The sequence below is a fragment of the Amycolatopsis pittospori genome, assembly GCF_013870525.1.
Taxonomy (GTDB): Bacteria; Actinomycetota; Actinomycetes; order Mycobacteriales; family Pseudonocardiaceae; genus Amycolatopsis; species Amycolatopsis pittospori.
In genome coordinates this window covers 1-55,129 of record NZ_JACBXD010000042.1, presented here as the reverse complement: position 1 = coordinate 55,129, position 55,129 = coordinate 1, and the positions used below count along the sequence as shown (strand labels likewise).

Sequence of the window (55,129 nt, the reverse complement as noted above, 5' to 3'; positions counted from 1 at the left end):
GAGGGACGAGGCCGTCACGGCGAAGAGCCCGCAGATCGAGGCCGTGCACCTGGTGCTGGGCCTGCTGGCCGAACCCGGCGCGCTCGCCGCCGGGGCGATCGTGGCGCAGAACGTGACCCTCGATGCCGTCCGCGAGGCCGCCACGGCCCGGCTGCCGGAACCCACCGCGGAACCGGTGGAGGCGGCGGCGATGACGTTCGGCGCGCAGGCCAAGAAGACACTCGAACTGACCATGCGGGAGTCGTTGCGGCTCGGGCACAACTACATCGGGACCGAGCACATCCTGCTGGCCCTGTTCGAACTCGAGGAGCTCACCGTCCTGAACGACCTCGGGCTGACCAAGGAGAAGAGCGAGGCGGTGATCCTGCGGTCGTTGGAGGAGATCGTCGCCGCACGCCGGCCATGACCCGCGTCGCGGTCACCGTGCTGGTCTTCGTCGCTCTCGTCCTGCTGTTCGCGAGTTCGTGAAGGCCCCCTTGGGCCCGGGGGCCTTCACGAATCGTCAGGCGGAGGCTTCGGGACGGCCGTCGGCCGCCCAAGCGGTGTGGAACGAACCTTCGCGGTCGACGCGGCGGTACGTGTGGGCGCCGAAGTAGTCCCGCTGCCCTTGCACCAACGCGGCGGGGAGCCGCTCGGCGCGCAGACCGTCGTAGTAGGCCAGCGCTGTCGAGAAGCCCGGAGTCGGGATCCCGAGCCGCACCGCCGTGGAGATCACCGAACGCCACGAGTCCTGGGCGTCCTCGACGGCCTTGCGGAACCCGCCGGATGTCAGGAGCGTCGGGAGGCCGGGCTCCTCGGCGTACGCGGCGGTGATGTCGTTGAGGAACTTCGCGCGGATGATGCAGCCACCGCGCCAGATGGACGCGACCTTGCCGAGGTCGATGTCCCAGCCGTACTCGGCGCCGCCGGCCTGGATCTGGTTGAAGCCCTGGGCGTACGCCACCACCTTCGACGCGTACAGCGCCTGCTCGACGTCGTCCGCGAAGGTGTCCAAAGCGGACCCGGTCAGCGGAGCCCGCGAAGGACCGCCAAGGCCGCGAGAGGCCTCACGCAGGTTCGACGAACCCGACAGCGACCGCGCGAAGACCGCTTCGGCGATCCCGCTGATCGGCACGCCGAGGTCCAGTCCGATTTGGACGGTCCAGCGACCGGTGCCCTTCTGCTCCGCCTGATCCGCCACGATGTCGACGAACGGCTTGCCGGAGGCGGCGTCCGTATGCGCCAGCACCTGCGAGGTGATCTCGATCAGGTACGAGTCCAGCCTGCCGGAGTTCCAGGTCCGGAAGACCTCGGCGATCTCGGCGGGGGAGTAACCGCCCGCGCCGCGCAGCAGATCGAACGACTCGGCGATCAGCTGCATGTCGGCGTACTCGATGCCGTTGTGCACCATCTTCACGAAATGCCCGGCGCCGTCCGCGCCGACATGCGTGCAGCACGGCTCGCCGTCGACCTTCGCCGAGATGTCCTCGAACAGCGGCCCGAGCGACTCGTACGACTCCTTGGACCCGCCGGGCATGATGCTCGGTCCGTGCAGCGCGCCCTCCTCGCCACCGGAGACACCGGTGCCGACGAAGTGGATGCCCTTCTCGCGCAACGCGGCCTCGCGACGCCGGGTGTCCGCGAAGTGCGCATTGCCCGCGTCGACGATCACATCGCCCTTCTCCAGGAGCGGGACGAACTCGTCGATCACGGCGTCCGTCGGCGCCCCGGCCTTGACCATGATCACGACCTGGCGCGGCCGCTCCAGCGCGTCGACGAAGTCCTGCGCAGAATACGCCGGGATGAAGTCGCCTTCGTCACCGAACTGCTCGACCAGTTCCTTCGTCCGCTGCTCGGAGCGGTTGTGCAGGGCCACCGTATGCCCGTGCCTCGCCAGGTTCCTGGCCAGGTTGCGGCCCATGACCGCCAGTCCGGTGACCCCGATGCTCGCCTTCTTGCTCATCCGCACCCTTCCGCTTCGATTCCCGTACCGAGCCTATCCCCGTTGAGGGATACGGCGCCGGGGCGAGAAGGGATCAAACCCGAGTTGTCCACAACCGGGCCCGCCTGTGGACAACTCGGCTCGACGGCCCCGCGCCGACCGGGACGCCGGTACGCTGGGTTCGGGGCCGTCCCCCAGGGACGGGTGGGGGGGCTGGGGTTCGGGCGTGCGAGTGTTTCGAGGGGCGCGGGGAGTTGCGAAAGCCACTTTCGCAACCTTCAACGTTGTGAAAGTGGCTTTCGCAACATCCCGGGGCGCCCCAGGAAGACCCGCGTCAGGAGAAGCAGCGGATCGGTGCGCCGTTGTAGGTGACCATGTCCGCCATCGCGGCCTGAAGGTCGATCGGCGCGCCCCATTCGAGGCCGTCGAGTTCGGCGTAGGCCCGATGCAGGTTCGCGGGTAGCCGTTCCTGTTCGGACAGTGCGTCGTAGGGCCCCAGATCGGCCTCGCGGGCGGCTTGGAGGGGTGTCAGGCCGGCGGCCTTCCCGTGTGAAGCGAGCTTCTGCAGAAACCCCAGGTACCCGTCGACGACGTCGATCGCCTCGGGGCCGCAGACCGGGCCGTGGCCCGGCACGATCGTCTCCGGTTCCAGCTCGCGGACCACGTCGAGCGCCTTCCGCCAGCCGGCGGGCGAACCCATCAGCGCGAACGGGCTGCCGCCGTTGAAGATCAGGTCGCCGACGAACAGCACCCGCCGCTCGGGCAGCCACACCAGTACGTCGTTGGTGGTGTGCGCGGCGTGTCCGGGGTGGATCAGCTCCAGCCGGACATCGCCCGCGTGCACGGTCAGCCGGTCGTCGAACAGCACTTCGGGCGGCCGCAGTTCCAGATGACCCCAGTCGCTTCCGGTGAACGAGTTTTCGAAGGTGTTGATACCGGTCGCGATCATCACGTCACGCGTCTTCCGGTGCCCGACGATCGTCGCGCCGGTCGCGAGGTAGTTGCCGTTGGTGTGATCGCCGTGGTGATGCGTGTTGATCACGGTCGTCACCGGCGCGTCCCCGGTGGAAGCCGCCGTTTCCAGCAGTGCCCGCGTGCGCCGCTCGGTGGAACAGGTGTCGATCACCACGGTGTGGTCGCCCGCGGCGACGAATCCGCAGTTGTTGATCCACCACGAGCCGTCGGGTTGGACGTATCCGAAGACGTCGTCGGTGACCTGCTGGGCGAAGGGGGATTGGTCCACTCGGTCACTATGCCCGAGGAAGGCGCCCGAAATGTGACGAGATCGTTCCGCCACCAGAGTGACGCACCAGGTGACTGGTGTTTTCGGCCGTTTCCTGGAACGCTGCGCAATGTCATCATCGAACCCCGCAAGGTGAAGTACCCTGGGTGGGTTCGAGTGTTCGCGCGCAGGACGGCGGGAAGCCGTCGTCCTGGTTATGGTCCGGGAGAGCAAGGCTGATGGCGAGCACCGTCACCTCGCGCCGGAAGCAGCTCGGGAACGAGCTCCGGCATGCCCGCAACGCCGCGCGGATGACACAGCAGCAGGTCGCCGAGGTTCTCGGCTGCACCCAGGGCAAGGTCAACAAGATCGAGTCCGGTGCCGTCGGGGTCAAGCTCGGGGATGTGCGATCCATGCTGAACGCGTTCGGGATCAACGGCGACGAGGCCGACACGCTGATGAACCTCGCCCGCGCGGCGGCGGGCCAGCGCGGCCACTGGTCCGGCTACCGATCCGTGGTGCCGCACTGGTTCCGTACTTTCACCGACCTCGAACCCGCGGCCGCGGAGATCCTCACCTGGCACGGTGAGCGCATCCCCGGCCCACTGCAGTCCGAGCACTACATGCTCAAGCAGTTCACCGAAGCGGGCGCAACCGACGTCACCTCACTGGTCCGCAACCGGCTGGACCGCAAGGCCGTCTTCGAACAGCAGCAGCCGCCGTACTACCGGTTCATCATCAGCGAAGGCGCCTTGCGCCGCGCCCCCGGCGGTTCCGCCCCGGCGGTCATGCTGGACCAGGTCGAACATCTGTTGGCCTTGGACAAGCATCCGCGCGTGTATGTGCACGTCTTGCCGTTCGGTGCGCGGCTCGCCGCGGTGCCCAACGATTTCACCATCATGCGATTCCCGGATCGCACCAGGGATTTCGTCTACATCGAGCATTCCGCGGGCGGCTTGTACCTCGACGACGTCAAGGACTTCAACATTTTCGTCGATTCTTGGGACCGCTTGCGCGGCGCGGCTTTGGAACGCCAGGAGACCAGGCAGTTCCTCAAGGAACTCGCCGAGTTGTACCGCAATCAGATGCAATCCTGAGAGCGCGCGACCTCCCTTGGGTAGGCTTACCTGCATCACCGGCGTTCGAGTGGACAGGGGCTGGACGTGGACCCGGAGTTCCTCCCCGAAGGCGTCGATCTGGAGCGGCCCAACGCCGCCAGGATCTACGACTGGGCCCTCGGGGGAACCGCGAACTGGGCGGTGGACAGGGAATTCGGCGAGCAGCTCGTCAAGGCCTTCCCGCTCATCCGCTCCCTGGCGAGGGCGAACCGCGCCTTCCTGGGCCGTGCGGTGCGCTACTGCGCCGAGAACGGCGTGAATCAATTCCTCGACCTCGGTTCCGGCGTGCCCACCGTCGGGAACGTTCATGAAATCGCCGGCGAGGCCGACGCGGACAGCCGGTGCGTTTACGTCGACAACGAACCGGTCGCCGTCGCGCATTCCCGGATCCTGCTGGAGAAAAGCGGTGATCCCGCCCGGCACGCGGTGATCGGCGGCGATCTACGGGACGCCGACGACGTCTGGGAGCGCGCATTCGACACAGGTGTGCTCGACCCGGCGAAACCGGTGGCCCTGCTCACCGTCGCGGTCCTGCATTTCGTGCCGGGACCCGAACTCGCCACCGTCGTCGCGCGTTACCGGCGGCTGCTGCCCCCCGGTTCGTTCTACGTTCTTTCCCACGTCACGATGTCCGGCGTGGAAGGTGACGAGCTGGAGCAGGTCCAGCGCGTCGTGAAGCAGTACGAGCAGTCGAGCACGCCGGCGTCCTTCCGCCCCGAGGAGGAGATCCGCGGTTTCTTCGGCGATTTCGCCCTCGTGGAGCCAGGTCTGGTCCCGGTCGGTGCCTGGAGGCTGGACGATTCCCCCTCGCCTACGCTTAACTGCGCCATCGGCGGGGTCGCCCGCAAACCCGCTTTATGACGAGGTGTGACCGCATGACGACGCAGCAGGATCCCGAAGCCCCCGAAGGTGTCGATCTCGAACGACCCAACGTGGCCAGGGTGTACGACTGGTTCCTCGGCGGCACGGCCAACTGGGCCATCGACCGGGAGTTCGGCGCGCAGGTGCTCAAGCAGTTCCCGGAGGTCAAGACGTTCGCCCGGGTCGGACGCGACTTCCTCGGCCGCGGCGTCGGCTACCTGGCACGCCAGGGGATCACCCAGTTCCTCGACATCGGCTCCGGGGTGCCCACCGTCGGCAACGTCCACCAGATCGCGAGCGCGATCAACCCGGACAGCCGCGTCGTCTACATCGACATCGAACCGGTCGCCGTCGCGCATTCCCAGCTGCTGCTGGAACGCGAAGGTCTGCTCGGGCGGCACGCGGTCCTGCAGGGCGACGTACGGGACCCGGCCGACATCTGGAAGCGCGCCCTCGAGACCGGCGTCCTCGACCCGCGGCAGCCGATCGGGCTGGTCATGGTCGGGCTGCTGTACTTCCTCGGCCCGGACGAGGGCGTGCACGAAATGGTGCAGCGCTACATCGATCTGCTGCCGTCGGGGTCGTACTTCCTGTCCTCGCATCTGACCGAGGACGGCGTCACCCGCAAGGAGGGCGACAACCGGGAGAACGTCCAGGAGCTGTACAAGAAGACGAGCGCGCCGTTCCACCTGCGCAGCCGCGCCGAGTTCGGCGCCTTCTTCGACGGCCTGGAGATGGTGGAGCCGGGGATCGACTGGATGGCCGCGTGGCATCTGGACGAAGCGGCGTCCCGCGCGAGCGACCGGTTCGCGGACGACCCGACCTTCACCGGCGGGCTCGGCGGCCTGGGCCGCAAGCCCTGAGGCACTGAGACTTCGCGGAGTCAGGCCCGGCCGGTCAGATGCCCGATCAAGGGCGAGATCTCGAAGTGACCTTCGAGCGGCCGGCCGGACCTGAGCAGGTCCCGGTGCGTGCCGCGCTGTTCGGGGAAGTCGACTTCGGAGTTCCACGGCGGCTGCTTGCGCAGCGGCGCCTGGATGAGGCTGAACCCGAACCGCTGACGCAGTTCGAGACCGATGTTGCGGCGCTTCACGGACGTCAGGCGTTCGTCCTCACGGCGGAACAACAGCGTGGTGAGGCGGACGGCCATTCCGGTCACACCCCCCGGCTCGGCCGCGGCAACCGCGTCTGGTCGGCCGAACCGGCCAGGCCGAGACAACGCTCACAGGGCATCCCCGAACCGACGGCGATCCATTCCAGGTGGTCGTAGGGCATCGCCGCGCCGCAGCGGGCGTGCAGGAATTCGGGGTGCGAACCCCCGGAGTGCAGGTCGAACAGATGCGCGGACCGGCGGCTTTCGCCCGCCGTCCCGGCCATGAGCCTGCCGACGGCGAGTACCGTCGCAGGCATGGTGTCCTGAATGATCACGCTGATCCTCCCCCACGAGGTCGGCGATGGGTGGTCATGCGCCGCGGGGTGGTGCTCCGGCCGGGTCATCTGCCGTCGATGACCCGCTGGAACGGCGAAACTCCCTGCTGAACGCCACCCGGTGACACTTGTCGCCAAGGTCTTTGCATACTGCGAGCGATTCACCAACAACCGAGCCCCGGCCGCTGCGATTAATCCTACTCCTGGAATAATCTTCATGTCGAGGGTGGGCGGAGTTGATCACCCACTTGGCCGTGCGGGATAGTCCCGTTGAGGCAGGGAGAAGCCGGGGCCGTGACGGTTCGCGCAGGTGGCGACCGCACCCCCGACCGACGTTCGGAGGTACGACCAATGGCCGATTATCCATCGGCGGCGGATTACGATCCGACCACGGCCGTGTCGCTGTTCGACGACGCAGCTTGGGAGAAATCCTTCGCGAGTGAGCCCAACGGGGGGAACTGTGTCGAGGTCAACCTGGGCCGGGAAGGCCTGGTGGGGGTCCGTGACACCAAGCTGGCCGCGAGTCCCGTCTTCGTCTTCGATTCCGGTGAGTGGAACGCCTTCCTCGAGGCGGTCAAGGCCGGACAGTTCGATTTGAGCCCATGACGAAAGGCTCGCGTGCCCCGGCGGGACACGCGAGCCATCCGATCTTCGTCACTTCGAGTCACACCGTCACACAGTCGCCGGGAGCCCGTCTCCTCGCAGCCTGGACTTCGTGCGCCGCCAGGCGATGGTGATCAGGACGGCCAGGACGATCAGCGGGATCAGGCTGATCGACCAGCTCACCGCCATCGGTGGCCCCGGCTGTTCGAGCACCGCCAGGTCACGGAGTTCCCCCGCGCCCGGTCCGGCGGGCCCGTCGATCTCGAACCGGAACGTCCACGAGCCCTGCGTCTGCAGCGCCCGGATGTCCAGTCCCCACACCTCCAGCTTCCGCGGGTGTTTCGCCAGCGGCTGGGCCCGGCCGAGTCGTCCGGTCTCCGGGTTGACGAACGCGAGCGTCCCCGATTTCCCCGCGATCCCGTCGTCCGGGATGAACGTGAAGTCCAGCGATTGCATGGCACGCAACGGCCACGTGCTGAACCCGACCGTCATCCCGTACGGGCCGACCTGCACCCGTTCGGTGTGGACGATGTTCACCGGTTCGTAGGCGTTCGCCACGGGCGTGGTCGCGAACAGCAACCCGATCGCCGCCGCCAGCGCCAGCAGTGTCTTACGCATGTGCGTTGTCCCCCTTCGCCGGGGCCAGCAGTCGCAGCATCCCGCCGAAACGCCATCCGGCGAACCCGCCGAGCAGCCCGAACACCGCGCCGGCCGCGCCCGTCGCGAACACGACCGCCCAGTCCACCGAATCGCCGCCGTAGACGATGGTGTTCTGGACCGGCATGCTCGCGCCCACCAGGAATCCGCCGATCAAGCCCGCCAGCACCGAAATCCGGCCGGTGGACCAGCCTCGCCGCGAGAGCAGGTAGAGCGCTTCGAGTACGGCGGCGATGGGCAGCAGCGCCATCGGCATCAGCGCGGGCATCGCGGGCACGCCGTCGATGTAGTCCCGCATCGGCAGGCCGACGGCGCTCGCGTACGCCTCCGCGGCCCACGGCGAGAACCACCAGGTGATCGCCTGGATGACCGCCAGCGAACCGGCGACCCAGAGCGCTCCGCCCGGTTTGCGCCAGAACCCGGCGCCCGCCGAGACCAGCAGTACTGAAAGGAAGGCGACGCCGACGGCGATGACGTTGACGACGTCGGTGTCGATCTGTTCCAGCCCCAGCACGGTCACCGTGCTGAACGCGATCAGGACGCCGAGGGTGCCGAAGACGCCCAGAGTGCCCCAGCGGTGTTCCCGTGCGGCCGCGAACACCATGACGGTGCCGATGATGCTCAGCGTGATCGACAGCAGGAGGCCGATATGCGGCGGCGAGTCGATCACCGCGTCGAAGCCGTACAGGCCGTGCCACCACTGGTCCCACAGGCCGTACAACAGGAACATCGCCGCGCCGGTCCCGGTCACCAGGTAGCCCGCGGGCGCGGCGAAGACCTTGCCGAACACGTTGATCGCACGGCCGCCGACCCGCGCGTCGACCGGGCGGCCCGCACGGCGGGCGGCCGTGGTCATCAGTACGACCACGAGGCTCGCGAGCCCCGAGATCGCGCTGCCCGAATACAGGAACAGATGCGGCATCGTGAAGAACGTGTCCGGGCCGACGTCGCCGTGCCACTGGATGTCCCAGGTGAGCCCGACCAGTGAGATCACCGATCCGGCCAGCACCGTGCCCGCCGGTATCAGACCGGTGCGCTCACTTCGTGCCACCGAGGCGACCCTCGCCCCTCCCGCGGTGAGATCCATACCCCCGACCTCCCTCTCTTACTTGACCAGCAAAGGAAAAACGTGCTGCGTGGCGCCGGACGGCCCGCGCAGTGAAACGGTGATCTCCCATTGGCCCGCCATCGGCAGGAGGACGTCGCCGGTGCGGTAGCGCCCCGGTCCTTCCGCGATCGCGGGCGAGGGGGCGAGCGCGTGCCCCATCTGCGGCATCACAGGCTCTACGGTGACCACGTCCGGGGCCGCGCCGGTGATCGCCAGCGCGAAGACATTGCCGCCCTGGTGCGGATCGACGACCGACAACTCCACCGTGTACGCGCCCTGCGTCGAGCGCTGGACCTGTTCTCCGCCATCGCTCGGCCAGACGAGCCAGGCCACGATCGCCGCCACGAGAACGGCGACCACCGAGATCAGCAAGACCGGTCTGCGTCTCTGAGTGTCCACTGTGGATGTCGCTGTGGAGGTCACTGTGGCGCCCCTTCCGGTGGGACTTCGATCTGCATGGGCACGGTCATCACCGTGTAGTCGCGTTCGGCCTGCAGCCAGATCCGGTACTTGCCCGGTGCGGCGAAGGTGTACGTGAACGGGACGTCGGGTCCGTACGCGGCGACGGTCTCGTCTGGTTTCCCTGGCATGCCAGGCGATTGCGGGATCATCGAGTGCACATGGGCCCAGGTCGGCGCGGCAGCGGCATCCGCGCCGACCCGGCTGTCGTCGGTTATCGGGCCGACGACGATGAGGTGGCCGAGCATGCCCAGCCAGGGTTGGAGATCCGCTTTGCCGAATCGTGCGGTGATCGTGGTCGGAGTACCCGGTCTGACATCGACATCGACCGGATTTCCGTTGACGACGCGCGATCCCGCTCCCGTGGGCGCCCGCTCGGCGGGGGAATCCGTCCCGGCCGCGACCGACATCGTCGTGCGCACCAGCTGCACTCCGCCGCCTCGGCGCGCCAATTCGGCGGCGACGGCGTAGGTCCCGGCCTCGGGCGGCGTGAGCTTCACGCGGTAGTCGCCGGGGCCGACGCGCACCGGATGCAGATGCCACAGCCTGCCGGTCGGCGAGATGACCACGAGATGGATCAACGCGTTGTCGTGCACCAGAAGATCGTCGACAGGTCGGCCGGTCGCGCCGTCGGCCAGCGCGAGCCGGACGTCGGCGAGGGTGCCCGCGCGTGTGTTGGCGGAGTGCACGGCAAGGTTCACCGGCGGCCGCGAGAAGTCCATTGTGGACATCTGTGCGTTCGCGTACGGATCCTGGACGTTGTCGATCGTCGGATCCAGGGCGGTGCCCGGTGCGGGCGGAGCCGGTGTCGACGCGGAAAGCATCGCGCCGGTGATCGCGACCGCGAGCGAGGCGACCATGCCACCCGCCGGGATCAGCGCGAGCTGCGGCCGCCGGACGCGCATCGCGACGATCAAACCGATCACCAGGAACACGCCCGCGGCGACGAAACCACCGAAAGTGGCCTTTTCCCAAGGCGGGATGACCCTGGCCGGGACCAGGAACGGGATCGACGCGGTGTCGGTGCCGTCGTCGAGGCCGAGTTCCCACGGCCCCGGCTGGTCGACCTGCAGCAGTCCGGGATACGAGCCGGGTTTCGCGCCCAGCTGGATCGTGGTTTCGGAGAACGTCGTCCCGGCGGTGGACGCGCGCAGTTTCAGCGTTCCCGGCGCGCTTCCCGCATGCGTGACGACGTCGACGTGCAGCGGACCCGGCGCGATGTCCATCCGCCGCAGCACGACCGTGAGATCACGGGTGCCGAGCGTCTGCGCGACCTGGACGTCCGCCCCGCTCGACACGCCGTCGGCTCGGGCCGTGCCGCCCAACAGCAAGGTGGCCAGCGCGCAGAGCACGAGCACGCGGGCGATGACCAACGGCGCCGCGCGCCGCCCCCTCGGTGAATTCCCCATCCCGCCTGAAGTTAACGACGAGAGCCGGGGAAAGCGTCACGGCGCGGGGTGAACCGAGGTCCCCCGTAAAGGGGACCACGGCCCTTACTTCGATGGGGGTGCCCCCTCGGGGGTGGGGCTGAGGATGAACCGGCCGGCGAGGGCCTTGACCTGGTCACGGGTGTGGGCGGGATGGTCGGCGGCGAGGAAGTGACTGCCGATGGCCATGCAGAAGGCGAGCAGGCTGCGGGCCTCCACCTCGTCCGGATCGGGGCAGAACGTGCTGATCGCGTCCCGCAGGAGCTGCATACGCCGGTTGTCCACCCGGCGCAGGCGCTCGGCGACCTCCGGATCGCGACGGGCCCAGTCGCGGACGGCCAGGTCGATGGGGAGCAGGCGGTCGCCGGAAAAGGTGAGCTGTCCGGCCAGCCGAACCTTGTCCAGGATGTCGCCGCCTTCCTGCTCGATCCGTTCGAAGACGTCGTCGACACACTCTCGTTCCCAGGTGTCCAGCATCGCCGCCAGTAGCTCGTTCCGGTCGGCGAAGTAGCCGTAGAACCCGCCCTTGGTCACGCCGAGGGATTTGGCCATCGCCTCGACGCGCACGGCGTCCACCCCGCCCGCGGCCAACGCCCGCAGTCCCTCTTCGACCCATTTCTCGCGCGGGGTGCGCAGCGCTCCCATGTGTCCTCCACCTCACCTTTCCCTGGTTGTACGGTACCGTACAACCGGTCTAGCCTCTTTGTTGTACGCAACCGTATAACTGGAGGAACGGGGTCGCGCATGATCAAGTCGGCCGGATGGATCATCGTGCTGTGCGGACTGGGCCATACGGTGGGTGCCCTCGTGGAGACGGCCCCGCGGCACGTCGGAAGCTGGTTCGCCTGGGCATTGTGGGAGGCGCCGAACAACGACCCCGTCGCGATGAGCCACCCCGCCGCCGCGTTCTGGTACACGCTGTACAGCTTCGGCCTGCCGCTGCTCCTGATCGGAGTGATCGTCCTGTGGCTGGACCGCCGTGGTCTCACGCCGCCGCCGTTCATCGCCTGGAGCGTGGCGGCGTGGACAGTGGTGGGTACCGTCCTTTCCGGACTTTCGCCTTTGCTGTTCCTGCTGATCGCCGCCGTCCTGCTGCTGGTCGGAGCCCGCCGCGCCGCCCTGCGTACCTAGTGAGGGTCCGCCGGTGAGGCAAGGTTGCGAAAGCCACTTTCGCAACGTTCAAGGTTGCGAAAGTGGCTTTCGCAACCTCCGCAGGGGCTGGGCGTCAGGGGGCGAACGCGCCACCTTCCTCAAGAGTTGCGGGAGCTTCCGGGGCCGGTGGTCCCGCCGAGGAAGCGGTACGCGCGGGGATGGGCGCGGAACCAGACGTTGAGTTTGCCGATCCGGCGCACGAGCGAGGAACGCAACGTCGTGGGCACCAGCCCGCCGAAGAACCGCACCACCGCACGGAAACGGTCGAACCGTCGTTGGTCTCGCTCTGTCCACTGTAGACCGAGTCGAGCACGCAGTGCGGGCGGAAGCGTGCCCCGGATGACGAACATCTGGCCCCGGTACTGCCACCGCCGCGGCCGCTCCCAGCGTTCGTCCGGCAGCCACCGCCACGGTTTCTTCACCGTCCGGATCGTCTCGAACAACGTCGAGATCGTCTCGTTCGGGCCGAAGCCGTCGAGCATTTCCCCGTAGTATCGCTCGAATTCCGGCCAGGTCGGCGGCAGATCCTGCTCGCGCAGGCCGAGGAGCCGTCCGACGTCGCACATCTGCGCGTAGTACTCGTCCAATTCGGGCCGCGTCATCGGAGTTCCGTAGAACCGTTGCGTGTCAACGGGAACCATGACGAGCGTGGCGTGCACCCAGGCGTACGCGTGCGGGTTCAGCGCGCTGTACCGGCGGCCGTCGGTGTCGACACCGGTGAACTCGCGGTGCAGAGCGCGCAGCCTGTCGGCCTCGTACTGGGCGCCGGCCGGTCCGCCGTAGATGTAGATGGACAGCGACGCGGCCGTGCGCATCAGCCGTGTCCACGGATCCTCGACGTAGTCCGAATGGTCGCGCACCCCGGCCGCGACGACCGGATGCGCGACCTGCAACACCAGCACCTGACCGGCCAGCAGCCCGGCCCGGAAGTCGCCGAAGTACTTCCACGCCGCCGTCCCCTTGACGATCGGCGGACCGGTCATGACGCGCCGCGGATGAGCATCATCAACGGCAGGGCCACCGGGACCCCGTCGTCGCCGGTGGCGAGCCTGCGCAACTGCAGCCCGGCGATCAAGGCCACGACCGGACCGGTCAGCCGCTCCGGCGACGGCACCCCGAGCGTCCGCAGGATCACCAGCGCGAGTTCGTCGTAGGCGGCGAAACAGCGTGCGGCCGCGTCCTGCAGTCCGGGATCGCGCGCCGCCTGCAGGTACAGCTCGTGCGCGCCGAGTTCGTCGGTGCCGAACGGGAGTTGCGCGATGACCTGCTCGACGACCGACGCCGCCTCTTCGACGCTCAATCCCTGTTCGCGGTAGGTGTCGACGAACCCCGTCAGCTTCGCCGTCTCCTCCTCGACGAACAGGAGCATCGCCTCGCGCAGCAACGCCGTCTGGCTGGGGAAGTGGTAGGTCAGCGTGCCGAGCGAAACGCCGGCCGCGGTCGCGATCCGGCGGTTGGTCAGTCCGCCGACCCCCTGTTCCCCGACCACCTTGAGCGTGGCGTGGAGGATGGTCTCGCGGGTACTCACCAAGCGGTCTCGGGTTTGCGGTCCTGCCACCGTTCGACCTCTTCCAGTTGCGCGGCCAGCGAGATCAGCCGCTCCTCGGCATGCGAGGGGCCGAGGAGCTGGCCGCCGAGCGGCAGTCCCGCCGGGCTGAGCCCCGCGGGCACGTTGACCCCCGGCCAGCCCAGCACGTTCCACGGCCAAGCGTAGGGGCAGGCGGCGATCATGGCCTGGTCGGTCTGCCAGCCGGTGAGCTTGTCGAAGGTGCCGATCCGCGGCGGCGGGGTCGCGGTCGTCGGGGTGAGCAGGACGTCGACGCGGCCGAACACCGAGCCGATCTGCCGCTGCAGCAACGGTTCCGCCGCGCGGGCGAGCCGGAGCGCGGGGCCGGAGAGCGCCGAGCCCTGCCGCGCGTTGGCCCGGGTGCGCGGGTCGAGCCGGGCCTGATCCGGGACGCGACGGGACCAGTCACGCACGCCGACGAGCGAACGCGGCAGGAAGGTGAGCCCGATCAGCCGGTAGTCCGGTTCGACCTCCACGATCTCGTGGCCGAGTTCGGCGAACCGTTCCGCGAGCCGGACGACGGCCGCGTGCGCGTCCGGGTCGAGCCGGGTTTTCGTTGCGGTGAAAGGGATTCGTGTGGACAGTCCGATGCGCATCCGGCCGGGTTCGCGGCGGGCCGCGGCCTGGAACGCGGTGCCCGTCCCGGCGGCGACGTCGAGCAGCAGGGCCGCGTCGGCCACGGTGCGCGCGAGCGGGCCGACCACGGTCAGGCCGTGGAACAGTTCGCGTTCGGTCGGGATCCGGCCGCGCTGCGGTTTGATCCCGACCAGATCGGTCCACGCGGCCGGGATCCGGATCGACCCGGCCCCGTCGGAACCCAGCGCGGCGGCGATCACCCCCGACGCGATGGCCGCCGCCGCGCCGCCTGAGGAACCGCCCGGCGTGCGCTCGGGGTCCCACGGATTGCGGGTCGCGCCGAACGCCGGGCCTTCGGTGAAAGGCCACTGGCCGAGTTCCGGGGTGTTGGTCTTGCCGATGAGCACCGCGCCGGCGTTCCGGAGCGCGGCGACGGGCGGGGAATCCACCGTCGCGGGGGAGAAGTCTCCTTCGCAGCCGAACGCCGTCGGCAGTCCGGTGACGTCGAGGTCGTCCTTGATGGCGGTGGGGACGCCGAGCAGGGGAGCGGTTTCGCCGTCGGCCAGCCGCCTGTCGGCGTCCTCCGCCTCGCGAAGGGCTTCCTCCGGGCGAAGGCACTTGAAGGCGTTGAGAGTCGGCTGGCTCGCCTCGGCTCGTTCGAGCGCCAGGCGTGTGAGCTCGACAGACGTCGTCACCCCGCTGGCGAGCATCGAGGACTGTTCGGCCAGTCCGGTGAACGCGAGGCGCGAGGGACTCTTTACCGCCGAGGGCCCATCGGCAAGGTCCGGTTTAGAGGTGGTCATGTGTCCCCCCGGCGTTTCTCGTTCGTTCAAACGAACGATACCACCGGGTAGCTTCTCCGGCTTCTCGATCGCGTGCCTCTGGTGTGGTTACGTGACCTTCATGAACCTCGATCGTTTCCCCCGCGTCGACCTCGGCGGTTACCCGACGCCGCTGCATCCGGCACCCCGGCTCGGCGAGGCCCTCGGCCTGCCGAACCTGCTGCTCAAACGGGACGACGTGCATCCGCTGGGTGTCGGCGGGAACAAGCTGCGCAAACTCGAGTTCCTGCTCGGCGCGGCGATCGAGAACGGCGCCGACACGGTGATCACCTTCGGCGCGTTGCAGACGAACCACGGCCGCCAGACCGCCGCGGCCTGCGCGAAGCTCGGGCTGCGCTGCGAGCTCGTGCTCACCGCGAAGGTCCCTCGCGACGGCGACGCGTACGAACGGTCGGGCAACGTCTCACTCGATCACCTCTTCGGCGCGAACGTGCACGTCTGCCGGGACGGCGAGGAGATGGGCAGGACCTACGACCGGCTGATCACCGAGGCCGCGGCCGAGGGCCGGAAGGTGGCCACGTTCCCGGTCGGCGGCTCCGACGCCATCGGTGCGCTCGGCTACGTCGCCGCCGCGCGGGAGATCGCCGCGCAACTCACCGAACTCGGCGTCACCCGGGCCCGGATCGTCGCCCCGCACGCCAGCGGCGGGACGTCGGCCGGCCTCCTCGTCGGGACGGCGGCACTGGACTGGCTGACCCTGGACATCGCCTGCGTCAGCCATCCGGTGGACGAGGCCCTGGACAACCTGGCCGACCTCACCACCGCGGCCTCCGCGCTGCTGGGGAGCACACCGCCGTCACTCGAAGGACTTCACATCGACGACCGCGCGATCGGCCCCGGCTACGGCGTCCCGACCGCGGAAACCTGGGACGCGGTGCGGCTTTTCGGTCGTACGGAAGGGATCGTGCTCGATCCCGTGTACACCGGCAAAGTGGGCGCCGCGCTGCTCGGCTGGGCGGCCAAAGGCCAGTTCGCGGCCGGCGAGCACGTCGTTTTCCTGCACACGGGCGGGCTGCCCGGCCTCTACGGTTACGCCCCGGAATTCGCCGACGCGCTGAGCCGCTGACGCGACCTTCAGCAGCCCGGCGATCAGGACCACGTGCGCCACCAGGGAAAGTCGCTGCGCGACGCCGACCGGCATGACATCGGTCAGGGTCATGAAGAACGGGATGTCGCTCAGCCGCACGAAGATGAAGCTGAGGCCGAAGACGACCAGTCCGATCGCGCTGCCCCAGGCCAGGCGTCCGACCGCCTTGGCCGCGGGGGTGCCGCGAAGGCTGTCGCGCAAGGAGAAACCGGCGGCGGGCAGGCTGAGGAACGCGATGAGGCACGCATACAGGTGGATCTCGCCGCTGACCGGATCCGGGTATTCGGGGTAGCTCGCCGGGAAGATCGCGGCGGCCGCGAGCCCCAGCGACCACAGCACGAACAGCAGTTTCGTGGTGCGGCTGAGCGGGATCCCGGCCGCGGCCAGCGCACCGAGCGCGGTGAGCGAGCCGATGGACAGCGAGAGCACGCTCGCCCCGAGCATGCCCGTGCCGCGGTCGACGTAGGCGTAGCTGGACAGCGTGTCGAACACCGGATTCCGCGAGCTGATCAGATGCAGCACGACCATGGTGAACAACGCCCAGCCGATGGCCGCCGCCGACGCGATCAGCCAAGGTTTGGCCCGCGATCTTTCCCCAGGGAACGTCATACGTTCAGGGTGCGCCGGTGGCCGCGGCTTTTCGATCCGGGAAGCCCCCGGTTCTACCCTGGGGCTACCCCGAACTCGACCAGTACCAGTAGCTGGTCATCGTGCCTTTTCGCGCGCGGCCAGCGCTCGCCGTCGGGGTCGTGTTTCTCCGCCGTGCGGACCGCGTCCAAGACCGCGTCCGGACCACGCTTCCGGCTGATGGCGAGCACTTCCGGCCAATCGAACAGGTCGTATTCGTCGACCCCGATGGCGACGCCGTCCGTGGCCAGCAGCAGCGCTTCGACCTCCGAGCGCGGCCAACTCCGGCGGACGGCCTCGGCGGCCGCCTTCGGTTCCGCTTCGGCGACCCAGAAGCCACCCGGCGCGTTGCGTTTCGCGCGGACGTCGGCACCCGTGCGGAGCTGGCCGCCGTCGCGCAACGAGACCAGCCTGTCGTCGGTGAGCGGATCCGCCCCCGAGGGCCCGAACGCGACGATCGGGCTGTCGGCGAGCACCAGCCCGTCGACGGTCTCGTCGGTCCAGCGCGCGATCGCGACCGTGCTCGACGGCGAATGCCCCGGTTCGAGCCCCTCCCGCCGCGCGACGTCGGCGATCGACTCGGCCAGCAGCACCGTGAGATCGGCCTGCGGCTCCGCGCTCAGCGCCTCCGACAGGCTGTGCACGAGCAGGCTCGCGTACCAGCCGCCGGACGGCAGATCCGGATGCGGCGACGTCGCCCCGTCCAGCACCACCACGGCGTTGCCGAGCACGGCGACATGGTCTTCGGTCGGGCGTGGTGCTCCGTCCGCGCCGACTCCGTCCCTTTCCGCCACCTCGATTTCGGCCATGCCCCGACCCTAACTGTCAACTGGAGTTGACACGATGGGCATGTCAACGTAGGTTGACGTCATGACCGAAGCGACAGACCTGGCCGCGCGAGCGGGCGATCGGGACCCCCGCGTGGGGTTGCGCGCCGTCGCCGCCTTGCGCCGGCTGTTGGAACAACTCGAGGCCGTGCAGGTCCGCAGCGCGCGGGTGCACGGTTGGTCCTGGCAGGAGATCGCCGCCGAGCTGGGGGTCAGCAGGCAAGCGGTCCACAAGAAGTACGGGAGGCATTGATGTTCGAACGCTTCAGTCCTGAAGCCCGCGAAGTCGTCGTCGAGGCTCAGCGCGTCGCGTCGGACGAGGCGTCCGCCAACGTCGACCCGCTGCACCTGCTGACGTCACTCGCCCGGAACACGGAGGTGCTGACCGCGATGGGCTGCCCGGGCGACGAACTGGCCGACGATCTCCGGCGGGTGCGCCGCCGGGGCGGGATGAGCGACGCCGATGTCGAAGCCTTGAGCGGGTTCGGCATCGACGTCGAGCACATCGTCGACCGGGTGGAGCAGACCCACGGCGCCGGGGCGCTGGCCGGCGGAACACGCAGCGGGCGCGGCCACCGGCCCTTCACGCAGGAGGCCAAGAAGGTGCTGGCGCAGACCCTTCGCGAAACCCTCGACGTCGGCGACAAACGCATCGAAGGCGAACACCTCCTCCTCGCGCTGACCGCGATCCCGGGTGTCGCCGCCGACGTCCTCGCCCAGCGCGGCATCGACTACCTCGCCGTCCGCCGGCTGCTTGAGCGACGCCAGGCCAGCTAGCGGCGTTCCCGCCAGACGACCAGCGGCAGGAACGCCTGCGTGAGCGGTCCGATCGCGAGGGCGTAGAGGATCGTGCCGACGCCGACCGTGCCGCCGAGCAGCCAGCCGGCGGCCAGGACGGTGAGTTCGATCAGGGTGCGGACGAGGCGGATCGACTTGCCGGTCTTGGCCGCGAAACCGGTCATCAGGCCGTCGCGGGGGCCAGGGCCGAGGCGGGCGCCGACGTAGATCGCGGCGGCGAGGCCGTTCAGCACGACACCGGCGACGAGGTTGAAGATCTGCCAGCCGAGCACGTGCTGGTCCGGCAGGAAGAGCCGCACGAAATCGACGGTGAGCGAGATGATCACGATGTTGGCGACGGTGCCGATACCGGGCCGCTGACGCAGGGGGATCCACAGCAGGAGTACCGCGACCGACGCGATCGCCGTGACCGTGCCGAAGGTGAGCCCGGTGATCTTCATCAGGCCTTCGTGGAGCACGTCCCATGGGTCGAGGCCGAGGCCCGCCCTGGTCAGCATGGCCATGCTGCCGCCGTAGAGGGCGAGCCCGGCGACGAGCTGGATCGAGCGACGCGTCGTGTCGTGGGTGATGCCGACGGGCTTGAGGTCGAGTGTTTGTGCCACGACTGCACTATCAGGTGTAAGTGGCTTTGCTGACCATGGCCAATCCGCAATAATTGGCCTTATGGAACCGCTGATCCCGCTGACTGGACGCGTTTCGGGGCATAAATTGGCCCTCTTGCTGGGGAGTTGGCGGCAGAGTGGTTCTCGACACGGTGCCGCGGACCTCGCGGCGGCGGTCGAACTGCTGGTCCTCGACGGCAGGCTCCCGCTCGGCACGAAGCTTCCGGCCGAGCGGGAGCTCGCCGACGCGCTGGAGGTCAGCCGCACGCTGATCGGTGCCGCGCTCGACAAACTGCGGGCCGACGGGCTGGTCGCCAGCCGTCGCGGCGCCGGATCGTGGATCGCCTCGCCCGGCGGGCGCGGGCGCGAGCCGTTCGCGCCGTCCGGTGAGGACCTCATCGACCTCGCCCAGGCTTGCCCGCCCGCCATCCCCGGCCTGGTCCCGGCCGTGGACGCCGCTCGGAAGGCGCTGGTCGACCACCTCGGCGACAACGGCTATCACGTGCGCGGCCTGCGGATCCTGCGTGAGCGAATCGCCCGCCGGTACACCGAACGCGGTCTGCCGACGAACGCCGACCAGGTCATGGTCACCAACGGCTCACATCACGCGTTCGTGCAGATCCTGCGGATGCTGGCCGGTCCGGGCGATCGCGTGCTGGTCGAGCAGCCGACGTACCCGAACGCGCTCGAAGCCATCGGCGCCGCACACGCCATCCCGGTGCCCGTGCCGCTGGACCCGGCCACCGGCTGGGACGTCGTCGGGATCGAGGCCGCGCTGCGGCAGGCGGCGCCGAGGCTCGCGTACTTCGTCGTGGACTTCCAGAACCCGACCGGCCTGCGCCTGGACGCGGCCGGACGGGAACGGCTCGCCGCCGCGCTGAGCCGCGCGAGGACCCCGGTGATCATCGACGAGACCCTGGTCGAACTGGACCTGGAAGGCGATCCGGTCGACGGCCCGCCGCCGTTGGGCGCGTTCGCGGGCGATCTCGGCATCACGATCGGCTCGGCGTCGAAGTCGCATTGGGCGGGCTTGCGGCTCGGCTGGATCCGCGCTTCGGAGGACGTCATCGGCAGGCTGGTCGCGGCCCGTTTCGCCGTCGATCTGGGCTCGCCGGTGTTCGAGCAACTGGTGCTCGCCGAACTGCTCGACGACGGCGGGGCCGCGCTGACGTATCGCCGCGAGGAGACGCTGGCCCTGCGTGACGCGCTGACCGGGGCGCTGAACTGGTACTGCCCGGAGTGGACGTTCACCGTGCCGCCGGGCGGGCTTTCGCTGTGGTGCCGGCTGCCGGAGCCGATGAGCACGCGGCTGGCCGTCGCGGCGGCGGGGCACGGGGTGCAGGTGGCGCCGGGCTCGCGCTTCGGCGTCCACGGCGGTTTGGAGCGCTGGCTGCGGCTGCCGTTCGCGCTGCCCGCCGACAGGCTCTTCGAGGCGGTCCGGAGGCTGGGCACGGCCGCCGCCTCGGTCTCCGCGACCCCCGCGACGGTCTCTCCCGTCGCCGTCCAGGTCACCTGACCTCCCGCATTTAGTCCTCTGAATGCGGTAGTTGCGCGAGCAAGTACCGCATCCAGAGGACGAAACGCGGGCGAAAACGGAACAACCGGTGCGCCGGCGGGGCGGCCGATGCTCCAGGGAGGGCATCGGCGCCGCACGACCGGCGCACCGGCTATCCGGCCCGCCCCGGAGCCGAAACTCCGGGACGGGCACCGCGGCGGTTACCCGGCACAGCCCCTCGACGTGCCGGGAACCGCCCGCGGTTCAGGTGGTCTTCGAGCTTGGCCGGCTCCTGCTCGGCGCGGTGAGCAGAAGCCCCCGAAGTCCACCCGGTGCTGGTCCCGGCGCCGCAGGGGCAGCGCGGCGCCGGGGCCGGGATCCGAACCGGCCGGGCGCGGTCGGCCGTTCGGGAAGACAAGGGGATGCCTGAAAGAGGGCAGGCGAAAACGCGACTTATGCCAGGGACTTCAGAGGACGTCGAAAACCGAAGTTGATCTTGGTTTGGACGTGGTTCTCCCCGGCGACCCGGTCAGGTCAGTCGGGGGAGGTGGCGGGAAGCGCGGCTTCCCGTCCGGTGCGCTCGCCTTCGTGGTCGCAGCCGGCTCCGATGAGCTTCAGCTGCGTGGCGGGCATTCCGGAGTCGAGCACGGCGAGCGGCCCGCGGCCACCGCCGGAGTTGTCGTGCCCGGGGTGGGCGTTCGTCGTGGGCGCGAGCGGCGCCACCGGGGTGCTCGGCAGGCCACCGCCACCGCCCGAGCCGCCGCCGTCGCGAGACGCGTGCGTGTCGGACTCGACGGGAGCGGCCGGTTCGGTCTGCTTTTCGAGCTGGACCCGGGTGGGCAGCGTGACGCGGTGGTTCTGGGTGGCCGCCGGAGCGGGCGTCTCGGCCGGGACGAACGGACGCGGGGCCGGGACGACCGGCGCGGGCTCGCTCGGCAGCAGGTTCTTCGCCGGGACCGCGATGGTGACCGATCCGCTGGCGGAATCGCCCGAACCGCCGCCGAAGACCGGGTCGAGCACGTCGCCGACGCCCGGGAGGATCGTCGGCTTACCCGGGTCGGAGGGATCCGGCGTGAGGATCGGCACGACGACCTTCTCACCGATTCCGCCGACGACGCCGGTGACGGTTTCGAGCACTCCGCCGACGGTGTTCGTGACGACGTCGAGGACGCCGCCGATGAGACCGCCCAGCAGGCCGTTGGACGCCTGCGGCTGCGTGTCCTTCGTGGACTTCTCGGCGGGTTCCGAAGAAGTGGTCGACTTCTCCACGGAATTCGCGCTCGAAACGGCTTTGTCCTCGACGGTGGCCTCAAGCTCCTCGCTCGCGGCGGGGGCGGGCTCTTCCGTCTTGGTTTCCGGAGTGGCTTCGGGGGTTTCGGCGGGTTTCTTGGCCTCGACCGTGCCGGAGTCCGAAGTGGACTCGTCCTCGGTAGTCGTTTTCCCGGATTCGGTTTCCTTCGACGGCTGGACGACGGAGGTCTCCGGCGTCGAGTAGGTCGGGGAGGTCGGGGGCGTCGCTTCTTCGGCCGAAGCCGGGGTGCTGAGGACGGCGCTGAGAATCCAGCCGGAAAGCGCGAGACCGCCCGCGAAAAGGATCCGGGCGCCCGCCCTCGACGGCACGAGGCCGCGACGGTGCACGACTGCCGCACCACTCACAGCAACCACCACCGTCCGCGCCTGAAACCCACGTTTTCCGCGTGAGTTCGATCTTGCTTGGGGTCTCTTCCAGTCAGGTCGCAGTTCCCCCGGGGCTGCACCAGTTTTAGCACCGGAGGGGAGTGTTTCACCTCTGCCGCCTCCGATCCAGCCCGTTAGGCGGAACGACGCAACCGGCTCCGGTGCCTGGAGTACCGAAGTTGATCACTCTCGGTATGTGCGCGGCGGCCATCCGGGCACGGGTGGAACTACTCAAATCATGGGTGACCTGACCTTTTCCGGATCCTCGCTGCGGTGTGTGCCGTCGAAGTCGCGTTCGGTGATCGAGCGGGCGGACCTGAGCCGCCGCGAGGGGAGTGTCCGCGATGTGGGACGTGAACGCGGTGTCGGCGGCGGTGTACCGAGCGCTGAAGGCCTACCGGCTGAACGACGCCGACGCGAGGGACATCTGTCAGGAGGCTTGGCTCGAACTGCTCCGCGTGCCGGGCGCGCTGCGTGACGAAGCGAAGCTCCGGGCTTGGCTGACGACCACCGCGCGCCGTCGTGCGCTCCGGTTGATCACCAGGAACAAGCGCGAAACGCCGCAGCCGCCGCCCGGCCCGGAGACGACTCCGGAGGCCGAGGTCGTCCGTGCCGAACGCGACCGCGCGCTCTGGGCGGCGGTCGACCGGTTGCCGGACGTGCACCGGCGGCTGATGTGGCTGCTCGCGCACCGGCCGGAACTGAGCTACGCCCAGCTCGCCGGGGAACTGGGGATCAGTCCGGCCAGTGTGGGCAGGCTGCGAAGACGGTGCCTCGACCGCCTCAGACGTGCGCTCGAAGTCGGCGGGTGGGCTTGACGCTCATCGGACCAATCACTTCAGTTTGCGCAATCGGGTGACCGCTTCGTCGATGACCTCGTTGCGTTTGCAGAACGCGAAACGCAGAAGGTGTTTCCACTCGTCCGGGTGATCGGTGAACACCTTTACGGGCACGGCCGCCACGCCCACCCGTTCGGGGAGCTCCCAGGCAAGCTCCGCGGCGTCCTCGAAGCCGAGCGGGCGGACGTCGACGCAGATGAAGTACGTCCCGGCGGTCGGCCGCACGGCGAAGCCGGCTTCCGCGAGTCCGGCGGCGAGCCGGTCCCGCTTTCCCTGGAGGCTCGTGCGCAGGTCCTCGGCCCACGGCAGTTCGTGGTCCAGCGCGTGGGCGACGGCCGGTTGCAACGGCCCACCCGAGACGAACGTGATGAACTGCTTCGCCGCCTTCACGGCCGCGACGAGCTCGGGGCTCGCGCAGACCCAGCCGATCTTCCAGCCGGTGCAGTTGAACGTCTTGCCGGCACTGGAGATCGAGACCGTGCGCTCCCGCATACCGGGAAAGGTCGCGAGCGGGAAGTGCTCGGCGTCGTCGAACACCAGGTGCTCGTACACCTCGTCGGTGATCGCGATCAGGTCGTGCTCCACGCAGAGCGCGGCGACGGCCTCCAGTTCGGCCCGCGTGAACACGGTTCCGGTCGGGTTGTGCGGCGAGTTGATCAGGATCGCCCTGGTCCTGGGGCTCACCGCGGCGCGGAGGCCCTCGACGTCCAGGGCGAACCGCCCGTCGCGTTCCACCAGCCCGACGACGCGCCGTTCGGCACCCGCCATGGCGACCGCGGCGGCGTAGGAGTCGTAGTACGGCTCGATGACGATGACCTCGTCGCCCGCCTGCGTCAGCGCGATCAGCGACGCCGCGATGGCCTCGGTCGCCCCGGCGGTGACCAGGATCTCCGTGTCGGGGTCGTATTCGACGCCGTAGCGGCGCCGGTGCCGCGCGATCGCCGCGCGCAGTTCCGGCCGTCCCGGCCCCGGCGGGTACTGGTTCGCGCCGCCGAACAGCGCGTTCTTGGCGGCGTCGAGCATTCCGGCGGGGCCGTCGGTGTCGGGAAAACCCTGGCCGAGGTTGACGGCGTCGTGGCGGACGGCCAGTGCCGTCATCTCCGCGAAGATGGTCGACGTGAAGGGCTGGAGGCGGGGTACGAGGACAGGTTCGCGCACGATCAGCCATCCTCACGGACAATGGCCGTGTGGAGCAACTGACGCCCGCCAAGGTGACCCCAGCCGATCCGCCCGGTGGACTCGCCGCCGAGGAGGCCAAACGCCTCGGCCTGCGCAAGATGAAAATGGTCGCGCTGTCGTTCCTGCTGGGTGCGACGGTGGTCTTCCTGCTGGCCGGCTGGGCGCAGTCCGCCGGCTGGCCGGGATGGGTCGGCTACGTCCGTGCCGCCGCCGAAGCCGGGATGGTCGGCGCGCTGGCCGACTGGTTCGCGGTGACCGCGTTGTTCCGGCATCCGCTCGGGATCAAGATCCCGCATACGGCGATCATCCCGAACAAGAAGGACGCGCTGGGCAGCAGTCTCGGTGACTTCGTCGGCTCGAACTTCCTGTCCGAGTCCGTCGTCCGCGACAAGCTGAGCCGGGTCGAGGTCTCGAAGCGGCTCGGCGGCTGGCTCTCGCAGCCGGAGAACGCCGAGCGCGTGACGTCCGAGCTGGCCACTGTCGTGCGCGCGGCCGTACGGGTCCTCCGTGACGAAGACGTCCAGGCGATCATGGAACAGGCCGTGGTCCGGCGGATCGTGGACAAGCCGTGGGGGCCGCCGCTGGGCAAGATCCTGGCAGGCGTGTTCGCCGACGGGGCGCACCACAAACTCGTCGACCTGATGTGCGACCGCGGCTACGAATGGGTGCGGGACAACCACACGACGATGCTGCGCGTGGTCTCGGACCGCGCGCCCAGCTGGTCGCCGAAGTTCGTCGACGAGATGCTCGCGGACAAGGTCTACGGCGAGGTGCTTTCGTTCGCGTGGGCGGTGAAGACCGACGTCAACCACCCCATGCGGCTGGCGCTGGACAAGTTCCTCGGCGAGTTCGCCCAGGACCTGCAGACCAACCCCGAGGTGATGGCGCGCGCCGAAGCGGTCAAGTCCCAGATGCTGGGGCACGACGAGGTGCAGAAGCTGATCGGCTCGGCCTGGGCGACGGCCAAGGAGATGCTGCTCAACGCCGCCGAAGACCCGTCGAGCGAACTGCGTCGCCGGGTGCGGACCGGCCTCGAGGCCCTGGGCGAGCGCCTGGTCTCCGACGACCACATCCGGTCCAAGGTGGACAACTGGGTCGAGGGGGCGGCGACCTACCTGGTCACCAACTACTCCCAGGAGATCACCACGATCATCACCGACACCGTCGAACGCTGGGACGCCGAGGAGACCTCGCGCAAGATCGAGCTCCAGGTGGGCCGGGATCTGCAGTTCATCCGGATCAACGGCACGGTGGTCGGCGCGCTCGCCGGACTGGTCATCTACGCGATCGCGCAGCTGCTCTTTTGAGCGGGAAACGCCTATACCACACTCCGGAGGCCTCGCCGGGAGTTGTCCACAGGAAGTGGAGTCATCCCCAGGGTTATCCACAGCATTTCACGTTTTTGGCCTAACGCTGTGCACAACCCCTGGGGGTAACTCGGGGGTGGGTGACCCCAGAAGTTGTGGTGCGGGGGCGGTGAGGACTCGCCCTCCGCGCCGCTCAGGTCGAGACGTCCGCCGTTCGCGCCCGCCAGGCCCGCGCCTTCTCCCGGTTCCCGCAAGACCGCATCGAGCACCACGTCCGCGACCGGTTCCGCGATTCGTCGTAGAAGGCCCAGAGGCAGTCGTCGGCCGGGCAGATCTTGAGGCGGATCCACTCGCCGAGCACGGCCAGCCGGGTCGAGGCCGCCATCACCGCTTCTCTGGCCGTTTCCGAGACCAGGAGCGGGCCTTCGGGGCCGAGGACGATCTCCGCGGGCGCGCGCAGGCCCAGCCGGGGCAGCCGCGGATCGCCGATCGCCGCGCGCAGCGCGTCCCGGGTTTCGCGGGCGGCCGCGGGAGTATCCGCTCGCAGCCGGTGTTCGTGGGCCCAGCGTTGCCAGGTCTCCAGATCGTCCAGGAGGTCGGTGCCGCGTTCGACGTTCACCGTATTCAGAAACTCGACCACCAGGGACGCGTCGGTGTTCACCTCGCCCAGTGTACGGGCGAGACCGGTTGTCATCGGCCGCGATAACCCACATACTCGGTTCACTGGTTACTCGATCTTTCTGGAGGCTGAACCATGGGTGCGGTACCGACCTTCGGCGCGGTGGCCCTCGACTGCCCGGACCCGGTCGCGCTGGCGGAGTTCTACCGCGAGCTGCTCGACTGGGAAGCCGCGGAAGTCGCCGAGGACGGCCATTGGGTGACGCTGCGGAATCCGCGGGGCGGTGCGCGGCTCTCGTTCCAGCGGGTTCCGGACTACCGGCCGCCCGCGTGGCCGTCGGCGGAGAACCCGCAGCAGGCGCATGTCGATCTCGACGTCACCGACCTCGAAGCGGGCCACGTGCGCGCGCTCGCCATCGGCGCGAAGCTGCTCGACGACACCCCGAAGGACTTCCGGGTGTACGCGGATCCGGCCGGTCATCCGTTTTGTCTGTGTGCCTGCTGACCTCGGACGCGAAAAATGCGTAATCTCTGATACGTGATTTGTCCGAAGTGCCAGAACGCCATGAAGACCGTCGACAAGAACGGTATCCACATCGACCAGTGCCAGGGATGCCGCGGCATCTTCCTGGACCGGGGCGAGCTGGAAGCCATCGCCGGTGCCGAGAGCTCGTACTACGGGGGGCACCAGCCTCCGCCGTACCAGGGAGGTGGACACGCGCCGGCCCCGCACTACGGCCGCCCGGACTCGCCGCGCCCGCACCGCGGCGGTTACGCCGACTCGCCCAAGGGCTACCGGGATTCACCGAAGGGCTACCGCGGTGGCGGCTACGGCCGCTCGGATTCCCCGCACGCGTACGGCCACAAGCGTCGTAAGGGCGGCTTCCTCGAAGGCCTCTTCGACTGACCGTGGTCCTCGATCTCAAGATCTGCCCGGCCTGCGGCGATCGTGCCGAACGGCCACAAGTCGAGAGCGGGCTGCTGGTGTGCGCGGAATGCGCGCACCGGTGGCCGTTCCGGCGGCTCCCGCTGTTCGCGCTGACCGGGCCGAGCGGAGCGGGTAAATCGACGGTCGGGCCGCGGCTGGCTCAGCGGCTCGGCGATCTCGCGCTCGTGGTCGAGCAGGACGTGCTGTGGACCGGGGCGTTGCGTGACGACGTCCCCGGCCATCCCGCGTTCCGGTCGACCTGGCTGCGGATGGCCGCGATGCTGCACCAGAACGGGCGGCCGGTCGTGCTCTGCGGCACCGTCGCGCCGCCCGAGTTCGAGCAGTTGCCCGAGCGCGTCTTCTTCTCCGACATCCACTACCTGGCGCTCGTCAGCGAGCCGGACGCGCTCCGCAAACGCTTGCTGGCGCGGCCCGCCTGGCGTGAGTGGGACGAGGAGCGCGTCGAGGAGATGCTGGAGTTCAACGAGTGGCTGCAGGCCGAAGCGCCGTCGCTGCGGCCGCCGGTCTCCTTGTTCGACACCACCCATGTGCCGGTGGACGTCGCCGTCGACCACGTCGAGAGGTGGGTCCGGGGCCTGCTCGGGAGAGAGTCGTGAGTGATAAGGGTCGTTCTAATGAGCAGAAAGGCAAAGGTGGCGTGTTCTGCCGGTCGCCCGCACGCCGACCTCGGGTGTTGCGAAAGCCACTTTCGCAACGTTGAAGGTTGCGAAAGTGGCTTTCGCAACACCCGGGACTCCGCCGCCCACGAGGACCGCAAGACCCGCGTCGAAGGGGACCTTCCCCTCACGACACCTTTGCCTTACCCCTCAATAACCCTCCTCATCACTCACGACCCGGTCAGTCCGCTGGAGACCCGGCCACACCGCATAACGGCCAGGTGGGGCCCTCGGGCGAATCCAGCCAGATCACCTGGTCTTCGCCGTCGAGGCTGAGCCCGAACCGGTCTCGCCATGGCTGACCGAGGTCCAGCCATTCCTCCTGCGCGCGCTCGACGCGTTCCCAGAGCCGCCGCGGCCCGCCTTCCGCGACTTCGAACTCGCGGCCTCTTCGCCGATGCCGGACCCAGGAGCCGTCGGGGTGGACGAGGGCGGTGTTCTCTCCGTCTCGCAACGCCGAAACCCCGGGGAGTTGCAGCCCGGCGAAGAACTCGAAGCGGCTGCGGACCTCGGTGATGGCACCGATCGGGAGTGACGTCGTCCGCCAGTCGAGGTCGCTGTCGGGCAGCTTCGACGGTTTGAGCCGGTGCGCGCGCAGCGGCATGAACCGGCCGTCCCTGGCGAGGACGCGGCCGTGTCCCGTCGCGCCCTCGCCCGCGACGATCCGGACGAGTCCGCCGCCGATCGGCCGGTTCAGCGTGGTGACGATCAGTCCGCCCGGCACCGTCTGCTCCAGCCACGCGGGCGGGATCGACGACACCGAACAAGTGCAGAGGACCCGGTCGTAGAGCACGCCCACCGGGAAACCCTCGGCGCCGTCGGCCGCGACGCAGGAAGGCGCGTACCCGGCCTCCGCGAGCCGCTTGCGCGCGGCGTCCACCAGTTCCGGGTCGATGTCCACTGTGTACACGAGCCCGGAGCCGAGCCGCTGGCACAGCAGGGCGGCGTTGTAGCCGGTGCCCGTGCCGATCTCCAGTACGCGATGTCCGTCGGCGACCCGGAGCTCTTCGAGCATGATCGCCATGATCGAAGGCTGGCTCGAAGAACTCGTCGGTGTCCCCGGTTGCGCGCCCAGATACCGCGCCCGTTCCCAGAGCCCGGAATCGTCGTCGAGCTGGATGACGAGCACGTCGGGGGAGTAGGCGCGCACCAGCCAGCCGTCGTCGCCGTTCTGGACCGCGGCCCAGCCGTTGGCCGCCGGGACGAAGAATCGCGGCAGGAAGACGTGCCGGGGCACGGTGCGGAACGCGGTCATCCAGCGCGCGTCGTGCAGCACGCCTTCGGCGAGCAGATGCTCGACGAGGCGCCGCCGTAGCCGCGTCGCGCTCGACATCCCTCCACCGTAGCGGGTGAGCACCAACACACCCGATGGTTGCAAGCAGAGTGCTTGCAATAGCTAGCACTCGCGCGTAGCGTTGAAGACGTCGCGAGGAGGTGACCGATGTCAGACACCAACCGGGATCAGCCCACATCGGGCGGACCGATGGAGAAGGTCGCGGACATCGCTTCCGACATCGGCGAGTACATCCGCCAGCAGCGCAGCACGGCGAAGATCTCCTTGCGGCAGCTGTCGAAACTCGCCGGCGTGTCCAATCCGTACCTCAGTCAGATCGAGCGCGGGGTCCGCAAACCCAGCGCGGAGATCCTGCAGCAGATCGCCAAGGGCCTGCGTATTTCGGCCGAGGCGCTCTACGTGCAAGCGGGAATCCTCGATCTGCCCACGGGCGGCCCGGTCGGCGATTCGATCCGCGCCGACGCGGAGCTGACCGAGCGGCAGAAGCAGGTCCTGCTCGACGTCTACGAATCGTTCCGCCGCGAGAACGCCGCCGCCAAGCCCGAACAGGCGGAAACCACAGACCAAGAAGCCGAATCCAAGGAGTCAGCATGACCACGGCCACGAAGACCGACCGCAAGCACACCGCCCTCGACCAGGTCCGCACGCCGCTGCTGGCCGCGCTGGGCGCCGGGAACCTCGCCGGACAGGCCGTCATCGACGCCGTCGGCAAGGCCCGCGAGAAGGTCGTCGAGAGCAGCGAGACCGCCCGCAAGAACATCGAAGAGATCCCGCACGACGTCGAGGGCCTTCGCGAGAAGCTGGACCCGGCCGAGCTGCGCAAGGTCATCGACGAGTACACCGAGGCCGCGCTGAAGCTGTACAACAAGCTGGCCGAGTCCGGTGAGCAGGCGTGGGACAAGATCGCCGCGCAGCCGCAGGTCAAGAAGGCCATCGAGCAGCTCGAGGACGCGCTGACCACCGCGCAGGACCGCGTCGAAGGCGCCACCACCGACGCCCGCGAGCGCATCGACACCGTGCTCGGCAAGGTCACCAAGGGCACCCGCTCGGTGGGCGAGAAGACCGCCCGCAAGGTCACCGAGGTCGCCGGCGAGATCGCCGACGAGGTCGAGGAGATCGGTGACGACCTCGCGCACGAGACCCGCTCCGCTTCGCGCAAGGTCGCCAACAAGACCGCGCCGAAGACCGTGACCCCGGCGCGCCGCACCACCACCGGCCCGGCCGCCAAGAAGCCGGCCACCGCGCCGAAGACGACCGAGAAGTAAGGTCCGCGTGAACCCCAGGGCCCCTGGTACCGGCTTCGGTACCAGGGGCCCGGGTCATTCGCCCGGTTTGACGTAAGCTGACTTCGTGTTCGTTGCCACCTGGATCCTCTTCGCCATCCACTGGGGCGGCGCATTCACCGGCCTCTTCGCGTTCGTACACGCGCTTCTCCAGCGTGCCGACGCGTATTCGGCCGCCGATCGCAAGACCAAACCCATCTGGATGCTCATCACCGGCGGGTCCACCGCGGTGCTGACCATCTTCGAGTTCTACGGCGGCGGCATGATCCTGTGGCTGCCCGCCCTGGTCGCGGTCCTGGTCTATCTCGTGGACGTCCGCCCCAAGCTCATCGAGGTCCAGCGCGGCGGCCGTAGCTGGTGATTAGGGTGGCGGTGTGACCACCTGGACCATCGCCGGAAGCCTCACCGTCGTCCCCGCGCCCTCGCGTACGGACCTCCTCGCCGAGCCCGTCGCCAAGGCACTCGCCGCTCTCTCCGATCCCGACGCCGTGGGTGTCGCCGAGATCGATGCCGAACTCGCCGACACCGCCGCCTTCTGCGAGGCGTACGGCTCCCCTCTGACGGCCTCCGCGAACTGTGTCGTCGTCGCCGGCAAACGCGCCGGTGAGGTCCGGTTCGCCGCCGCGCTCATCCTCGCCACCACTCGCGCCGACGTGAACGGCGTGATCAAACGCCGTCTCGACGTCCGCAAGGCGTCTTTCGCCCCGATGGACGAGGCCGTCGCGATCACCGGCATGGAGTACGGCGGCATCACGCCGGTCGGCCTGCCCGAAGCGTGGCCGATCCTGATCGACCAGCGCGTCGCGGACGCGCCCGAACTCGTCATCGGCAGTGGTATCCGCGGCAGCAAACTCCTGATCTCGGGTTCGGCGCTCGCGTCCCTGCCCGGTGCCGAGGTGATCGACGGCCTGGCGCGCCCCGTCGAGTGAGACTGTCCACAAAGGACTTCGCGCTGGATTCGGCGTTCGACGCCGGATTCCTCGAAATCGACCCCGTGTTGCTGGCGCGGGTGGGCGAGAACCGCGCCCGTATCCTCGACGCGCTGACCGACCGTCCGGTCTACGGCGTCAACACCGGTATGGGACGGCTCGCCGGGGTTCCGTTGGCGGGCTCTGCCGATCAGCAGCGGAACCTGCTGATCGGCCGTGCCGTCGGCGGTCCGCCGTGGCTTTCGGCGGAGGAGGTGCGCCGGCTTCTCCTGGTGCGCCTGCGGGATCTGCTCGCGCCGGAGGCGGGCGCGAGCCCGGACCTGGTGACGTTCCTCGTCGACAGGCTGAACGAGGGATTCACCCCCGCCGTGCCGAGGGCGGGGCTGGGCAGCGCGGGCGAGATCATCCCGCTGGCGCACGCCTTCCAGACCTTCCTCGGGGTCGGGACCGTCCTGGTCGACGGCGTCGAAACCCCTGCCGCGGAGGTGCTGGCGAAGCCGTACGAGCTGGGCCTCAAAGAAGGCGCGACGCTCATCCAGGGCTCGCCGCTTGCCGAGACGCTGGCCGCCTTCGCGCTGACCGACGTGCGGCGCTTGGCCCGCCTGCAGACGCTGACCGCGGCGATCGCCATCGACGTACTCGGTGCGCCGCAGGCGATTTATCGACCCGCGCTGGCCGGTGACGACCAGGTCCTGCGTGCGGTGCTGTTCGACTTGGGCGGGCTGATCCACGGTTCCGTCGAGCGTCCGGGCGTCGTGCAGGCGCCGGTCTCGGTACGCGTCGCTCCCCGCGCGATCGCCCATCTGACGCGGATCGCCGACGATCTCGACGACGTCCTGCGACGCTCGATGCCGACGGATTCTCCCGCCTTCCTCGACGGCGAATTCGTTTCCACGACGGGCTTCCACGCCGTCGAACTCGGTTTGCGGATGGACGCGGCGACGGCGGCGCTGGTGCATCTCGGCGAGGTGAGCGTCCAGCGGACGCACCGGTTGCTGGACGAACGGTTCAGCGGACTACCCGCGCAATTGGCGGTGGATCCGGGGCCGCAGGCCGGGCTGGTTCCGCTGCACAAACGCGCGGCGGGGGAACTGCACGCACTGCGGCGGCTGGTCACACCGGCGACCTTGGGTTCCGTCGACACTTCCGCCGGGCAGGAGGACGTGCAGGCGTTCGCCTGGGCGGCGGGGAATCAGCTTCGGGACGCGTGCGCGCGGATGTTCGCCATCACGGCCTGCGAGCTGATCACCGGGTCGCAGGCGCGGTGGCTGGCGTCCGGGAAAGGGCCGGCCGGGCTTCGGGATACCTACGAATGGCTCGGTTCGCTGGTTCCGCCGATGGCGGTGGACCGATCTCTGGGACCCGAGGTGACGACGCTCGTCGCGGCGTTGCGGAACGCTGTCCCGAATTGATCGACCAGCTGTTCGCTCGTTTGCTTTTTCTGACAAGAATTCCGGTTCCACGATCGCCGTTCATCCCCGGTCGTTACTCCTCGAATGTCGTAATGACCTTGAGGTCGAGGCTCCCTTAACGTGAGCGGTCCGCGTGTTCCATGAAGGGGGAGAACATGAACTATCGAAGACGTGGTCGCGTCGTGCTCGGAATCTCCATGGCGGCCCTCGCCGTCGCTTCACTGGTGAGCGTGGCGCAGGCCGCCGCCCTCGCCACCCCGCTGGAGATCTTCCGGGAACTGCCCGCGAGCGCCGCTCTGCCGCAGGACGTGGACCTGCGGACCGTGAAACCCGTGTCGGTCGATGGGGCGGCCGAACGTCCGATGGACGTCTCGGCGACCGACGTCAACACCCCCGCGCCGATCACTTTCAACGAATGCGCGCCCAACCGGCAGAATCCGCTGGGCGGAGTCTTCAAGAATCCGTTTTCCACCTGTCAGATCACCGATATGCGCTATCAGCGGTACGCCTGCCCGGAGTCGACCTGCCCGGTGGTCGCCAGTGCGAGCGCCCGCGTGATCGTCATCCGGAACATGCAACCGTCGCAGCGTCGCGTCGTGATCGGCCATCAGGTGGTCATGTTCACCTACACCGGAATGCCCGACACCACGCGATTCGGCATCGACCTGACCTGCGGGGCCAAGTACGCCACCGGAACCGCGAACTGCGACGTGCCGGAAGCCGAGGTCACGAAGAGCATCGCGGACTGGATCGCCGAACCGACCGAACTCAACGTCTTCACGATGCGGGGCGAGGATGTCCCCAATCCCGCGGATCCGCCGAAGATCCAGGCCGAGAAGCGAACCTGGTACACCTTGGGTCGCTCGCTGTTCTTCGAGGGAGAGCCGGGTGAGACGGCCAGGTTGGACGCGCCGTCGCTGTCGTCGAGTGCGCGATGCGACGTCGCCGGGTACGCCTACGGCAGCAAGTGCGTGTTCCCCGGAACCCACACCTTCGTCGTCGACCTGCGGGAGCCGAAGATCGCGGAGTCCGGCCAGCTGGTGAACGCCGCGATGACGAATTTCGCCACCACCTACCCCGGTCCGCTCGAAGGACGTTTCGTCGCGGGGAAGAACTCCGCGAACAGCGCGCTGCGTACTTACCCGGTCACACGGATCCACCACGACCAGGCCACGGTGGACGCGAACAAGGCGGTCGCCGAACAGGCCTGCGCCACGCGGTCGGGCCCGAACTGGCGGACCCGGCCGGACGGCGGCACCAACGAATGCGCCGTTTACCCCTTCAACAGCACGAAGGACGGGGCGAACTTCTCGCCGGGAACCTCGGAAGGCGCGTCGTTCGCGGTGAAGCCGGTACTCAAGGCCGACTACGACAAGCTGGAAGAGACGCTGCGGATCTTCCTCGGCGAGAGCCACATTCTCGACGGTGACCAGTATTGGGTCTGGGCACGGGCCTAGCTCTCACGGCCGCCTCGACCCAGTGAGGTCCGCCGGGCAAGGTGTTGCGAAAGCCACTTTCACAACCTTCAACGTTGCGAAAGTGGCTTTCGCAACACCATCCCCTGACGGACCGCAGGTGTCCGGGGCCGCGAATCGGCGCGGCTTCAGGATTGGACCTCCGCGCGGGACTGGATCGCCAGCCCGCGCGGAGTCACCACCCGGGTGATGAGCGCGAACACGGCCTCGCACACCAGAGCCAGGACGACGACGGCGATCCCGCCGGCCAGGATCTCGCCGTGGCCCGGATCCCCGAGCGCGAAACCGTCCACAATGTACCGTCCGAGTCCGCCGCCGTCGTTGACGATCGCGCCGATCGCGACGGTCGCCACCAGTTGCAGGAAGGCGACGCGGGCACCCGCGAGGATGACCGGCGACGCCAGCGGCAACTCCAGGCGCAGCATGATCTGCCACTCCCGGTAACCGGTTCCGCGTGCGGCGTCGACGGTCTCCTGCTCCAGCTGGATGACGCCGGCGTAGGTGTTGGTGAACAACGGCGGCAGCGCCAAGGCCACCAACGCGAGCATCAGCGGCCAGAACGTCGTATCGACTTCGAGCCGGGAAGCCAGGAACCAGAACAGGATCACCAACCCGAAGCTGGGGATCGCGCGGCCGATGTTGACCGCGCTCGTAGCGAGGAACTGCGCGCGCCGGTAATGCGCGAGCCACAACGCGGGCGGGATGGTCAGCACGGCCGAAATCACCAGTGCCACCAAGGAGAACTGGAGATGCTCGACCGTCCGATACGGAATGCCCGCCGGGTCGGTCCAGCTCCAGCGATTCGGTTCGCCGAGCCACTCGAGGGTCTGATCGATGATGCTCATCGCGACGCCGCCTTCCGCGACCACGGCGCGAGCGCGCGCCCACCGAGCCACAGCAGCAGGTCCACCACGACGGCGAGCACCACGGAAAGCCCGACGCCGACGATGATCGACGTCGGGTTCGGCGTCGCGGTCTGGATTCCGTTACGGATGAAGTAGCCGAGCCCGCCCTTGCCGAGCATCGAAGTCACCGTGACGAGCCCGATCGTGGTCACCGCCGCGACCCGCAGGCCCGCGATCACCACCGGCAGCGCGAGCGGGAGTTCGACCTGCCACAGCAACCGCGAACGCGTGAAGCCCATGCCTATCGCGGCTTCGCGGACTTCCTTGGGCACCTGTTCCACGCCGGTGACGATGTTGCGGATCAGGATCAGCAACGTGTAGGTCGCCAACGGGATCACAGCGGTGGTGAAGGACGTCAGCCCGGTGAAGGGCACGAGTACGGCGAAGGCGCCGAGACTCGGGATGACGTACAGCGAACCGGCGGTGCTCAGCGCGAGGACGTAGAACCACCGGCGACGCAGCGAAACCACCGAAACACCGATGGACACCACCAAACCGATGGCGAGCGCCGCCGCGGTCAACGTGATGTGTTCGTTCAGCCGTTCCAGGATCTCGTCGAAGTGGCGGTCCACCCACCGCCATTCGAACAGCGGCCGCCCGCCTTGGGCGGGTACGGGGAACACGGAAGAGGCTCGCACCGGCAGACCTTACCCCGATCGGGCGGTGCGATTCCGTTCTCTGAGAGCACACGGGGCGGAACTCTCAAAATGTGGATTCTGTCGGAGCCCCGGATTACTGTCCAAGCTCTGTTCGAGTCATAGGAGTGTGTGCACGTGCGCTGGACACGGAATGTTCGAGTGGGCGCGGTGCTCGCCGCCGCCGTCCTCGGTATGACCGCCTGCGGGGGAGGCGACGAGGCAGCGGCTCCGGCCGCGCAGAGCAAAGGCGGGGCGCCGATCGTCGTCGCGTCGTTCAACTTCACCGACAGCCTGATCCTCGCCGAGCTCTACGCGAACGCGCTGGAGGCCAAGGGCTACCCGATCACCCGCAAGCTGAACCTCGGTTCGCGCGAGCTGATCTACCCGGCGCTGAAGTCCGGCGAGCTCCAGTTCATCCCGGAGTACCAGGGCGCCGCCATCACCACCGGTTTCGGCAAGGACGCCGCGAAGGACGCGGCCGGCGAGCACGAGCAGCTCAAGAAGCTGTTCGAGCCCGAGGGCATCGGCCTGCTGGACTACTCGCCGGCGGAGGACAAGAACACCTACATCGTGAAGGCCGACCTCGCCAAGGAGAAGGGCCTCGCGAAGATCAGCGACCTCGCCAAGGTCGACAACGTCATCGTCGCGGGCGGCCCGGAGTGCGAGAAGCGGCTTCCCTGCTTCAAGGGCTTCACCGACGTCTACAAGCTGAAGGCCACCTTCCAGACCGTGCAGGAGGCCGGCCCGCGCGTCGAGCAGCTGCGGTCCGGCAAGGTCACCGTCATCCCGGTCGACTCGGTGAGCCCGCTCGTCGGCGACCCGCAGTTCGTGGCGCTGGAGGACGACCTCGGCATCGTGCCGACCGAGAACGTGGTGCCCGCGGTGAACAAGAAGGTCCTCGACGAGCGCGGCGCCGACTTCGCGGCCCTCGTCAACTCCGTGAGCAAGGCGCTCGACACCGTCCAGCTGCGTGAGCTGAACAAGCGCGTCGACTCGGACGGCGAGAAGCCCGCCGACGTCGCGAAGGACTGGCTGAAGGAAAAGAGCCTCATCTAGTCCTTCCCCAGGTGCTATGAACGGCCCGTTACTTGCAAAATTTGCCAGTAACGGGCCGTTCATTGCGTCTCGGGGCGGGGGCGGCCGCGCCCGTCGAGCGGTCCGGTGGAATCGTGGGCGCTGTCGTTGCACACGGGTGAAAGGGAGTGGGATGGGAAAGGTCACGGCCATCGCGGAGCGCACCATCGAGGCGCCGGCCGACAAGGTCAGGGCGCTCGTCGCGGACTACGCCGAAACCCGCCCGAAGCTGCTGACGGAGCACTACCGCGACTACGAGGTCACCGAAGGCGGCGTCGGCGCGGGCACGAAGGCGAGCTGGAAGCTGCAGGCGACCTCGAAGCGCGTACGCGACGTCGCCGCGACGGTCACCGAGCCGTCCGAAGGCACTCTCGTCGAGACGGACGCGAACTCCAGCATGGTCACCACGTGGACCGTGCGCGAGGTGCCGGACGGCAGCCTCGTCCGGATCGAGACGACGTGGGACGGCGCGGGCGGCATCGGCGGCTTCTTCGAGAAGACCTTCGCGCCCGGCGGCCTCAAGAAGATCTACGAAGGCGTTCTCGGCAAGCTCGCCGAACTGGTCTAGCTGTAGCGCTCGCCACAATCGGAATGGGCGCCCCGGTTAGCTCGTTGTACCCGACGTGAATACGGGGCGAACGCCCCGCTTGTGGTTCGCAACAGACTTGGAGTACCCCTCGTGAACGCAACCGAGATCCGGCTCGCCTCCCGTCCGCACGGTGTCCCGACACTCGAGAACTTCGAGATCGCGGACGTCGAGATCCCGACACCGGGTGAAGGGCAGATCCTGGTCCGCAACCAGGTGCTGAGCGTGGACCCGTACATGCGCGGCCGGATGAGCAGCGCGAAGTCCTACGCCGAGCCGTACGAGGTCGGCAAGGTCATGCACGGCGGCGCGGTCGGTGAAGTGATCGAGTCCACCGTGGACGACTTCGCACCGGGCGACATCGTGCTGCACGGCCTGGGCTGGCGTTCCCACGCCGTCGTCGCCGCCAAGCACGCGGTGAAGGTCGACCCCGAAGCCGCGCCGGTGACGGCGTACCTCGGCGTCCTCGGCATGACCGGGCTCACCGCGTACGCCGGGCTGCTTGACGTCGCGGAGTTCAAGGAGGGCGACACCGTCTTCGTGTCCGGCGCGGCCGGCGCGGTCGGTTCCGTCGTCGGCCAGCTGGCGAAGCTGAAGGGCGCGAAGCGGGTCATCGGCAGCGCGGGCACGGACGAGAAGGTCAAGTGGCTGACCGACGAGCTGGGCTTCGACGCGGCGTTCAACTACAAGGACGCCCCGGTCATCGAGCAGCTTCGCGCGGCCGCGCCCGAGGGCATCGACGTGTACTTCGACAACGTCGGCGGCGACCACCTGGAAGCGGCCATCGACTCGATCAACCTGCACGGCCGGATGGCGATCTGCGGGATGATCTCGGTCTACAACAACACCGAACCCGCCGCGGCACCGCGCAACCTCGCGTCGATCATCGCGAAGCGGTTCACCATGCGCGGCATGCTCGTGGGCGACCACTTCGCGCTGCAGCCGCAGTTCGTCAAGGAGGTCGCGCCGCTGGTCGCCTCCGGCGAGCTGAAGTACTCCGAGACCATTGTGGACGGTATCCGCAACGCGCCGCAGGCCTTCCTGGACCTGCTGGGCGGCGCGAACACCGGCAAGATGCTGGTCCGCGTCTGACGCCTCCCGTAAGTGCTATGAACGGCCCGTTACTTGCAAAATTTGCAAGTAACGGGCCGTTCATAGCACGCGGCGGCGCTCAGTACTGCGTCGTGAGCGCGCCCTCGGTCAAGGCGGCGTCCAGCGCCTCCGCCGTGACGTCCAGCTTCATCTGGTCACGGAACATCTGCCCGGCGCTCGGGATGCCGGAGCGGTCCGGCCAGGTTTCCGGCTTCCACAGCGAGGACCGCAGGAACGCCTTGGCGCAGTGCAGGTACAGCTCCTGGACCTCCAGCATGATCGCCAGCCGAGGTCGCTTGCCCTTGACCACGAGGTCGTCGAAGAACGGCGCGTCCGCGACCAGTTTCGCGCGGCCGTTGATCCGGAGCGTCTCGTTCATACCCGGCACGAGGAACAGCAGTCCGGCGTGCGGGTTCTCGAGGATGTTGGTCTGGCTGTCGAGCAGTTTGTTGCCGGGCCGGTCGGCCAGCACCAGCGTCTTCTCGTCGAGCACCAGCACCGAACCGGCCGGGTCGCCGCGCGGGGAGACGTCGCAGGTCCCGTCGGACGAAGCCGTCGCCAGCAGATAGAACGGCGAGTGCTCGATCACCGTGCGCGCGTGCGGGTCGATCCGGGAGAGGATCTTCCCCTTGGTCGTGTCCTTCGCGTGGCCCAGGTGCTCGCGCAGCGCTTCCCGCGTCTCGATCACCGTGATCTCTGAGGTCCCCATGACCCCAGTGAACCACTAGAAGACGACGGTTCGGTTCCCGTGCACCAGCACGCGGCCCTCGAGGTGCCACCGCAGTCCACGCGCCAGCGTCACCTTCTCGATGTCGCGGCCCTTGCGGACCATGTCCTCGACCGAGTCGCCGTGGTCGACGCGGATGACGTCCTGGTCGACGATCGGCCCCGCGTCGAGGTCGGCGGTGACGTAATGGCAGGTCGCGCCGATGAGCTTGACGCCCCGCGCGTGGGCCTGGTGGTACGGCCGCGCGCCGACGAACGACGGCAGGAAGCTGTGGTGGATGTTGAGCGCCCGCCCGGCCCAGGCCTCGCACAGCTCCGCGGGCAGGACCTGCATGAACCGGGCGAGGACGACGGCGTGCGGGTCGTGCTCGTCGACCAGTTTCCGCACCTCGGCGAAGGCGGACGCCTTGGCTTCCGCGGCGCCGGCGGGGAACGGGACGTGGTGGAACGGGATGCCGTGGGCGCGGGTGATGTCGCCCAGCGACTCGTGGTTGCCGATGACGGCGGCGACGTCGACGTCCAGTTCGCCGGAGGCGACGCGGCCGAGGAGGTCGTAGAGGCAGTGCCCCGCCTTGGAGACCAAGATCACCGCGCGACGGCGCTCACCCGTGTCGCTGACCTGCCAGCTCGACTCGTCCGAAAGGGACTCCGCGACGTCGGCGAAGCGCGTGCGAAGTTCGGTGGCGTCGAAGGGGAGCGAGTCGGCGCGGACGACCTGGCGGGTGAAGAACCAGCCGGTGTCCGGGTCGGTGTGGTACGCCGCTTCGACGATCCAGCCGCCGTGCTCGGCGAGGAAGCCCGAGATGCGGGCGATGATGCCGGTGCGGTCGGGGCAGCCGAAGGTGATCACATAGCGGCGTTCAGGGTTCGACACGGACTCCATTGTCGCCGGTCCCGGCCGCGGCGCGGCGCCGGGTCAGGATGCGGACGCGGACGCGTCGCCCGATCTCGATCGCTCCGACCAGCAGCAGACCGAGTGCGAAGGACAGCAGAAGGCCTTTCTCCGGCTCGTCCGCGAAGGTCGCTCCGCCGACGAGACCGATCAGGACGCTGTACACCGCCCAGACGCTGGCGCCGAGGGCGTCGAGCGGGACGAACTTCCGCGGTGGGTAGCCCAGGCTGCCGTTGGCGAGACCGCTCGCGACGCGGCCGCCGGGCAGGTAGCGGGCGGCGAGGATCAGCAGGACGGCGTTGCGCTGCACCTGGATCTTCGCCCATTCGTAGCGCCGCAAGCCTTCGGGACCGCGCTGCAGACGGGCGAGCGCTCGCGGGCCCGCCGCGGCGCCCACGGTGTAGCCGAGGCAGTCGCCCAGCCAGGCCCCGAGCGCGGCGACGACGGCGAGCAGCGCGAGTTGCGGCAGATCCGGCCCGATCAGGACGGCGACGGTGATGACGGTGGTCTCGCTCGGCATGAACGGCAGGAGCGCGTCCAACCCGGACACGAGGAACACGATCACCCAGAGCCAGGGTGAGCCCAGCGTGCCGCGCAGCAGCTCGGTGACGTACTCCAGCAGTTCCACGGCTCCATGGTGATCACCGCAGGTCGCTTTGGGGTGACGGAGCGGGGTTCGGCCGATGAATTCCTAACCCGGGGCGACCGAGGACCACGGAACCGTGAGCTCGCCGAGCCGCCATCGGGAGGGCCGGTTCAGCACCGGCCAGCCCCGGGCGGTGAGCAGGTGCACGGTATGCGCCCACCGGGCCCGGACGCCGAAGTTCTGATGCGGCGCGGCGGTCGCCCAGCAGACGTCCAGTGTGGACAGTAGATCGTGGACGCGTTCGCCGGGAACGTTGCGGTGAATCAGGATCTTGGGCAGCCGTTCGGCCACTGTGGACGGACGTTCCAGGCTGGCGAGATGTACCGAAAGGGTCAGCGCGCGCGGTCCGTCGTGCCCGACCGCGACCCAGGTGCTCAGTCGTCCGATCTCGTCGCAGGTGCCTTCGACGAGGAGGCCGTCCGGCGCCATCGCGTCCAGCATCAGCGACCAGGCGCCGGCGACCTCGGTCTCGTCGTACTGCCGCAGCACGTTGAACGCGCGTACCACCTGCGGCCGCGACCCGGCGAGTTCGAAGCCGCCACGCCGGAAGTCCAGCCACGGCCGATCGACGGCGGACTGCGCGACCGCGACGCGTTCGGCGTCCAGTTCCAGGCCCAGCACCCGGACGTCACGGCGCACGGATCGCAGCCACCGCGCCATCTCCACCGTGGTCACCGGCGAGGCGCCGTAGCCGAGGTCCACCACCAGCGGTTCGTCCGCGCGGAGCAACAGCCGTGTCACGCTCACGTCGCTCGCGAGCCACCGGTCGACGCGACGGAGCCGGTTGGGGTTGGTCGTCCCTCGTGTCGGTGCCCCGACGGGTTTCAGCGCTCGGCCAGCCACTTCGCGACGAATTCAGCTTCGCGCTCCAGCAGTTTGGTGACCTGTTCGGCGATCACGTTCTCCAGCTTCCCGCCGACGAGCGGGATCCGCACCTTGACCTCGCCGCTGTTGACCAGCGTCGTCTGCTCGCCTTCGCCGGTCAGGGACGTCTTCGCGGAGATCTCGCCCGGCACGCCGTGCACGGACGCCGTCGCGGTGCCCGTGTACCCGTTGCCGGCGGCGCGCCAGACCTGCTCGCGTTCGACGACGAGGTCGCCCCGGTGCAGCGTCCGCACGGCCGACGGGAGCTTGTCCGAGCTGATGCCCTGACGCAGCTTGTAGCGCACGCCGCCCGTGTCGTCGCCCGCGGGCGCGTACTCCAGCAACTCCGCGTTGTCGCCGCCGATCTGCTCGAGCCGTGCCCGCAGCGCCGCCTCACCGGCGACCGCGTCGAACGTGGTCGCGAGGTCTGCGGAGAACGCTGTGCGGTGCTCGATACGGGAGGCCATGGCGCCAGACAGTACCGTTCGTGGGCGTGAGCACTGCCGAAACTCCCACCCAGCACGCCGTCCTCGCCGACCACACGACGCTGCGGCTCGGCGGCCCGGCGCGGCGCTACGTCGAGGCGACGACAGCGCAGGCCCTGGTCGACGCGGTCCGCGAGGCCGACGACGCGGGCGAGCCGGTCCTGCTGCTCGGCGGCGGCTCGAACCTCGTCGTCGCCGACGAGGGCTTCGCGGGCACATTGCTGAAGGTCGGCAACACCGGCTGGACGCGTGACGCAGGTCTCGTCGAGGTCGCGGCCGGGCACAACTGGGACGCCTTTGTGGAGGGTCTGGTCGCCGAAGGCGTCGGCGGCCTCGAATGCCTCTCCGGGATCCCCGGTTCGGTCGGCGCGACGCCGATCCAGAACGTCGGCGCGTACGGCTGCGAGGTGGCGGAGACGCTGGTCTCGGTCGACCTCTACGACCGCGCCGCCCGCGAGATCCGGACCCTGACCGCCGAGGAACTCGGCTTCGGCTACCGGACGTCGATCCTCAAGGGGACCGACGCCGGTGTGGTGCTCACTGTGCGCTTCAACGTCACCGAAGACGGTCTCTCGGCCCCGGTCCGCTACGCCGAACTCGCCCGCACGCTCGGCGTCGAGATCGGCGACCGAGTCCCGGTCGCCGAAGCGCGCGAAGCGGTCCTCGGGCTGCGTCGCGGCAAGGGCATGGTCCTCGACGCGGACGACCACGACACCTGGAGCGCCGGCTCGTTCTTCACCAACCCCATCATCGAAGAGGCCCAGGTCGCGAAGGTCCTGGCGGGAATCGTCAGTGCCCTTGACGTCGTCGGCGAAGACGTCCGAGTGCCGCAGTACCCCGCGCCCGGGGGCACGAAGCTGTCCGCCGCCTGGCTGATCGAGCGCGCCGGGTTCGCGAAGGGGCATGAAGGTCCCGGAGGCCGCGTCTCGCTGTCGACGAAGCACACTCTCGCGCTCACCAACCGGGGTAAGGCATCGACGGCGGATCTCCTCGCCCTGGCGCGCGAAGTGCGCGACGGTGTCGAGGCTCGCTTCGGCGTCTCCCTGCACCCGGAGCCCTTGCTCATCAATTGCTCGCTCTAGAGGGCGTCCGCATTCAGAGGACTAAACGCGGACGGCTCGGGTACTCGTGCCCCGAGGGCCAGGCATTTCGGTATGCAAACCGGAAAATGGCGAACAACCCCGGACATCCCTCGCGCGTCTATCCCTCTGAGGGGCGAGGGTGAGTTCCGTCGCCGCGGGTAACGTCGGAGAGGTCCTCGGCGCTGAGCGGGTAGGCGCTCGCCAGAGGGCTAATGGGAGGTTCACGGTGATCGAACGGCGCACGGTGTTCAAGGCCGCGCTCGCCGCGGGTGCGGCCATGCTGGCCGCTGCCTGCTCCAGCGAGGAAGGCGGCAACGCCAAGCCTCAGGGCAGTGGCGGCGAAGGTGAGGCAGCCGCGCCGCCGGTCGCCAAGATCACCGCCGAACCCGCCGCCGACGCCAAGGACGCCTCCGTGGTCACGCCGGTCGTGGTCAAGGTCGCCGACGGCAAGCTCACCGAGGTCAAGGTCACCGGCGACTCCGGCAAGGACGTCAAGGGCGAGCTTTCCCCCGACGGCCTGACCTGGACCAGTTCCGAGGTCCTCGGCTACGGCAAGACGTACACGTACGCGGCGAAGGCCACCGGCAGCGACAACAAGCCCGCCGAGTTCAAGGGCACCTTCTCCACGGTCAAGCCGGCCAAGGAGGTTCGCGCCACGCTGAACCCGACCGACAACGCCGAGGTCGGCGTCGCGATGCCGATCAGCGTGAAGTTCGCGTCCCCGGTCAAGGACAAGGCGTCCGCCGAGAAGGCGCTCAAGGTGACGACAGACAAGGACGTCGAGGGCTCCTGGGGCTGGCTTTCGGAGACCCAGGTCGACTGGCGGCCGAAGGAGTACTGGCCCGCCAACATCACCGTCAACGTCGAGGCGAAGCTCTACGGCGTCCCGCTCGGCGGCGGCGCGTACGGCAAGGCCGACGTCACCACCAAGTTCAAGATCGGCCGCAACCAGGTCGTCAAGATCAACACCCCGGACCACACGATGAAGGTCTACCGCGGTGGCGCGGAGTCGGCGAGCTACCCGTGCTCGAACGGACTCGACGGCGACGTCCAGCGCAACACCCCGAACGGCACGTTCATCGTGATGACGAAGGAGCCGATGGCGCGGTTCGACAACGCGCGCTACGGCTACACCAACGTCAACAAGAAGTGGTCCTGCCGGATCTCGAACAACGGCGAGTACATCCACGAGAACCAGGACAACGCCTCGAACATCGGCAAGGCCAACACCTCGCACGGCTGCGTGAACCTGCTCGAAGCGGACGCGAAGAAGTACTTCGACTCGGCGATGATCGGCGACCCGGTCGAGATCACCGGCTCCAAACTGGGCAGTCCGACCAAATCGGACGTCAAGAACTGGTTCTACGACTGGAAGTCCTGGAAGGCCCTCTCGGCGATCAAGTAGTAGCCGGGTGAAGGGGCGGCGGTGGCCGTTCGGCCGGGTGGGTCGTGAGTGGCGATTCGGGTTCTAACCCGAATCGCCACTCACGACCAACCCGACCGACCTCATAAAGTGCGAGGAATGAAGACCGAGGTAGTCGGCTACGGCGGCACGCGCATCGGCTTGTGGGTCGAAGGCGCCGAGAACACCCGTCCGATAGTTTTCGTGCACGGCTGGGCCCAGTCCGCCCGTGCCTGGGCGCCCCAGATGGCGGATCCGGCGCTGTCCGAGCGGTTTCGCCTGGTCGCGATGGATCTGCGCGGTCACGGGGACTCCGAGGTGCCCTCCGCGGGCTATGACGATTCGCGGGTCTGGGCCGAAGACCTCGCCTCCGTGCTCGACTTCGCCGGTGAAGACGCGATCGTCGTCGGCTGGTCCTACGGCGGGCTGGTCATCACCGACTATCTCCGCGTGCACGGTTCCGCACGGCTCGGCGGCGTCGTGCTTGTGGGCGCCATCACAGAAATCGGCAAGAACCGCCCTGGCGGGAAGGTCGGGGCCGCGATGCGTGAGGCTCTCCCGGCGGTGCTCTCGGACGATCCGGCGGTCGCGATCCCCGCATCGGTGCAGTTCAGCGCGGCCATGACGGCCGCGCCGGTGTCCGGGACGCTGGCCCAGTCGCTGCTCGGCACGATCCTCGCCACCCCGCCTTCGGTGCGCTCCGCGCTCTTTCGGCGGGACGTCGGGAGCGAGGACGTTCTTCGTGATCTGGACAAACCGACGCTGATCGTCCATGGTCTCGCGGACGCTGTGATCGATCCGACGTCCGCGGAATACGCGGCCGGGAAGATTCAGGGTGCCGTCATGCGTTGGTTACCTGAGGTGGGGCATCTGCCGTTCGCCGAAGCGGCGGATGAGTTCGGTGGCCTGCTGCGCGGGTTCGCCGATCAGTAGGACTTCAGGAGTGTTGACCAGGTGACGTTCCCTCTGCACGGGTTCGACGCTGCGCCCAGGCGCGTCGCGGTGCTGTCCTTGCACACCTCTCCGCTGGAGCAGCCGGGTACCGGCGACGCCGGCGGGATGAACGTCTACGTGAGCCAGACGGCGACCGAGATGGCCCGTCGCGGCGTCGAGGTCGAGGTGTTCACGCGGGCGACGTCTTCGGACCAGCCCCCGGTCGCCGAGCTGGCGCCGGGCGTGCTGGTGCGGCACATTCCGGCGGGGCCCTTCGAGCCCCTCGGACGTGACGAACTGCCTGCGCAGCTCTGCGCGTTCACCGCCGGGGTGCTGCGGGCCGAGGCGTTCCACGAGCCCGGCTACTACGACCTCATCCATTCGCATTACTGGCTTTCGGGCCAGGCAGGCTGGCTGGCCCGTGACCGCTGGGGCGTGCCGCTGGTGCACACCGCGCACACCCTGGCCAAGGTCAAGAACGCGGCGCTGGCCGAGGGGGACACCCCCGAGCCCCGCACCCGCGTGATCGGCGAGCAGCAGGTCGTCGAGGAGGCGGACTGTCTGGTCGCGAACACCCGCGTCGAGGCCCGCGAACTGATCGAGCTGTACGACGCCGATCCGCACGCCGTGCACGCCATCCCGCCCGGAGTCGACCTCGACCGCTTCACGCCGGGTTCGCAGCCGGCCGCGCGCCGCGCGCTGGGCCTGCCGCAGGACGCGATCGTGCTGGCCTTCGCGGGCCGCATCCAGCCGCTGAAGGCACCCGACGTCCTCCTGCTGGCCGCCGCCGAAATGCTGCGCGAGCGGCCGGAGCTGGCTTCGCGGCTGGTCGTGCTGATCGTCGGCGGCCCGTCCGGGACCGGGCTGGACCAGCCGCAGGCCCTGCGCGAGCTGGCCGTCTCCCTCGGCATCGAGGAGCAGACACGGTTCATGCCGCCGCAGCCCGGCCGGTCGCTGGTCAACGTCTACCGCGCGGCCGACATCGTGGCGGTGCCGAGCTACAACGAGTCGTTCGGACTGGTCGCGCTGGAGGCGCAGGCCTGCGGGACGCCGGTGATCGCGGCCGAGGTCGGCGGGCTGCCGGTCGCCGTCCCGCACGGTGTCTCCGGACTGCTGGTGCCGTCGCACGATGCGAAGGACTGGGCGGGCGCGCTCGCGAACGTCGCGTTGCGGCCGGGCTGGCGTGCCGAACTTTCGGCCAACGCCGTCGTCCACGCGCAGCGTTTTTCCTGGCGCCGCACGACCGACCGGCTGCTGGACACGTACGCTCAGGCCACCGGCGCGTTCCGGCGTGCCCTGGAACAGCGCGCGGAGGTGGCGGTTTGACGCTCGACGAGACCTTGCAGTCCTCTTTGGACAATGCGGGCCTGAAGTACGACAAACGCGGCGAGGGAAAGTACTTCGTCACGTTGCCCGGGACCAAGAAGCTGCAGACCAACTGCTGGCTGGTCGCCGGGGACCACGCGTTCGCCGTCGAGGCCTTCGTCTGTCGCCGTCCCGACGAGTCCCATCAGGACGTTTACCGTTTTCTGTTGCGCCGCAACGCGAAACTCTACGGCGTGCACTACACCGTGGACGCCATCGGCGACATCTACCTGGTCGGCCGGTTCGGCCTGGACACGGTGACCGAGTCCGAACTGGACAAGATCCTCGGGCAGGTGCTGGAGGCCGCCGACGGCGACTTCAACACGCTCCTGGAAATCGGGTTCGCCGAATCGATCAAACGCGAGTGGGATTGGCGGGTCTCGCGCGGCGAATCGCTGGCGAACCTGGCGGCGTTCAAACATCTCATCGAGCCCGCGAACGGCCACGAGCCCGGAGCCTTGACCGACTCGTGACCCGAACGGTGCAACGGCGCCGAAGTCCGCTCCGTCTCTTTCCGCAACACTGGAGGGAGAAGGATTCTCATGCGCAAGCGATTGAGATGGGTGGCCGCGGCCGGAATCGTGCTGGCACTGGCCGGCTGTTCGGCGAAGAGCTCCGACGGCGAATCCGCCGCGATGCCCATGTCCGCCGACGGGAAGCAGGCGGTGCCGAACCAGGGCGCGCCGAACAAGGAGAGCACCGACAGCGCGGGCAAGGCCGGGCAGGACAAGCCACCGGCCCCCGCCGGGCAGCCGGGGATCACCGACCGCAAGCTGGTGCGCACGGCGAGTATGGAGCTCACCGCGCCGAACGTGGCCGATGTGATCTCGCAGGTCCGCGTCATCACTCAGGGCGCGGCCGGGTACACCGGGCAGGAGAGCACCCAGGAGAAGCGGGCGTCGGTGAACATCGTCGTCCCCTCCGAGCGCCTCGACGGCGTGCTGGACCAGCTCGGGAAGCTGGGGAAGCAGATCAGGCGCGAGGTCACCGCGACCGACGTGACCGAGCAGATGGTCGACGTCGACTCCCGGCTGGCCACCCAGAGGGCGAGTGTCGAGCGCATCCGCGCTCTGCTCGCGAAGGCGACTTCGGTTTCGGAGATCGCTTCGGTCGAGAGTGAGCTGACGAGCCGCGAAGCCGAACTTGAGTCGCTTCAGAAGCGCCGCGAAAGTCTGGCCGGAAGTGTCGCCATGTCGACTATCTCCTTGCAGGTGAAGGCGGAGACGGTCGCCGCGGCGGAGGAGTCGCGCAGTGGATTCTTCGGCGGCTTGACCGACGGCTGGGACGCGTTCCTGACCTTCGGCGGCGGCCTGCTGACCGTGATCGGGGCGATGGCGCCGTTCCTGCTCGTCTTCGGCGTCCCCGCGGTCGCGCTGGTGTGGTGGCTGCGCAAGCGCCGTCGTCCGCTGGAGCCCGCGACGGCGACGGCATCGGATCTGCCGTCCGCGCCGCCGCTGGATTAAGGCCTGGAAAAAGACTAGGCGGGACGGCTCGAGGGAGGGGGGAGTCGCGATCTCGAGCCGCCCCGCTGAAGTTCCCGCCAAGGTGGACCCGGTGACGAGGGGGATGCCAACGGGGCCGGCGGGCGCCGCGACTCGGCAGGGGGGAGACGAGTCGCGGTCGTCACCCGCGTCGAGCCGGGGAGTGCGTGGAATCCGGCCGCGCGGGACGTAGTCAACCTGTCAGATCTCCACCTGTAATCACAAGACTACCGGTTACTCCGTTCGAGTGAACTTCGAAATCGGGGATAACGGAGTGCAGCCTGTTTGCCGGGGATTCGGACTTGTTGGCACCCCGTCTTCTGGACGAGTGAAGGTGTTACTCACAGGTAACGCACTCTCTGTAGAACATCACCGAACTGTCTCGTTCAAGTAGGCCTGTTCGCGGCCCTTTCGCCTGCTCTGGCAGGCTGAGCGCCATGGCTGAGCTTGGGACTCTGGTGCTGCTGCGTCACGGGCAGAGCACGTGGAACGCCGAAAACCTGTTCACCGGCTGGGTGGACGTCCCGCTTTCGGAGCAGGGCGAGCAGGAAGCGCGCAAGGGCGGGCAGCTGCTCGCCGGCGCCGGACTGCTGCCGGACGTCGTCCACACCTCGCTGATGCGCCGCGCGATCTCGACCGCCAACCTGGCGCTCGACGCCGCCGACCGGCACTGGATCCCGGTGAAGCGCGACTGGCGGCTCAACGAGCGGCACTACGGCGCGCTGCAGGGCAAGAACAAGAAGCAGACGCTGGACGAGTTCGGCGAGGAGCAGTTCATGCTCTGGCGTCGCTCGTACGACACCCCGCCGCCCCCGATCGACCCGGCCGACGAGTTCAGCCAGGCCGGCGACGCGCGCTACGCCGACCTCGGCGACGCCGCCCCGCTGACCGAATGCCTCAAGGACGTCGTCGCGCGGCTGCTGCCGTACTGGGAGTCCGAGATCGTGCCGGACCTCCGCGCGGGCAAGACCGTGCTGGTCGCCGCGCACGGAAACTCGCTGCGGGCGCTGGTGAAGCACCTCGACGGCATCTCCGACGACGCCATCGCCGGGCTCAACATCCCGACCGGCATCCCGCTGCGCTACGACCTCACCGACGACCTCAAGCCGGTCACCGCCGGCGGGACCTACCTGGACCCGGAGGCTGCCAAGGAAGCCGCGGCCGCCGTCGCCAACCAGGGCCGCTAGACCCCTTCGCATTTATCGAGGGGTAACTCGAACATGGCGTGGCGGGCCTGGCGCCGGCCCAGGTGAAGGGTTGCGAAAGCCACTTTCGCAACCTTGAACGTTGCGAAAGTGGCTTTCGCAACACCGTCTCGCCGGCGGAGCAGGCCTCGTAGCGGGGACCCGGCCACGCCACCTTTGCCTTGCCCCTCATGAGTCCTCTGGTTGCGGTGGTTCGCTCTCGAACTACCGCAACCAGAGGACTGATTGCGTCAGGGGAGGGGCTGGACCGTCTCGATCCCGGCGGCCTTCCAGCCTTCCGGAAGGCGCTGCAGCCGCAGGACGATCGGCAGGTACTTCTTCGTCGTCCGGCCTGCCGCGTCCGTGACGGCGGTGGACGCGTAGAGCAGCACACTCGACTTGCCGTCCACTATCTCCATCACCGCGGCGGCCGCGTTCGGTTCGAGTGCCGACTTCGTGCCCGCCGTCCGGAACTGGGCGATCAGGCTCGCCTTGTCCCGCTGGAACCGCTTCAGCAGCTCCCCGGTCGACACAGCCTCGTAGCGGGCGTAGCTGCCTTCGGGGTCGGCCGAATCCAGGCTCAGCAAGGCCTCCGCGACTCGCAGGGCGCCTTCGCGGGCAGAGTCCCGCACCGCCGCGATCGCCCGGTCACCCGCGCCCGGTTTCTCCGCCGCGAGCGGGGACGCCGCCGGGTTCACCTTGATCTCGCCGATCCGCCATCGTTCGGCGTCGCGCACCGTCGTCAGCAGCACCGAAGCGATGCCCTTGCTGGTGGTGCCCGCCCTGGTGCTGCTCTGATCCAGGACGGCCAGGATCTGCGCCTTCTCCGGCGTCTGTTCGACGGCCGCCGAAACGATCGTCCTCGTGACGAGTTTGATCGGCTGCGGCGAGTTCCGGACTTCGGCCATCAAGCGGGCCATCTCGTCGCGAGCCGCGGACGTCAGATGCTCGTCGACGGCCTTCTCGTAGGCGGGCAGGGTCGCACTGTCGTAGGAGAACACCGCTTCGGTGGCCGTCTTCACCGCTGTCAGCACGGACGCGGTCTGCGCCGGATTCACCAGCGCGAGGTTGGCGGGCGGGCCGGCGGGTTCGGGCCGGGCGGCCCCGGAGACCGTGGTGCTGCAGCCCGCGAGCGCGAGCAGGACGGCGAGACCCACCCGGCGCTTCACAGCAGGCCGAGCTCCCGAGCCCGGGCGTCCACCTGGAGCCGCGACGTGACGCCGAGCGCGACCAGCAGCTCGGACACGCGTCGCTGATACGTGCGCACGCCCATGCCGAGGCTCTTCGCGGCCTTGTCGTCCTTGCAGCCGGTGGTCAGGAACTCGAGGATCTGCGGTGCCTCCATCCGGATGTCGGCGAACCGGGCGTCGAAGGTCTCCAGCGTCGCCGCCGCCTGCCAGGCGGTTTCGAACAGCGAAAGGATGCCCTGAACCAGCTCCGGCCGCGAGATGACGCTGTAGGTGCGCACGGCCTTGCTGCCGTCACCGGCCATGATGGCCACCCGCTCGTCGAGCAGGATCGCCTCGTTGATCTCCTCGGTGCCGATCCGGATCTGCGCGCCGAGCTCGGAGAGATGGTGCAGATGCTGCGCGGTCTGCTCGTTGAGCAGGACACCGGGGCGGTACAGCTTGCGGATCCGTTTGTCGCGCACCAGCCGTTCACCCTGCCGGGTGAGGGACGGCCGGGACAACGCCCAGGTGTAGAGGTCATCGGCCGCGCACGCGATGTCGGTCGCCGCGACGAACAGATGAGCCGTCCGGTCGAACAGCTCTTCTTCTCCGCGAATCAGGGAGATGTCACTGACGAGTTCCACGGCGACAGTCTTCCAACATTCCCCGCCGACTGTGACGGGAACACCGCCTTTTACCCGTGAGCGGGAAGAACCCTGCCCGGATAATCAAGACGAAAGTAGGGATCCGGGCAGCGCGCCCCCTCGGATCCCGCCGGCCTCCCCGGTTCGGGTGACCCGGCTCACCCAGGAGGTCTCGGTCCGGGATCGGCCACGTGAACGGCTTCTGACCTGCAGGCGAACAGGGTGTCCCCAGGTGTCATAGGCATCACGAGTAGGCGGCCGGGACTAGGCCGAAAGGCTACCCACGCGCTTACGATTCCCCTGTGACCACGCCTGTTGCACTCGCCCTGGCCGTCGGCGGATTGATCGTCGGTGTGGTTTTCGGCTTCCTGATCGCGAGGGGCCGCGCCCGCCGCGAGGAACGCCGCCCCGCCGGACCCACCGTCGCCGAGCTGCTGGAGCGGCTCGTGCGGTCCAGCAACAACGGTGTCGTCGTGCTCAACCGGTTCGGCGACATGGTGCTCCACAACCCGCGCGCCTACGAGCTGGGCCTGGTGAAGGTCAATCAGGCCGACCCTCGGGCCCGCAAGGCCGCCGAGCAGGTGGTCGAGACCGACGAGCCGATGGAGATCGACCTTTCCCCGCTGGAGGCGAGGGGCCGCCAGCCCGAAGCCGTCCTCGGCGAGGTCCGCCCGCTCGGCGACGGATTCACCGTGGTCGAGGCCGTCGACCACTCCGAGGCCATCCGCCTCGAAGCCGTCCGGCGGGACTTCGTCGCGAACGTCAGCCACGAACTGAAGACGCCGGTGGGCGCGATCGCGTTGCTCACCGAGGCCGTCCTCGACGCCGCGGACGACGTGGAGGAGGTCCGCCGGTTCGGCGGCAAGATCCTCCGCGAGTCGACCCGGCTCGGCCAGCTCGTCACCGAGCTGATCGCGCTGTCCCGGCTGCAGGGCGCCGAGCGGCTGCCCGATCTGAACGTGGTCGAGGTCGACGCCGTCGTCCGCGAAGCGCTCGGCCGGACCACGCTGTCGGCGGAATCCGCCGAAATCACCATCACCACCGACTCGGCCAGCGGCCTCCTCATCGAGGGCGATCGCACGCTGATGGTCACCGCGTTGTCGAACCTGCTGGAGAACGCCGTCGCGTACTCACAGCCGGGCAGCCCGGTGTCGATCAGCAGGCGGCTGGTCGACGGGAAGGTCGAGATCGCGGTGACCGACCGCGGCATCGGCATCGCCGAGGACGAGCAGCAGCGCGTCTTCGAGCGGTTCTTCCGCTCCGACAAGGCGCGGTCGCGGGCCACCGGCGGTACCGGGCTGGGCCTGGCGATCGTCAAGCACGTGGCCGCCAACCACGGCGGTTCGGTCGGCCTCTGGAGCCGTCCCGGCACCGGGTCGACGTTCACCCTGCGGATCCCCGCCCATATCGGTGCCGAACCGGCGGCGGCCGCGAAACAGGCTCCGCCGGCATCCCGGCCGGAGAAGACCCCCGAGCGGACACCCCGTCTCGTGGCAACAGGGCAAGAAAGCCCCGACCATGGAGGAAACCTGTGACGAGGGTTCTCATCGTCGAGGACGAAGAGTCGTTCGCCGACCCGCTCGCGTTCTTGCTGCGCAAGGAGGGCTTCACCGCCGCCGTGGCCGGAACGGGACAGCAGGCGCTCGAGGAATTCGACCGCAACGGCGCCGACATCGTCCTGCTCGACCTGATGCTCCCCGGAATGAGCGGGACGGACGTCTGCAAGCAGCTCCGGCAGCGTTCCGCCGTGCCGGTGATCATGGTGACCGCGCGTGACAGCGAGATCGACAAGGTCGTCGGCCTGGAACTCGGCGCCGACGACTACGTCACCAAGCCGTACTCGGCCCGCGAGCTCATCGCGCGGGTGCGGGCGGTGCTGCGCCGCGGCGGTGAGCCGGGCTCCGAAGGCGAGCTGGCGCCGCTGGTGCTGTCCGCCGGACCGGTGCGGATGGACGTCGAGCGGCACGTCGTGACCGTCGACGGCCAGGAGGTCTCCTTGCCGCTCAAGGAGTTCGACCTCCTCGAGTATCTGCTGCGCAACGTGGGCCGCGTGCTCACACGCGGGCAGCTCATCGACCGGGTGTGGGGCGCGGACTACGTCGGCGACACCAAGACGCTCGACGTCCACGTGAAGCGCCTGCGGTCGAAGATCGAACCGGATCCGGGTTCACCCCGGCACCTGGTCACCGTGCGTGGTCTGGGCTACAAGTTCGAGACGTGACGAAGCCGTGTGAAGGTCCCTTCCCTCTGCTCAGCCGTGGGAAGGGACCTTCACGCGACGCTGTTGCGATACAGATCACGGTTACGGTTTCGTGACCTGACGTGCGGGCGGGTACCGTAGACGCTCGTGCGCCTAGGGGTACTCGACGTCGGTTCCAACACCGTCCACCTTCTCGTGGTCGACGCCCACCGTGGCGCCCACCCGACCCCGATGCATTCCGAAAAAGCCGTCCTCCGGCTCGCCGAGCAGATCACCCGCAACGGCGACCTGAGCCGGGCCGGCGCGGACAGCCTGGTCCGGGCGGTCGAATCGGCGAAGGCCGCGGCTTTGCGTCTCGGCTGCGAAGAGGTCATGGCGTTCGCGACCTCCGCGGTCCGCGAAGCCAAGAACGCCCCGAAGGTGCTGGCGAAGGTCCAGGAGCAGACCGGGGTCGAGCTGAAGGTGCTTTCCGGGGTCGACGAGTCCCGGCTCACCTTCCTCGCCGTCCGCCGGTGGTTCGGCTGGTCGGCCGGGAAGCTCCTGGTGCTCGACATCGGTGGTGGCTCCCTGGAGATCGCGATGGGCCGCGACGAGGAGCCCGAACTGGCCGAGTCGCTCCCGCTGGGCGCGGGCCGGACCACCCGGACGAGGTTCCAGAACGACCCGCCGTCGCGCTCCGAGCTCATCGCGACTTCGGCCTGGCTCGAAGAGCAGCTCGCCACGCTCGCGAAGAAGGTCGCCAAATTGGGTGAACCCGATCGTGTCGTGGCGACGTCGAAGACGTTCCGGTCACTCGCCAGGCTGACCGGAGCGGCGCCGTCGGCCGGCGGGCCGCACGTGCGACGTACCCTGACCGACACCGCGTTGCGCCAGCTCATCGCGTTCATCTCCCGGATGACCGCCCATGACCTGGCACAACTCGAGGGGGTCAGCGCGAGCAGGTCGCATCAACTGGTGGCCGGCGCGCTCGTCGCACAAGCCACCATGCGGGCGCTTTCCCTGGAAGAACTGGAGATCTGTCCGTGGGCACTGCGAGAAGGTGTCATCCTGCGACGGCTGGACCATTCGAATGGTGCGGACGAGACTGGGGGCGGCAGCGCCCGACTGGACTTCGTCGAAGGAGAACGGGCACGGTGAAGAGGTGACGGAAATGCGGATGACGGTGGATAGCGCGCGCGACGCCGCCGATGCCCCGTCGCGTGCCGGTTCACAACGGCTGGAGCGCGCATTGGACAGCACGGTATGACGGACGAAACAGAGAGCGGCCCGCCGCAGAAGACCGTGGCGGAGCTGCTCGCGCAGCACGGAGCCCAGCCCGAAGGCGGGCGCCGCAGGCGACGCCGCGCGGCCGATGACGAAGACGAGGCTCCCGAGCCGCCGCGCGTCAGGCGATCATCGACCGGATTTCCGGCGACACCCCGCCGCCACCGTCGCGGCCGCCGCGTCGTCCGCGTCCCCAAGACTCCGGAGCGCGGCCGCTCCCGCCGCCGCAGCAGGATTCCGCGCAGTCGCCGGTGCCGCCGAACGCCGCGGCCCCGACCCGGCAGACGCCGCCGGTGCGCCCGCCGAAGCCGGTCCAGCCTCCCCAGGAGTCGGGCCAGTTCGCGCGCCCCGCGCCGCCGCAGCAATCCGGCCAGTTCGCCCGGCCCACTCCGCCGCAGGAGCAGTCCGGCTACCAGCAGCGCCCGCCGCAGCAGTCGGGTCAGTTCGTCCGGCCGACCCCGCCGCAGGAACAGTCCGGCTACCAGCAGCGCCCGCCGGACTCC

General features: G+C 68.8%; 61 protein-coding genes and 2 pseudogenes (1 of these 63 cut by a window edge). 35 read left to right on the top strand and 28 right to left on the bottom strand.

Annotated elements, in window-relative coordinates:
- Positions 1–406, top strand: partial view of a Clp protease N-terminal domain-containing protein gene (locus H5J31_RS23170; protein WP_181774736.1) — the 3' portion only. 326 nt of this gene lie to the left of the window's left edge; the window shows 406 of its 732 coding nt (coding positions 327–732); the start codon falls outside the window, past its left edge; the stop codon is at positions 404–406.
- Between the two features lie 96 nt (positions 407–502).
- Here H5J31_RS23170 and gndA read toward each other — a convergent pair whose 3' ends face one another.
- On the bottom strand, positions 503–1,942 hold the full coding sequence (gene gndA / locus H5J31_RS23165) for an NADP-dependent phosphogluconate dehydrogenase (RefSeq protein WP_181774735.1): 1,440 nt from the start codon (positions 1,940–1,942) through the stop codon (positions 503–505).
- A gap of 313 nt (positions 1,943–2,255) precedes the next feature.
- Entirely contained in the window at positions 2,256–3,164 is a 909-nt protein-coding gene (locus tag H5J31_RS23160) for an MBL fold metallo-hydrolase (protein ID WP_181774734.1), read from the bottom strand.
- Positions 3,165–3,382: 218 nt separating this feature from the next.
- Here H5J31_RS23160 and H5J31_RS23155 point away from each other — a divergent pair, with 218 nt between their 5' ends.
- From H5J31_RS23155 to H5J31_RS23145, 3 genes are all read left to right on the top strand, one after another.
- Entirely contained in the window at positions 3,383–4,240 is an 858-nt protein-coding gene (locus tag H5J31_RS23155) for a helix-turn-helix domain-containing protein (protein WP_005163455.1), read from the top strand.
- A 66-nt stretch (positions 4,241–4,306) separates the two neighbouring features.
- Positions 4,307–5,122 carry an SAM-dependent methyltransferase gene (locus H5J31_RS23150; RefSeq protein ID WP_328701581.1) on the top strand — a complete coding sequence of 272 codons (816 nt, stop codon included), beginning with the start codon at positions 4,307–4,309 and terminating at the stop codon, positions 5,120–5,122.
- A gap of 14 nt (positions 5,123–5,136) precedes the next feature.
- Positions 5,137–5,985: an SAM-dependent methyltransferase gene (locus H5J31_RS23145; protein WP_181774733.1), complete on the top strand. Its 849-nt coding sequence runs from the start codon at positions 5,137–5,139 to the stop codon at positions 5,983–5,985.
- Between the two features lie 20 nt (positions 5,986–6,005).
- Here the strand turns inward: H5J31_RS23145 and H5J31_RS23140 are convergent, their stop codons facing one another.
- Positions 6,006–6,272 (bottom strand): hypothetical protein, encoded by a 267-nt coding sequence (locus H5J31_RS23140; protein WP_181774732.1) that lies wholly within the window; start codon positions 6,270–6,272, stop codon positions 6,006–6,008.
- Positions 6,273–6,277: 5 nt separating this feature from the next.
- Positions 6,278–6,550, bottom strand: coding sequence for a hypothetical protein (locus tag H5J31_RS23135; RefSeq protein ID WP_181774731.1), 273 nt, complete (start codon positions 6,548–6,550; stop codon positions 6,278–6,280).
- A gap of 351 nt (positions 6,551–6,901) precedes the next feature.
- Between H5J31_RS23135 and H5J31_RS23130 the strand changes: the two genes are divergently transcribed.
- Positions 6,902–7,156, top strand: coding sequence for a DUF397 domain-containing protein (locus H5J31_RS23130; RefSeq protein ID WP_181774730.1), 255 nt, complete (start codon positions 6,902–6,904; stop codon positions 7,154–7,156).
- A gap of 66 nt (positions 7,157–7,222) precedes the next feature.
- On the opposite strand, the gene H5J31_RS23125 is transcribed toward H5J31_RS23130, so the two are convergent.
- The 5 genes from H5J31_RS23125 to H5J31_RS23105 form a co-directional block, all read right to left on the bottom strand.
- Positions 7,223–7,771 (bottom strand): hypothetical protein, encoded by a 549-nt coding sequence (locus H5J31_RS23125; protein ID WP_181774729.1) that lies wholly within the window; start codon positions 7,769–7,771, stop codon positions 7,223–7,225.
- Complete coding sequence (locus H5J31_RS23120; RefSeq protein WP_181774728.1) at positions 7,764–8,897, bottom strand: hypothetical protein; 1,134 nt, start codon at positions 8,895–8,897, stop codon at positions 7,764–7,766. Before H5J31_RS23120 ends, H5J31_RS23125 begins: the two co-directional genes overlap by 8 nt.
- Positions 8,898–8,915: 18 nt before the next feature.
- On the bottom strand, positions 8,916–9,317 hold the full coding sequence (locus H5J31_RS23115; protein WP_181774727.1) for a FixH family protein: 402 nt from the start codon (positions 9,315–9,317) through the stop codon (positions 8,916–8,918).
- Positions 9,318–9,337: 20 nt separating this feature from the next.
- The gene (locus H5J31_RS23110) at positions 9,338–10,786 is read right to left on the bottom strand and encodes a hypothetical protein (protein ID WP_181774726.1); all 1,449 of its coding nucleotides are present in this window, start codon (positions 10,784–10,786) and stop codon (positions 9,338–9,340) included.
- Positions 10,787–10,870: 84 nt separating this feature from the next.
- Positions 10,871–11,449, bottom strand: a complete 579-nt coding sequence (locus H5J31_RS23105) for a TetR/AcrR family transcriptional regulator (protein WP_181774725.1) — start codon at positions 11,447–11,449, stop codon at positions 10,871–10,873.
- A gap of 99 nt (positions 11,450–11,548) precedes the next feature.
- On the opposite strand from H5J31_RS23105, the gene H5J31_RS23100 reads away from it, so the two are divergent.
- Entirely contained in the window at positions 11,549–11,935 is a 387-nt protein-coding gene (locus H5J31_RS23100) for a DUF6463 family protein (RefSeq protein ID WP_181774724.1), read from the top strand.
- A 119-nt stretch (positions 11,936–12,054) separates the two neighbouring features.
- Here the strand turns inward: H5J31_RS23100 and H5J31_RS23095 are convergent, their stop codons facing one another.
- The 3 genes from H5J31_RS23095 to H5J31_RS23085 are packed head-to-tail and all read right to left on the bottom strand — an operon-like array spanning position 12,055 to position 14,902.
- Positions 12,055–12,939 carry an oxygenase MpaB family protein gene (locus H5J31_RS23095; protein WP_181774723.1) on the bottom strand — a complete coding sequence of 295 codons (885 nt, stop codon included), beginning with the start codon at positions 12,937–12,939 and terminating at the stop codon, positions 12,055–12,057.
- Positions 12,936–13,484: a TetR/AcrR family transcriptional regulator gene (locus tag H5J31_RS23090; RefSeq protein ID WP_181774722.1), complete on the bottom strand. Its 549-nt coding sequence runs from the start codon at positions 13,482–13,484 to the stop codon at positions 12,936–12,938. Before H5J31_RS23090 ends, H5J31_RS23095 begins: the two co-directional genes overlap by 4 nt.
- Positions 13,481–14,902 (bottom strand): amidase, encoded by a 1,422-nt coding sequence (locus H5J31_RS23085; RefSeq protein ID WP_181774721.1) that lies wholly within the window; start codon positions 14,900–14,902, stop codon positions 13,481–13,483. The genes H5J31_RS23090 and H5J31_RS23085 overlap by 4 nt, the downstream gene beginning before the upstream one ends.
- Before the next feature lie 100 nt (positions 14,903–15,002).
- Between H5J31_RS23085 and H5J31_RS23080 the strand changes: the two genes are divergently transcribed.
- Positions 15,003–16,007 (top strand): D-cysteine desulfhydrase family protein, encoded by a 1,005-nt coding sequence (locus H5J31_RS23080; protein ID WP_181774720.1) that lies wholly within the window; start codon positions 15,003–15,005, stop codon positions 16,005–16,007.
- Between the two features lie 75 nt (positions 16,008–16,082).
- Here H5J31_RS23080 and H5J31_RS23075 read toward each other — a convergent pair.
- Together H5J31_RS23075 and H5J31_RS23070 are read right to left on the bottom strand one after the other, a co-directional pair.
- Positions 16,083–16,556: pseudogene (locus H5J31_RS23075) on the bottom strand (DUF998 domain-containing protein); the annotation flags it as partial.
- A gap of 134 nt (positions 16,557–16,690) precedes the next feature.
- A complete protein-coding gene (locus tag H5J31_RS23070; RefSeq protein ID WP_181774719.1) occupies positions 16,691–17,464 on the bottom strand; it encodes a protein phosphatase 2C domain-containing protein in 774 nt (257 codons plus the stop codon).
- Positions 17,465–17,525: 61 nt separating this feature from the next.
- Here H5J31_RS23070 and H5J31_RS23065 point away from each other — a divergent pair, with 61 nt between their 5' ends.
- Together H5J31_RS23065 and H5J31_RS23060 are read left to right on the top strand one after the other, a co-directional pair.
- Complete coding sequence (locus H5J31_RS23065; RefSeq protein WP_004559389.1) at positions 17,526–17,735, top strand: sigma factor-like helix-turn-helix DNA-binding protein; 210 nt, start codon at positions 17,526–17,528, stop codon at positions 17,733–17,735.
- Positions 17,735–18,259 (top strand): Clp protease N-terminal domain-containing protein, encoded by a 525-nt coding sequence (locus tag H5J31_RS23060; RefSeq protein WP_181774718.1) that lies wholly within the window; start codon positions 17,735–17,737, stop codon positions 18,257–18,259. The genes H5J31_RS23065 and H5J31_RS23060 overlap by 1 nt, the downstream gene beginning before the upstream one ends.
- On the opposite strand, the gene yczE is transcribed toward H5J31_RS23060, so the two are convergent.
- Positions 18,256–18,882, bottom strand: a complete 627-nt coding sequence (gene yczE / locus H5J31_RS23055; protein WP_181774717.1) for a membrane protein YczE — start codon at positions 18,880–18,882, stop codon at positions 18,256–18,258. The genes H5J31_RS23060 and yczE overlap by 4 nt on opposite strands.
- 61 nt (positions 18,883–18,943) lie before the next feature.
- On the opposite strand from yczE, the gene yczR reads away from it, so the two are divergent.
- Positions 18,944–20,398 carry a MocR-like transcription factor YczR gene (gene yczR / locus H5J31_RS23050; protein WP_181774716.1) on the top strand — a complete coding sequence of 485 codons (1,455 nt, stop codon included), beginning with the start codon at positions 18,944–18,946 and terminating at the stop codon, positions 20,396–20,398.
- A gap of 513 nt (positions 20,399–20,911) precedes the next feature.
- Here the strand turns inward: yczR and H5J31_RS23045 are convergent.
- Positions 20,912–22,033: a hypothetical protein gene (locus H5J31_RS23045; protein WP_181774715.1), complete on the bottom strand. Its 1,122-nt coding sequence runs from the start codon at positions 22,031–22,033 to the stop codon at positions 20,912–20,914.
- 365 nt (positions 22,034–22,398) lie between these two features.
- Between H5J31_RS23045 and H5J31_RS23040 the strand changes: the two genes are divergently transcribed.
- A complete protein-coding gene (locus H5J31_RS23040) occupies positions 22,399–22,872 on the top strand; it encodes a sigma-70 family RNA polymerase sigma factor (protein WP_181774714.1) in 474 nt (157 codons plus the stop codon).
- Positions 22,873–22,887: 15 nt separating this feature from the next.
- On the opposite strand, the gene H5J31_RS23035 is transcribed toward H5J31_RS23040, so the two are convergent.
- Positions 22,888–24,051 (bottom strand): pyridoxal phosphate-dependent aminotransferase, encoded by a 1,164-nt coding sequence (locus H5J31_RS23035; RefSeq protein WP_181774713.1) that lies wholly within the window; start codon positions 24,049–24,051, stop codon positions 22,888–22,890.
- A gap of 29 nt (positions 24,052–24,080) precedes the next feature.
- Here H5J31_RS23035 and H5J31_RS23030 point away from each other — a divergent pair, with 29 nt between their 5' ends.
- Positions 24,081–25,379: a DUF445 domain-containing protein gene (locus H5J31_RS23030; protein ID WP_181774712.1), complete on the top strand. Its 1,299-nt coding sequence runs from the start codon at positions 24,081–24,083 to the stop codon at positions 25,377–25,379.
- Between the two features lie 193 nt (positions 25,380–25,572).
- Here the strand turns inward: H5J31_RS23030 and H5J31_RS23025 are convergent, their stop codons facing one another.
- Positions 25,573–26,073 carry a CGNR zinc finger domain-containing protein gene (locus tag H5J31_RS23025; RefSeq protein ID WP_181774711.1) on the bottom strand — a complete coding sequence of 167 codons (501 nt, stop codon included), beginning with the start codon at positions 26,071–26,073 and terminating at the stop codon, positions 25,573–25,575.
- A gap of 60 nt (positions 26,074–26,133) precedes the next feature.
- Here H5J31_RS23025 and H5J31_RS23020 point away from each other — a divergent pair, with 60 nt between their 5' ends.
- From H5J31_RS23020 to H5J31_RS23010, 3 genes are read left to right on the top strand one after another with little or no spacing between them, the layout of a single operon-like run.
- Entirely contained in the window at positions 26,134–26,502 is a 369-nt protein-coding gene (locus tag H5J31_RS23020) for a VOC family protein (protein ID WP_181774710.1), read from the top strand.
- A gap of 33 nt (positions 26,503–26,535) precedes the next feature.
- The gene (locus H5J31_RS23015; RefSeq protein ID WP_181774709.1) at positions 26,536–26,904 is read left to right on the top strand and encodes a TFIIB-type zinc ribbon-containing protein; all 369 of its coding nucleotides are present in this window, start codon (positions 26,536–26,538) and stop codon (positions 26,902–26,904) included.
- A 2-nt stretch (positions 26,905–26,906) separates the two neighbouring features.
- Positions 26,907–27,542 carry an AAA family ATPase gene (locus H5J31_RS23010; RefSeq protein ID WP_181774708.1) on the top strand — a complete coding sequence of 212 codons (636 nt, stop codon included), beginning with the start codon at positions 26,907–26,909 and terminating at the stop codon, positions 27,540–27,542.
- A gap of 241 nt (positions 27,543–27,783) precedes the next feature.
- On the opposite strand, the gene H5J31_RS23005 is transcribed toward H5J31_RS23010, so the two are convergent.
- A complete protein-coding gene (locus tag H5J31_RS23005; protein ID WP_181774707.1) occupies positions 27,784–28,935 on the bottom strand; it encodes a methyltransferase domain-containing protein in 1,152 nt (383 codons plus the stop codon).
- 150 nt (positions 28,936–29,085) lie between these two features.
- On the opposite strand from H5J31_RS23005, the gene H5J31_RS23000 reads away from it, so the two are divergent.
- The 6 genes from H5J31_RS23000 to H5J31_RS22975 all read left to right on the top strand — a co-directional run bounded on the left by H5J31_RS23000 (position 29,086) and on the right by H5J31_RS22975 (position 33,977).
- The gene (locus tag H5J31_RS23000; protein WP_181774750.1) at positions 29,086–29,490 is read left to right on the top strand and encodes a helix-turn-helix domain-containing protein; all 405 of its coding nucleotides are present in this window, start codon (positions 29,086–29,088) and stop codon (positions 29,488–29,490) included.
- Complete coding sequence (locus H5J31_RS22995) at positions 29,487–30,161, top strand: hypothetical protein (protein WP_181774706.1); 675 nt, start codon at positions 29,487–29,489, stop codon at positions 30,159–30,161. Before H5J31_RS23000 ends, H5J31_RS22995 begins: the two co-directional genes overlap by 4 nt.
- Positions 30,162–30,246: 85 nt before the next feature.
- Positions 30,247–30,540 (top strand): DUF2516 family protein, encoded by a 294-nt coding sequence (locus tag H5J31_RS22990; RefSeq protein WP_181774705.1) that lies wholly within the window; start codon positions 30,247–30,249, stop codon positions 30,538–30,540.
- A gap of 13 nt (positions 30,541–30,553) precedes the next feature.
- The gene (locus H5J31_RS22985; protein ID WP_181774704.1) at positions 30,554–31,108 is read left to right on the top strand and encodes a YbaK/EbsC family protein; all 555 of its coding nucleotides are present in this window, start codon (positions 30,554–30,556) and stop codon (positions 31,106–31,108) included.
- The gene (locus tag H5J31_RS22980; protein WP_181774703.1) at positions 31,105–32,520 is read left to right on the top strand and encodes an aromatic amino acid lyase; all 1,416 of its coding nucleotides are present in this window, start codon (positions 31,105–31,107) and stop codon (positions 32,518–32,520) included. Before H5J31_RS22985 ends, H5J31_RS22980 begins: the two co-directional genes overlap by 4 nt.
- Before the next feature lie 155 nt (positions 32,521–32,675).
- Positions 32,676–33,977, top strand: coding sequence for a transporter (locus H5J31_RS22975; protein ID WP_181774702.1), 1,302 nt, complete (start codon positions 32,676–32,678; stop codon positions 33,975–33,977).
- A gap of 146 nt (positions 33,978–34,123) precedes the next feature.
- Here H5J31_RS22975 and H5J31_RS22970 read toward each other — a convergent pair whose 3' ends face one another.
- Both H5J31_RS22970 and H5J31_RS22965 read right to left on the bottom strand, forming a co-directional pair.
- Positions 34,124–34,840: an ABC transporter permease gene (locus H5J31_RS22970; protein ID WP_181774701.1), complete on the bottom strand. Its 717-nt coding sequence runs from the start codon at positions 34,838–34,840 to the stop codon at positions 34,124–34,126.
- On the bottom strand, positions 34,837–35,523 hold the full coding sequence (locus tag H5J31_RS22965; protein ID WP_181774749.1) for an ABC transporter permease: 687 nt from the start codon (positions 35,521–35,523) through the stop codon (positions 34,837–34,839). The genes H5J31_RS22970 and H5J31_RS22965 overlap by 4 nt, the downstream gene beginning before the upstream one ends.
- A gap of 150 nt (positions 35,524–35,673) precedes the next feature.
- On the opposite strand from H5J31_RS22965, the gene H5J31_RS22960 reads away from it, so the two are divergent.
- From H5J31_RS22960 to H5J31_RS22950, 3 genes are all read left to right on the top strand, one after another.
- Positions 35,674–36,594: an ABC transporter substrate-binding protein gene (locus H5J31_RS22960; protein WP_328701579.1), complete on the top strand. Its 921-nt coding sequence runs from the start codon at positions 35,674–35,676 to the stop codon at positions 36,592–36,594.
- Between the two features lie 151 nt (positions 36,595–36,745).
- A complete protein-coding gene (locus tag H5J31_RS22955) occupies positions 36,746–37,180 on the top strand; it encodes an SRPBCC family protein (protein WP_181774700.1) in 435 nt (144 codons plus the stop codon).
- A 111-nt stretch (positions 37,181–37,291) separates the two neighbouring features.
- Complete coding sequence (locus H5J31_RS22950) at positions 37,292–38,290, top strand: NADP-dependent oxidoreductase (protein WP_181774699.1); 999 nt, start codon at positions 37,292–37,294, stop codon at positions 38,288–38,290.
- Between the two features lie 79 nt (positions 38,291–38,369).
- On the opposite strand, the gene H5J31_RS22945 is transcribed toward H5J31_RS22950, so the two are convergent.
- The 5 genes from H5J31_RS22945 to H5J31_RS22925 all read right to left on the bottom strand — a co-directional run bounded on the left by H5J31_RS22945 (position 38,370) and on the right by H5J31_RS22925 (position 41,885).
- On the bottom strand, positions 38,370–38,999 hold the full coding sequence (locus H5J31_RS22945) for a pyridoxamine 5'-phosphate oxidase family protein (protein ID WP_181774698.1): 630 nt from the start codon (positions 38,997–38,999) through the stop codon (positions 38,370–38,372).
- Between the two features lie 15 nt (positions 39,000–39,014).
- Positions 39,015–39,899, bottom strand: a complete 885-nt coding sequence (gene purU / locus H5J31_RS22940) for a formyltetrahydrofolate deformylase (RefSeq protein ID WP_181774697.1) — start codon at positions 39,897–39,899, stop codon at positions 39,015–39,017.
- A complete protein-coding gene (locus tag H5J31_RS22935) occupies positions 39,877–40,536 on the bottom strand; it encodes a DedA family protein (RefSeq protein WP_181774696.1) in 660 nt (219 codons plus the stop codon). Before H5J31_RS22935 ends, purU begins: the two co-directional genes overlap by 23 nt.
- Before the next feature lie 63 nt (positions 40,537–40,599).
- Complete coding sequence (locus H5J31_RS22930) at positions 40,600–41,397, bottom strand: class I SAM-dependent methyltransferase (protein WP_181774695.1); 798 nt, start codon at positions 41,395–41,397, stop codon at positions 40,600–40,602.
- A complete protein-coding gene (locus H5J31_RS22925) occupies positions 41,379–41,885 on the bottom strand; it encodes a DUF2505 domain-containing protein (RefSeq protein ID WP_181774694.1) in 507 nt (168 codons plus the stop codon). The genes H5J31_RS22930 and H5J31_RS22925 overlap by 19 nt, the downstream gene beginning before the upstream one ends.
- A gap of 26 nt (positions 41,886–41,911) precedes the next feature.
- On the opposite strand from H5J31_RS22925, the gene H5J31_RS22920 reads away from it, so the two are divergent.
- From H5J31_RS22920 to H5J31_RS22890, 7 genes are all read left to right on the top strand, one after another.
- Positions 41,912–42,985, top strand: coding sequence for a UDP-N-acetylmuramate dehydrogenase (locus tag H5J31_RS22920; RefSeq protein ID WP_181774693.1), 1,074 nt, complete (start codon positions 41,912–41,914; stop codon positions 42,983–42,985).
- 226 nt (positions 42,986–43,211) lie between these two features.
- On the top strand, positions 43,212–44,390 hold the full coding sequence (locus tag H5J31_RS22915) for a L,D-transpeptidase (RefSeq protein WP_181774692.1): 1,179 nt from the start codon (positions 43,212–43,214) through the stop codon (positions 44,388–44,390).
- 117 nt (positions 44,391–44,507) lie between these two features.
- The gene (locus H5J31_RS22910) at positions 44,508–45,320 is read left to right on the top strand and encodes an alpha/beta fold hydrolase (protein ID WP_181774691.1); all 813 of its coding nucleotides are present in this window, start codon (positions 44,508–44,510) and stop codon (positions 45,318–45,320) included.
- Between the two features lie 21 nt (positions 45,321–45,341).
- The gene (mshA, locus tag H5J31_RS22905; protein ID WP_181774690.1) at positions 45,342–46,646 is read left to right on the top strand and encodes a D-inositol-3-phosphate glycosyltransferase; all 1,305 of its coding nucleotides are present in this window, start codon (positions 45,342–45,344) and stop codon (positions 46,644–46,646) included.
- On the top strand, positions 46,643–47,158 hold the full coding sequence (locus H5J31_RS22900; protein WP_181774689.1) for a type III secretion system chaperone family protein: 516 nt from the start codon (positions 46,643–46,645) through the stop codon (positions 47,156–47,158). The genes mshA and H5J31_RS22900 overlap by 4 nt, the downstream gene beginning before the upstream one ends.
- Before the next feature lie 69 nt (positions 47,159–47,227).
- A complete protein-coding gene (locus H5J31_RS22895) occupies positions 47,228–48,148 on the top strand; it encodes a DUF4349 domain-containing protein (protein ID WP_181774688.1) in 921 nt (306 codons plus the stop codon).
- A gap of 455 nt (positions 48,149–48,603) precedes the next feature.
- A complete protein-coding gene (locus H5J31_RS22890) occupies positions 48,604–49,353 on the top strand; it encodes a phosphoglyceromutase (protein WP_181774687.1) in 750 nt (249 codons plus the stop codon).
- Between the two features lie 248 nt (positions 49,354–49,601).
- Here the strand turns inward: H5J31_RS22890 and H5J31_RS22885 are convergent, their stop codons facing one another.
- Together H5J31_RS22885 and H5J31_RS22880 are read right to left on the bottom strand one after the other, a co-directional pair.
- Positions 49,602–50,519, bottom strand: a complete 918-nt coding sequence (locus H5J31_RS22885) for a hypothetical protein (protein WP_181774686.1) — start codon at positions 50,517–50,519, stop codon at positions 49,602–49,604.
- Positions 50,516–51,163 (bottom strand): response regulator transcription factor, encoded by a 648-nt coding sequence (locus H5J31_RS22880; protein ID WP_181774685.1) that lies wholly within the window; start codon positions 51,161–51,163, stop codon positions 50,516–50,518. The genes H5J31_RS22885 and H5J31_RS22880 overlap by 4 nt, the downstream gene beginning before the upstream one ends.
- Before the next feature lie 302 nt (positions 51,164–51,465).
- On the opposite strand from H5J31_RS22880, the gene H5J31_RS22875 reads away from it, so the two are divergent.
- The 4 genes and pseudogenes from H5J31_RS22875 to H5J31_RS39940 form a co-directional block, all read left to right on the top strand.
- Positions 51,466–52,698, top strand: a complete 1,233-nt coding sequence (locus tag H5J31_RS22875; RefSeq protein ID WP_181774684.1) for a sensor histidine kinase — start codon at positions 51,466–51,468, stop codon at positions 52,696–52,698.
- On the top strand, positions 52,695–53,384 hold the full coding sequence (locus tag H5J31_RS22870) for a response regulator (protein ID WP_181774683.1): 690 nt from the start codon (positions 52,695–52,697) through the stop codon (positions 53,382–53,384). The genes H5J31_RS22875 and H5J31_RS22870 overlap by 4 nt, the downstream gene beginning before the upstream one ends.
- A gap of 126 nt (positions 53,385–53,510) precedes the next feature.
- Complete coding sequence (locus tag H5J31_RS22865) at positions 53,511–54,500, top strand: Ppx/GppA phosphatase family protein (RefSeq protein WP_181774682.1); 990 nt, start codon at positions 53,511–53,513, stop codon at positions 54,498–54,500.
- Positions 54,501–54,877: 377 nt separating this feature from the next.
- A pseudogene (locus tag H5J31_RS39940) lies at positions 54,878–55,129 on the top strand (hypothetical protein); the annotation flags it as partial.

Excerpts from the sequence above, each read along its gene's own strand:
- H5J31_RS22995 (WP_181774706.1), top strand. The coding sequence starts at position 29,487 with ATGACCACGGCCACGAAGACCGACCGCAAGCACACCGCCCTCGACCAG.
- H5J31_RS23140 (WP_181774732.1), bottom strand. The coding sequence starts at position 6,272 with ATGGCCGTCCGCCTCACCACGCTGTTGTTCCGCCGTGAGGACGAACGC.
- H5J31_RS23125 (WP_181774729.1), bottom strand. The coding sequence starts at position 7,771 with ATGCGTAAGACACTGCTGGCGCTGGCGGCGGCGATCGGGTTGCTGTTC.
- H5J31_RS23155 (WP_005163455.1), top strand. The coding sequence starts at position 3,383 with ATGGCGAGCACCGTCACCTCGCGCCGGAAGCAGCTCGGGAACGAGCTC.
- H5J31_RS22945 (WP_181774698.1), bottom strand. The coding sequence starts at position 38,999 with ATGGGGACCTCAGAGATCACGGTGATCGAGACGCGGGAAGCGCTGCGC.
- H5J31_RS23100 (WP_181774724.1), top strand. The coding sequence starts at position 11,549 with ATGATCAAGTCGGCCGGATGGATCATCGTGCTGTGCGGACTGGGCCAT.
- yczR (WP_181774716.1), top strand. The coding sequence starts at position 18,944 with ATGGAACCGCTGATCCCGCTGACTGGACGCGTTTCGGGGCATAAATTG.
- H5J31_RS23105 (WP_181774725.1), bottom strand. The coding sequence starts at position 11,449 with ATGGGAGCGCTGCGCACCCCGCGCGAGAAATGGGTCGAAGAGGGACTG.
- H5J31_RS23020 (WP_181774710.1), top strand. The coding sequence starts at position 26,134 with ATGGGTGCGGTACCGACCTTCGGCGCGGTGGCCCTCGACTGCCCGGAC.
- H5J31_RS23080 (WP_181774720.1), top strand. The coding sequence starts at position 15,003 with ATGAACCTCGATCGTTTCCCCCGCGTCGACCTCGGCGGTTACCCGACG.
- H5J31_RS23120 (WP_181774728.1), bottom strand. The coding sequence starts at position 8,897 with ATGGATCTCACCGCGGGAGGGGCGAGGGTCGCCTCGGTGGCACGAAGT.
- purU (WP_181774697.1), bottom strand. The coding sequence starts at position 39,899 with ATGGAGTCCGTGTCGAACCCTGAACGCCGCTATGTGATCACCTTCGGC.
- H5J31_RS23000 (WP_181774750.1), top strand. The coding sequence starts at position 29,086 with ATGGAGAAGGTCGCGGACATCGCTTCCGACATCGGCGAGTACATCCGC.
- H5J31_RS22890 (WP_181774687.1), top strand. The coding sequence starts at position 48,604 with ATGGCTGAGCTTGGGACTCTGGTGCTGCTGCGTCACGGGCAGAGCACG.
- H5J31_RS23025 (WP_181774711.1), bottom strand. The coding sequence starts at position 26,073 with ATGACAACCGGTCTCGCCCGTACACTGGGCGAGGTGAACACCGACGCG.
- H5J31_RS23145 (WP_181774733.1), top strand. The coding sequence starts at position 5,137 with ATGACGACGCAGCAGGATCCCGAAGCCCCCGAAGGTGTCGATCTCGAA.
- H5J31_RS23110 (WP_181774726.1), bottom strand. The coding sequence starts at position 10,786 with ATGGGGAATTCACCGAGGGGGCGGCGCGCGGCGCCGTTGGTCATCGCC.
- H5J31_RS22910 (WP_181774691.1), top strand. The coding sequence starts at position 44,508 with ATGAAGACCGAGGTAGTCGGCTACGGCGGCACGCGCATCGGCTTGTGG.
- gndA (WP_181774735.1), bottom strand. The coding sequence starts at position 1,942 with ATGAGCAAGAAGGCGAGCATCGGGGTCACCGGACTGGCGGTCATGGGC.
- H5J31_RS22955 (WP_181774700.1), top strand. The coding sequence starts at position 36,746 with ATGGGAAAGGTCACGGCCATCGCGGAGCGCACCATCGAGGCGCCGGCC.
- H5J31_RS23070 (WP_181774719.1), bottom strand. The coding sequence starts at position 17,464 with ATGGCCGAAATCGAGGTGGCGGAAAGGGACGGAGTCGGCGCGGACGGA.
- H5J31_RS23060 (WP_181774718.1), top strand. The coding sequence starts at position 17,735 with ATGTTCGAACGCTTCAGTCCTGAAGCCCGCGAAGTCGTCGTCGAGGCT.
- H5J31_RS23065 (WP_004559389.1), top strand. The coding sequence starts at position 17,526 with ATGACCGAAGCGACAGACCTGGCCGCGCGAGCGGGCGATCGGGACCCC.
- H5J31_RS22970 (WP_181774701.1), bottom strand. The coding sequence starts at position 34,840 with ATGAGCATCATCGATCAGACCCTCGAGTGGCTCGGCGAACCGAATCGC.
- H5J31_RS23005 (WP_181774707.1), bottom strand. The coding sequence starts at position 28,935 with ATGTCGAGCGCGACGCGGCTACGGCGGCGCCTCGTCGAGCATCTGCTC.
- H5J31_RS22975 (WP_181774702.1), top strand. The coding sequence starts at position 32,676 with ATGAACTATCGAAGACGTGGTCGCGTCGTGCTCGGAATCTCCATGGCG.
- H5J31_RS22895 (WP_181774688.1), top strand. The coding sequence starts at position 47,228 with ATGCGCAAGCGATTGAGATGGGTGGCCGCGGCCGGAATCGTGCTGGCA.
- H5J31_RS23095 (WP_181774723.1), bottom strand. The coding sequence starts at position 12,939 with ATGACCGGTCCGCCGATCGTCAAGGGGACGGCGGCGTGGAAGTACTTC.
- H5J31_RS23040 (WP_181774714.1), top strand. The coding sequence starts at position 22,399 with ATGTGGGACGTGAACGCGGTGTCGGCGGCGGTGTACCGAGCGCTGAAG.
- H5J31_RS23085 (WP_181774721.1), bottom strand. The coding sequence starts at position 14,902 with ATGACCACCTCTAAACCGGACCTTGCCGATGGGCCCTCGGCGGTAAAG.
- H5J31_RS23130 (WP_181774730.1), top strand. The coding sequence starts at position 6,902 with ATGGCCGATTATCCATCGGCGGCGGATTACGATCCGACCACGGCCGTG.
- H5J31_RS22925 (WP_181774694.1), bottom strand. The coding sequence starts at position 41,885 with ATGGCCTCCCGTATCGAGCACCGCACAGCGTTCTCCGCAGACCTCGCG.